General features: G+C 34.8%; 38 protein-coding genes, 4 tRNA genes and 1 pseudogene (1 of these 43 only partly in view). 19 read left to right on the plus strand and 24 right to left on the minus strand.

The features are described from left to right. From A9G41_RS05835 to A9G41_RS05845, 3 genes are all read left to right on the plus strand, one after another. Window positions 1-1,137 carry the 3' portion of an APC family permease gene (locus tag A9G41_RS05835; protein ID WP_075539441.1) on the plus strand. Its footprint begins 210 nt before the window's first position, so only the last 1,137 of its 1,347 coding nucleotides appear in the window; its start codon lies beyond the left edge, outside the window; it ends in the stop codon at window positions 1,135-1,137. Window positions 1,138-1,221: 84 nt separating this feature from the next. Further along, window positions 1,222-1,848 carry a LysE/ArgO family amino acid transporter gene (locus A9G41_RS05840; protein WP_075539442.1) on the plus strand — a complete coding sequence of 209 codons (627 nt, stop codon included), beginning with the start codon at window positions 1,222-1,224 and terminating at the stop codon, window positions 1,846-1,848. A gap of 492 nt (window positions 1,849-2,340) precedes the next feature. Then, window positions 2,341-4,299, plus strand: a complete 1,959-nt coding sequence (locus tag A9G41_RS05845; protein ID WP_065583440.1) for a glycoside hydrolase family 3 protein — start codon at window positions 2,341-2,343, stop codon at window positions 4,297-4,299. A gap of 364 nt (window positions 4,300-4,663) precedes the next feature. Here A9G41_RS05845 and A9G41_RS05850 read toward each other — a convergent pair whose 3' ends face one another. After that, window positions 4,664-5,623: a tetratricopeptide repeat protein gene (locus A9G41_RS05850; protein ID WP_065583439.1), complete on the minus strand. Its 960-nt coding sequence runs from the start codon at window positions 5,621-5,623 to the stop codon at window positions 4,664-4,666. A gap of 267 nt (window positions 5,624-5,890) precedes the next feature. Between A9G41_RS05850 and A9G41_RS14995 the strand changes: the two are divergent. Together A9G41_RS14995 and A9G41_RS14270 are read left to right on the plus strand one after the other, a co-directional pair. Further along, a pseudogene (locus A9G41_RS14995) lies at window positions 5,891-6,067 on the plus strand (EexN family lipoprotein); the annotation flags it as partial. A 234-nt stretch (window positions 6,068-6,301) separates the two neighbouring features. Then, window positions 6,302-6,451: an EexN family lipoprotein gene (locus A9G41_RS14270; RefSeq protein WP_218057699.1), complete on the plus strand. Its 150-nt coding sequence runs from the start codon at window positions 6,302-6,304 to the stop codon at window positions 6,449-6,451. Between the two features lie 437 nt (window positions 6,452-6,888). Here A9G41_RS14270 and A9G41_RS05855 read toward each other — a convergent pair whose 3' ends face one another. The 4 genes from A9G41_RS05855 to A9G41_RS05870 all read right to left on the minus strand — a co-directional run bounded on the left by A9G41_RS05855 (window position 6,889) and on the right by A9G41_RS05870 (window position 8,136). Further along, window positions 6,889-7,497 carry a tetratricopeptide repeat protein gene (locus A9G41_RS05855; protein ID WP_065583438.1) on the minus strand — a complete coding sequence of 203 codons (609 nt, stop codon included), beginning with the start codon at window positions 7,495-7,497 and terminating at the stop codon, window positions 6,889-6,891. A 367-nt stretch (window positions 7,498-7,864) separates the two neighbouring features. Beyond that, a tRNA-Lys gene (locus A9G41_RS05860) sits at window positions 7,865-7,940 on the minus strand. 9 nt (window positions 7,941-7,949) lie between these two features. Then, a tRNA-Val gene (locus A9G41_RS05865) sits at window positions 7,950-8,025 on the minus strand. A gap of 35 nt (window positions 8,026-8,060) precedes the next feature. Beyond that, a tRNA-Val gene (locus tag A9G41_RS05870) sits at window positions 8,061-8,136 on the minus strand. A gap of 203 nt (window positions 8,137-8,339) precedes the next feature. Between A9G41_RS05870 and A9G41_RS05875 the strand changes: the two genes are divergently transcribed. The 6 genes from A9G41_RS05875 (at window position 8,340) to tusA (ending at window position 12,625) form a co-directional block, all read left to right on the plus strand. Then, window positions 8,340-9,287 (plus strand): PilN domain-containing protein, encoded by a 948-nt coding sequence (locus A9G41_RS05875; protein ID WP_065583437.1) that lies wholly within the window; start codon window positions 8,340-8,342, stop codon window positions 9,285-9,287. Next, a complete protein-coding gene (locus A9G41_RS05880; protein ID WP_065583436.1) occupies window positions 9,280-9,753 on the plus strand; it encodes a hypothetical protein in 474 nt (157 codons plus the stop codon). The genes A9G41_RS05875 and A9G41_RS05880 overlap by 8 nt, the downstream gene beginning before the upstream one ends. Continuing rightward, window positions 9,750-10,121 carry a hypothetical protein gene (locus A9G41_RS05885; protein ID WP_065583435.1) on the plus strand — a complete coding sequence of 124 codons (372 nt, stop codon included), beginning with the start codon at window positions 9,750-9,752 and terminating at the stop codon, window positions 10,119-10,121. Before A9G41_RS05880 ends, A9G41_RS05885 begins: the two co-directional genes overlap by 4 nt. Then, a complete protein-coding gene (pilQ, locus tag A9G41_RS05890) occupies window positions 10,114-11,445 on the plus strand; it encodes a type IV pilus secretin PilQ (protein ID WP_218837677.1) in 1,332 nt (443 codons plus the stop codon). The genes A9G41_RS05885 and pilQ overlap by 8 nt, the downstream gene beginning before the upstream one ends. Window positions 11,446-11,565: 120 nt before the next feature. Next, on the plus strand, window positions 11,566-12,372 hold the full coding sequence (locus tag A9G41_RS05895; RefSeq protein WP_141672097.1) for a Cof-type HAD-IIB family hydrolase: 807 nt from the start codon (window positions 11,566-11,568) through the stop codon (window positions 12,370-12,372). A gap of 16 nt (window positions 12,373-12,388) precedes the next feature. Then, window positions 12,389-12,625 (plus strand): sulfurtransferase TusA, encoded by a 237-nt coding sequence (gene tusA / locus A9G41_RS05900; RefSeq protein ID WP_065566163.1) that lies wholly within the window; start codon window positions 12,389-12,391, stop codon window positions 12,623-12,625. A 46-nt stretch (window positions 12,626-12,671) separates the two neighbouring features. On the opposite strand, the gene A9G41_RS15000 is transcribed toward tusA, so the two are convergent. After that, window positions 12,672-13,076 (minus strand): protein YgfX, encoded by a 405-nt coding sequence (locus tag A9G41_RS15000; RefSeq protein ID WP_081295836.1) that lies wholly within the window; start codon window positions 13,074-13,076, stop codon window positions 12,672-12,674. Window positions 13,077-13,333: 257 nt separating this feature from the next. On the opposite strand from A9G41_RS15000, the gene A9G41_RS05910 reads away from it, so the two are divergent. The 4 genes from A9G41_RS05910 (at window position 13,334) to A9G41_RS05925 (ending at window position 16,846) form a co-directional block, all read left to right on the plus strand. After that, window positions 13,334-15,865, plus strand: coding sequence for a PBP1A family penicillin-binding protein (locus A9G41_RS05910; protein WP_075539446.1), 2,532 nt, complete (start codon window positions 13,334-13,336; stop codon window positions 15,863-15,865). Window positions 15,866-15,878: 13 nt separating this feature from the next. Then, complete coding sequence (rsmD, locus tag A9G41_RS05915; protein ID WP_065583433.1) at window positions 15,879-16,442, plus strand: 16S rRNA (guanine(966)-N(2))-methyltransferase RsmD; 564 nt, start codon at window positions 15,879-15,881, stop codon at window positions 16,440-16,442. Next, on the plus strand, window positions 16,442-16,699 hold the full coding sequence (locus A9G41_RS05920; RefSeq protein WP_065583432.1) for a DUF1145 domain-containing protein: 258 nt from the start codon (window positions 16,442-16,444) through the stop codon (window positions 16,697-16,699). The genes rsmD and A9G41_RS05920 overlap by 1 nt, the downstream gene beginning before the upstream one ends. Before the next feature lie 71 nt (window positions 16,700-16,770). Continuing rightward, a tRNA-Gly gene (locus A9G41_RS05925) sits at window positions 16,771-16,846 on the plus strand. 1,043 nt (window positions 16,847-17,889) lie between these two features. Here the strand turns inward: A9G41_RS05925 and A9G41_RS05935 are convergent. From A9G41_RS05935 to A9G41_RS05960, 6 genes are all read right to left on the minus strand, one after another. Next, the gene (locus tag A9G41_RS05935) at window positions 17,890-19,125 is read right to left on the minus strand and encodes an MFS transporter (RefSeq protein ID WP_065583430.1); all 1,236 of its coding nucleotides are present in this window, start codon (window positions 19,123-19,125) and stop codon (window positions 17,890-17,892) included. 185 nt (window positions 19,126-19,310) lie between these two features. Continuing rightward, window positions 19,311-20,423: a ribosomal protein uL16 3-hydroxylase gene (locus A9G41_RS05940; RefSeq protein ID WP_065583429.1), complete on the minus strand. Its 1,113-nt coding sequence runs from the start codon at window positions 20,421-20,423 to the stop codon at window positions 19,311-19,313. Next, entirely contained in the window at window positions 20,413-21,198 is a 786-nt protein-coding gene (locus A9G41_RS05945) for a YchF/TatD family DNA exonuclease (protein ID WP_065583428.1), read from the minus strand. Before A9G41_RS05945 ends, A9G41_RS05940 begins: the two co-directional genes overlap by 11 nt. Window positions 21,199-21,210: 12 nt before the next feature. Then, window positions 21,211-22,389 carry a lipopolysaccharide assembly protein LapB gene (gene lapB, locus A9G41_RS05950; RefSeq protein ID WP_065583427.1) on the minus strand — a complete coding sequence of 393 codons (1,179 nt, stop codon included), beginning with the start codon at window positions 22,387-22,389 and terminating at the stop codon, window positions 21,211-21,213. A 12-nt stretch (window positions 22,390-22,401) separates the two neighbouring features. Then, window positions 22,402-22,707, minus strand: coding sequence for a LapA family protein (locus tag A9G41_RS05955; RefSeq protein ID WP_065568144.1), 306 nt, complete (start codon window positions 22,705-22,707; stop codon window positions 22,402-22,404). Window positions 22,708-22,824: 117 nt separating this feature from the next. Then, window positions 22,825-23,544 (minus strand): phosphatase PAP2 family protein, encoded by a 720-nt coding sequence (locus tag A9G41_RS05960; RefSeq protein ID WP_081302275.1) that lies wholly within the window; start codon window positions 23,542-23,544, stop codon window positions 22,825-22,827. 102 nt (window positions 23,545-23,646) lie between these two features. On the opposite strand from A9G41_RS05960, the gene ribA reads away from it, so the two are divergent. Further along, on the plus strand, window positions 23,647-24,258 hold the full coding sequence (ribA, locus tag A9G41_RS05965; protein WP_065568142.1) for a GTP cyclohydrolase II: 612 nt from the start codon (window positions 23,647-23,649) through the stop codon (window positions 24,256-24,258). A 178-nt stretch (window positions 24,259-24,436) separates the two neighbouring features. Here ribA and A9G41_RS05970 read toward each other — a convergent pair whose 3' ends face one another. The 4 genes from A9G41_RS05970 to zipA form a co-directional block, all read right to left on the minus strand. Beyond that, a complete protein-coding gene (locus tag A9G41_RS05970; protein ID WP_065568141.1) occupies window positions 24,437-24,625 on the minus strand; it encodes a 2-hydroxymuconate tautomerase in 189 nt (62 codons plus the stop codon). A 9-nt stretch (window positions 24,626-24,634) separates the two neighbouring features. Beyond that, window positions 24,635-25,150, minus strand: a complete 516-nt coding sequence (gene luxS, locus A9G41_RS05975) for an S-ribosylhomocysteine lyase (protein WP_065583426.1) — start codon at window positions 25,148-25,150, stop codon at window positions 24,635-24,637. A 70-nt stretch (window positions 25,151-25,220) separates the two neighbouring features. Next, window positions 25,221-27,251 carry an NAD-dependent DNA ligase LigA gene (gene ligA / locus A9G41_RS05980; protein WP_065583490.1) on the minus strand — a complete coding sequence of 677 codons (2,031 nt, stop codon included), beginning with the start codon at window positions 27,249-27,251 and terminating at the stop codon, window positions 25,221-25,223. A 225-nt stretch (window positions 27,252-27,476) separates the two neighbouring features. After that, window positions 27,477-28,394: a cell division protein ZipA gene (gene zipA / locus A9G41_RS05985; protein ID WP_179854684.1), complete on the minus strand. Its 918-nt coding sequence runs from the start codon at window positions 28,392-28,394 to the stop codon at window positions 27,477-27,479. A gap of 402 nt (window positions 28,395-28,796) precedes the next feature. Here zipA and A9G41_RS05990 point away from each other — a divergent pair, with 402 nt between their 5' ends. Both A9G41_RS05990 and A9G41_RS05995 read left to right on the plus strand, forming a co-directional pair. Beyond that, the gene (locus A9G41_RS05990) at window positions 28,797-29,996 is read left to right on the plus strand and encodes an efflux RND transporter periplasmic adaptor subunit (protein ID WP_065583425.1); all 1,200 of its coding nucleotides are present in this window, start codon (window positions 28,797-28,799) and stop codon (window positions 29,994-29,996) included. Window positions 29,997-30,010: 14 nt separating this feature from the next. After that, window positions 30,011-33,220, plus strand: a complete 3,210-nt coding sequence (locus A9G41_RS05995; protein WP_065583424.1) for an efflux RND transporter permease subunit — start codon at window positions 30,011-30,013, stop codon at window positions 33,218-33,220. A gap of 133 nt (window positions 33,221-33,353) precedes the next feature. Here A9G41_RS05995 and ruvC read toward each other — a convergent pair whose 3' ends face one another. The 7 genes from ruvC to A9G41_RS15005 all read right to left on the minus strand — a co-directional run bounded on the left by ruvC (window position 33,354) and on the right by A9G41_RS15005 (window position 38,664). Next, window positions 33,354-33,842 carry a crossover junction endodeoxyribonuclease RuvC gene (gene ruvC, locus A9G41_RS06000; RefSeq protein ID WP_065583423.1) on the minus strand — a complete coding sequence of 163 codons (489 nt, stop codon included), beginning with the start codon at window positions 33,840-33,842 and terminating at the stop codon, window positions 33,354-33,356. After that, window positions 33,842-34,585 carry a YebC/PmpR family DNA-binding transcriptional regulator gene (locus tag A9G41_RS06005; protein ID WP_065583422.1) on the minus strand — a complete coding sequence of 248 codons (744 nt, stop codon included), beginning with the start codon at window positions 34,583-34,585 and terminating at the stop codon, window positions 33,842-33,844. The genes ruvC and A9G41_RS06005 overlap by 1 nt, the downstream gene beginning before the upstream one ends. Window positions 34,586-34,770: 185 nt before the next feature. Next, a complete protein-coding gene (fis, locus tag A9G41_RS06010) occupies window positions 34,771-35,067 on the minus strand; it encodes a DNA-binding transcriptional regulator Fis (RefSeq protein ID WP_034883623.1) in 297 nt (98 codons plus the stop codon). Window positions 35,068-35,074: 7 nt separating this feature from the next. After that, a complete protein-coding gene (gene dusB / locus A9G41_RS06015) occupies window positions 35,075-36,082 on the minus strand; it encodes a tRNA dihydrouridine synthase DusB (RefSeq protein ID WP_065583421.1) in 1,008 nt (335 codons plus the stop codon). A gap of 12 nt (window positions 36,083-36,094) precedes the next feature. Further along, complete coding sequence (gene prmA, locus A9G41_RS06020; RefSeq protein ID WP_065583420.1) at window positions 36,095-36,985, minus strand: 50S ribosomal protein L11 methyltransferase; 891 nt, start codon at window positions 36,983-36,985, stop codon at window positions 36,095-36,097. Further along, the gene (gene panF, locus A9G41_RS06025; RefSeq protein ID WP_075539443.1) at window positions 36,960-38,420 is read right to left on the minus strand and encodes a sodium/pantothenate symporter; all 1,461 of its coding nucleotides are present in this window, start codon (window positions 38,418-38,420) and stop codon (window positions 36,960-36,962) included. Before panF ends, prmA begins: the two co-directional genes overlap by 26 nt. 7 nt (window positions 38,421-38,427) lie before the next feature. Then, window positions 38,428-38,664 carry a YhdT family protein gene (locus tag A9G41_RS15005; RefSeq protein ID WP_065583418.1) on the minus strand — a complete coding sequence of 79 codons (237 nt, stop codon included), beginning with the start codon at window positions 38,662-38,664 and terminating at the stop codon, window positions 38,428-38,430. A gap of 174 nt (window positions 38,665-38,838) precedes the next feature. Here A9G41_RS15005 and ilvC point away from each other — a divergent pair, with 174 nt between their 5' ends. Further along, a complete protein-coding gene (ilvC, locus tag A9G41_RS06035) occupies window positions 38,839-40,317 on the plus strand; it encodes a ketol-acid reductoisomerase (RefSeq protein ID WP_065583417.1) in 1,479 nt (492 codons plus the stop codon). A 41-nt stretch (window positions 40,318-40,358) separates the two neighbouring features. On the opposite strand, the gene A9G41_RS06040 is transcribed toward ilvC, so the two are convergent. Beyond that, on the minus strand, window positions 40,359-41,102 hold a 744-nt coding region (locus A9G41_RS06040), incomplete at its 5' end, for a transposase (RefSeq protein ID WP_257005295.1).

Consider the following 41,102-nt stretch of genomic DNA (forward strand, 5'->3'; position numbering starts at 1 on the left):
GCGGTTTATGCTTATTGTTCGATTGGCATTCATGCTAATGTGGGATTTTTAGTCGGCTGGTTGTTATTGCTTGATTATATGTTTATTCCTGCTGTTGCTTACTTATTTAGCGGTATTTCGTTCAATGCCTTAATTCCTGAAGTACCTGTATGGGTATGGACTTGCTTGGCGGTTGTATTAACTACCACGTTGAATTTAATTGGCATCAAAAAATCGGCGAAAATTACATTAATTATCTTACTATTTGAAATTATTGTATTGTTTGCTGTGCTATTTGTTGCTATTTGGCTAATAGCAACTAGTGATATTAGTCGAGATTGGTTGAAACCTTTTTGGGGCGGTGATTTATTTAGCTGGGCTAATCTGTTTAATGCTGTATCTATTGCGGTGCTCTCTTATTTGGGATTTGATGCTATTGCAACTTTTTCTGAAGAAAACGGTGGTTCCCATAATTTAGTGAGTAAAGCAATTATGAGTTGTTTAATTTTAGCAGGTTGCCTATTTGTAATTCAAATTTATGTTGGTGCTTTACTTAATCCTTATAATTCAGCATATTTGCGTAGTCATCCTGAACTACAGGGTAAAGCTTACTATAATATTGTTAATCAAGAAATTAACTTATACCTAGGATGGGCGCTAAGTTTGATGAAAGCCATTGGTGCATCATTTGCTGCAATGGTTGGGCAAGCTGCCGCAAGTCGTCTTTTATTCAGTATGGGGCGCGATAAGCGTTTACCTTCATTTTTTGCTAAAGTGGGTAAAAAAAGTGGCGTGCCAGCAATGGCTATTTTATGCTCTGCGCTATTTAATTTATGTTTAGTTGTTATTGTTGCCAATCATGATAAAGGATTAGCAACTCTAGTGTCATTTGTTGATATTGGTGCGTTAACGGCATTTATTATGTTACATTTATCTGTAATCGGCTACTTTAAGTTTAAAAAACGTTCAAAGGGTTGGCGTTCTTGGGTTTTAAATATCTTTATGCCTATTATTGGCATTATAGTGTTATTACCTGTATTACTACATATTGATAATGATGCAAAAATTGTCGGTGTAATTTGGTTAGCAATTGGTATGATTATTCTCTATTTAAACAAAGAGCAGGCTCAATTAGTTTGCTTAGAAAAACATGAATAATAAACTTAATACATTTATTGAAGATTTATTGCATCTTAATTAAGATGACAGTATTTTCCTATTTTCCACAGGCGTTATAATAAAATGCTATCAGAAATATTACGTGGTGCGTTAATTTCCGCTAGCCTAATCATTGCTATTGGTGCACAAAATTTATTTGTTCTCAAACAGGGAATATTAAAAAACCATATTTTCTATGTGTCGGCAATTTGTTTTATTTGTGATATTGTATTAATGTCGATTGGCATTCTAGGGGTGGGCTCTTTCATTAGTTGTAATCCTTTAATCACAAATCTGCTAGCAATAATGGGGGTGTTTTTTTTAATTTGGTATGGTTTTAGTGCGTTTAAAAGTGCAATTAAAGGCACAAGCAATATGCAAATAGAATCTCAAAATGTGAATAATAGCCGTTTAATCAAGGTGGTAGTTGCAACGTTAGCGGTCACTTTGCTTAACCCACATGTATATTTAGATACGGTTGTGATTGTTGGGGGAATAGCTGGCACATTAAATAGTGAACAAAAACTGGCATTTTTGATTGGCGCTGTTTGTGTCTCTTTTGTATGGTTCTTTGGTATTGGTTATGGTGCAAGATTGTTAGCGCCATTATTTAAACAAAAAAAGATGTGGATAATATTAGATTGTCTAGTTGGCACTGTCATGTTGTACATCGCTTATCGGCTAGTTTTTTATGTCGTTTATAACAATTAAAGCTAGAACAGTAAATAGGCTATAGCCTATATGATTCAAAGAGCGTTCGGCCTATTAATAAACATCCTTACTTTGCTCATCAAACATCCATTTAAGATCTTTAAATAATAAAGGCTCTTTTGGGCATTTTTATCTCCCCCTTGAGAGCAATTATCAAATAATATTATGAAATAATAATGTGACTATTATCACAATTACATGTATTTGTTAAATTATAAGATATCTTCTTTATATAATTAGTGCTAGCTTACATAGTATAAATTTGGATTGTTACTGTACAGCTAATTGTCTATACAGGCAAAACCTAAACATTTTGGTTAATAAAGTGTTTAGGTTTTTTTATATAAGGGTTTTGTTTTATATAAAGGAAAGTTGAAGCGTATGGATTAGTTATAGCGTAGATATAAGATGGTTTATTACTGTTTATTCAATTCAGTTATTTTATAAATTTACTATTAATAAATGCGTAATAGATCACTTAAGGAGAAAACAATGAAAAGTAATATTTTAAAACTAACACTATTAATTAGTGCGGTTCTTACCACAAGTCCATTATTTGCTATTGACCAAGTCAAAATTGAAAGCAATCAATTAAAAAAAATAACTGTGGATGGTCTTGAGTTTAAAGATATGGATAAAAATGGAAAATTAACTCCATATGAAGATTGGCGTTTATCGCCACAGCAACGAGCACAGGATTTGCTTTCAAGAATGTCATTAGAAGAGAAAGCTGGGATAATGATGCATGGCAATGCGCCAAGTGTAAATAATGAAATAGGGCGTGGTGATAAATATGATTTTAAAAAGCTGACTGTTTTGATTCTGAAAGATAAAGTTAATAGCTTTATAACCAGATTAGAAGTTAATCCTAAAGATTTTGCGGAGCAGAATAATCAGTTACAAAAAATAGCTGAATCTTCTCGTTTATCCATTCCATTGACAATAAGTGTTGATCCTAGAAATACGTTTTATTATGGTAATGAGTTAGGTATAAAAAGTGGTTTTAGTCAGTGGCCTGGAACATTAGGCATGGCGGCTATTGGTCGTGAAAAAGATATCAATGAATATGGCGATATTATCCGTCAAGAATACCGTTCATTAGGTGTAACGCAAGCCTTGTCACCCATGGCCGATTTAGGTACAGAACCGCGTTGGGCTAGATTTGAGGGGACATTTGGTGAAAATCCTGAGTTAAGCAAAAAAATGGTTCGTGGTTATATATCTGGAATACAAAATGGTAGTACAGGTCTAAATTCGCAAAGTGTCGCTGCCGTTGTGAAACACTGGGTGGGATATGGTGCTGCCGAAAATGGATTTGATAGTCATAGTGCTTATGGTAAATATGCGCTTTTTACCCATAAAGATAGCTTAAAAGAACATATTATTCCATTTACAGGCGCTTTTGAGGTAAATGTTGCAGGTGTCATGCCAACTTATTCTATATTGAAAAATGCTCAGCTAGGTGATCATAAATTTGATGCTGTTGGCGGTGGGTTTAATTCATTTTTATTGCAAGATCTATTACGTAATACTTATCAGTTTAAAGGTGTTGTTATAAGTGATTGGAGTATTACTAATGATTGTAATGATGTTTGTGTTAATGGAACAGCTTCGGGAATTAAACCGAAAGTTGAAGGCATGCCATGGGGAGTTGAGGATCTTACTAAAGAGCAACGCTTTATTAAAGCTTTTCATGCTGGCATTCAACAGTTTGGCGGGGTTAGCGATAGTTCAATTATTGTAACTGCTGTTAAGAATAAAAAAATTGCCGAAAAAAATATCGATAAAGCCGTTTTAGCGATTTTGATTCAAAAATTTTCTCTAGGTCAATTTGAAACACCATATGTAGATCCAAACAAAACAAGTATTGTTGGCAACAAAGATTTTCAAAAGATGGCGAGTCAGGCCCAATATAATTCTTTGGTATTACTTGAAAATATACAAAAAACATTACCATTAAACGCCAATAACAAAATCTATTTATATGGATTTTTACCAAATGCTAAAAATCTGTTAAAGAATAAAGTGAATATTGTTGATAAATTAGAGCAAGCTGATGTGGTTGTTGCCCGAATAAATGCACCTTATGAGCAAAATCATAAAGGTTACTTTTTTGGCTTAGAGCATCATGAGGGATCTTTAGCATTTCCTCCTAACGATAAAGATATTGAATTTATTGCGCAAGCAAGTAAAACGCATCCTGTTGTTGTTACTGTTTATTTAGATAGGCCAGCAATTGTCACTCCATTAAAACAATACGCTAGTGCTGTTATTGCTAATTTTGGGGTAAATGATGAAGTATTGTTTGATAGATTATTTGGTGACAAACCTTACGTAGCTAAAATACCATTTTCACTACCAGACTCAATGGATAGCGTACAGCAACAATCTTCAGATCTGCCTAATGATATGAAAGCACTCTATCCGCTTGGTTATGGTTTAACGCAGTGAGGGATAACGCATTGGCTTTATAAATTATTTTTGTAAATTATTTTGTGTGTTTGCCTGTTTTTAACGCATTCTAATGCACAAAGAAAGCCAATAAACATGGGTGAAAAAAGATTAATAGGCTTGATAATAGAATTAGCGAAGATATTAAAACTAACATATTAAAAATTAAGACGATTTGGGTAATTTTGAATAAATTAAATCATCAAAATTACCCTCAATGCAGAAATAGGGTAATTAATAATGTTGCCGATACAAAGTTATTTTCCCCATCCACAACTCATTTATATCATTGCTCGTTTAAATAAAAAAGTTATTTATTAGCAATACAATAAGGCCTGAAAAATTCGTTTGGGAATAATCATAATCAAAGAATATTTTTTACATATTTACAAGCATCTTTATGGTTATTTTTACAAGCTTGCTGAAAATAATATTTTGCTTTGTAAATATCTTGTGCAACTCCTTGGCCATTTTGATACATGATACCTAAATAGTATTGAGCATCCGCATAATTTTGTTGCGCGGAAAGCCGAAACCACTCTAATGCTTTACTGTAATCTTTTGCAAACCATGACCCTTGATAATATAACCAGCCTAAGCTACATTGCGCATCTGGATTGCCAGATTCCGCAGCTTCAGTATCTAACTCAACGCCTTTGGCAAAATCTTTTTTTAACCCACCCAATCCATTGTAATACATATTAGCTAAATTATGTTTTGCCATCATATTGCCTTTTTGGGCAGCTTGCTCATAAAGTTTTCTGGCTGTCGTGTAGCTTTTTTTTACAGCAGTTCCGTTATAATAGAAAACGCCTAGATTATTGAGTGCCTCTTTATTACCTTGTTTTGCTGCTTTTTCATACCACTCTTTGGCTTTAAAATAATTTTGACTGATACTGTTATCATTTAAATTTTGTTCAATTCCTTTACGATAATGTTTTTTTTCTGCAAATTCGTAAAGTGTCCCCATATTATATTGACCTAGAGCATTACCATTCAATGCTGCTTTTTCATATAACTCTTTTCCTTTTAGTAAATTTTGCTCTACACCTTGACCTGTAGCATACATATAGCCTAAAGCTACTTGGGCATCAGAGTGATTTTGATTAACTGCTTTTTGATACCATTCAATAGCTTTTGCATAATCTTGTTTAACACCTAGGCCATAGTTATACATATAACCTAAATTGTATTGTGCTTGAGCGTTATTTTGTTCAGTCGCTTTTTTATATTCAACATTAAAATTGTATTTTGTATTTAGTTGTGCAAAAACTGAAATGTTTACAGATATTAATAAGCAAATTATCAATGTTAATTTTTTCATTTATCTGCCTGTGTTAGTTGGGGAAATATTATTTTTATTAAAGGATCTTTTTTATTTATTTGCAAGCTTATTTATGATTATTTAATAAGCATAAATATCTTTTTTATCTTTATCTGATTACATGTCGATTTATTTTAATGTGCAGACATGTTCATTTATTATTGCTGTCTAGTTTTCAAGTTTACGTGATGGAACGTGAGGGTAAAGGATTGGATTCTACCATATAGAAACAAGCACCAAAAAGAATCATAATATTTTTTATTCGGATGTAATGAGAAGACCTATAGTGTAGAAGAATTCAAAAATAACAAAGAATTACCAGATAAATATCGTAAAATGTGCCAGAACGGTGAAATAGATGGGGATAGTTTAAATTGTGAAAATTCTTTCCAAGCAATTTTAAGTTTAAGCACGTCAGCTAGCAACCCTCACGCACGGAATTAATTTAACTAAGAAGCTACATTGTGGCTTTTAATATTCTTTGTGATGACGCATTTATAATAAATTGATTTTTCTTATTTATTATAAACATGTCGCCATTTTGAATAGTAATCTTATTTCTTGGCAAAGTTACCTTTGAAAACAATTTCTGATTTACTTAGGTTAGCTGTAAATGATTTTTTAATAAAACACAATAAAACTTAATCTAATATTAACCAACGATTGTAAGGAATTTATATGAAAAAAATACTAATATTGATTACTGCCATGTTCTTATTTGGATGTAATGAGAAAACCTATACGGTTGACGATTTCAAAAATAATAAAGAACTACTAGATGAATACCGTAAAAAATGTGAGAACGGTGAAATTGATGCGATAGTTTGAATTGCCAGAACTCTCACAAAGCAATTTTTTCCAAAAATAGAGTTGGTAATGCAAGTTGGAATTAATATAGTGATCCACTGATTTTAAAATTCTATCTGTGATAAGTTTATAGTCTTAATTTTATTATTATTAATTATTAACTTATCATCTTGCGTTATAATCTTATCTCCTTTTTCTGCTTTATTGTCATTTAAAAATAGATTAATCTGTTTCGATAAAATTATTTTTTTCGGTACTGTTGTCATCAACTAATTTGGCAAATTCTGACTGCTTACCATTTATTTGAAATTGATAATTAGCGCGTCAATAACCTGGTTCTTTCTCAATATCACTTTGGTTATCTGTTGCATAGGAAAACGTTGCATTAACTTCTTATAACTTATAAGTTAACATTAAATCAATACGTTGCTATTATTTGTTTTGAGTCACATTTGGTTTTAGTCACAACCGCAATCATTATCACTAGCTTGTTTTTTCTTGGCTTGTTGTTTGGCTACAATGGCATTGACCTTTTTTGTTACAACAATTAAGTGATCTTTTGCATCAGAATAGTTTTGTTCTGCAGCCTTAGCAAACCATTGTTTTGCTTTAAAATAGTTCTTTTTTACACCTGTGCCTTGGTAGTAGAGCATGGCTAATGTATATTGGGCAATTGCATCCCCTTTTTTAGCTGCTTTTGTATCCCACTCAATTCCTTTTGAATAGTTTTGTTTTGTGCCTTGCCCGTTAAAGTGCAATAAAGCTAAGCTATGTTGAGCGGCAATATTGCCTTGATTGGCTGCTTTTTCAAACCATTCTTTTGCTTTAATATAGTCAGGCTGTGTTTCTGATTGCTGTTCGAATCCATTTTCGATACCTTTAAATTGGCGTTTTTTAGCATATGAACCATCGGCATACATAAGGCCTACGTGGTACTGCGCTTCAGCATCATTTTGTTCTGTTGCTTTTTGATACTCTTGATTAAAATCAAACATAGTTTGTTGATCGGCATTTGCCGCAACACTAAAACATAAAACTAGTGATAACGTAGCAAAAAACTTTAGCATACAACTTCCTTCAAAAATAAATACCGAGTATTTTATCGTATTTATTTGTTTAGTATAGCTTAATTAGTTTGTTTCAACCTTAATCGCGATCGTAAAAGAAGTATAATATTGTTATTTATTCAATAATACACTGTAATTAACCATGACTTTTTAGCTTAGGGAATGAGTATTGATTAGATTTTGAAGCAAAAATAGTAAATTTTTATCTTAACTATTCAGAATGTTGTGAGTTTTATTCGTTTAAGGCAGCACTATCAATTATAACAGTTTATTTTAAATAAATTTGCTAAATACTAGCTAGTATTTCTATTACTTTTCTTATTTTATATTAGGTAATGTCTACCTGCTGAGTGCCAATATGATGAAATGGTGGGTCGTGAGCGATTCGAACGCTCGACCAACGGATTAAAAGTCCGCTGCTCTACCGACTGAGCTAACGACCCATCTAAAGATGGTGGGTGATACCGGGTTCGAACCAGTGACCCCCTCCTTGTAAGGGAGGTGCTCTCCCAACTGAGCTAATCACCCCACGTGTTTCATTATAGAAACGTCACGGTAAAGATTGGTGGGTGATACCGGGTTCGAACCAGTGACCCCCTCCTTGTAAGGGAGGTGCTCTCCCAACTGAGCTAATCACCCTTACCGTGTGGGTGTGCATTATAAGGCACGCCTTATTTCAGTCAACCTTTTTTTTTAAATTTCTCTAAAATTTGCTTCGTTCGATTTAATTTTAAACATTTTTTGGGTGATAGTTCGCAAAAATACCTTTTATCCATTCTTATTTTAAAAAGGGCAATTAGGATTAAGCCATGTTGTTAGCAAAAATTAAAAGATAGTCCATCATGCTTTTTAATAAAAAACGCATCATTATTTATGTCGAACCTACTATTTTACGTTATAGGATAGTGAGCGCAGTTAAGCAACACACTACATCAAATGCTAGCGAAGATCTAATTGTATGGAATTATCAAAATGAGGCTGATTTAGCGGTTTTCATTGATGATCTACAAAAAAAATTTTCTGCTCGTACTGAATTTGAGCTCAATTTGGACATTAATTTAACCCAAATGCAACAACTAGCTTTGCCTGATGTAAAGCTCAAATTCAATGAATTGAGTTTATATGTTGAAGCTAACATCCATAAATTATTTCAATTACCAGCTAAAAGTGTGTTTTTTGATTTCGCTTATTCAACTGAACAAAAAAAGCAAATTACAGTGGTGATAGCTGAACGTCATTATATTGAAAATTGGATTAATCTTTTTAATAAGTATGGATTGTTATTAACGTTTGTAGGGTGTGGGTTTGAAAATACTAAAATTAATTTTTTACCTTGGCGGCAAGAGAAGCAAACAAAGCAACAACGGCAACTGATATTCGTGGCAACTAGTGTTATTGGTGTAATCGGTTGTTTGCTCTGTTATTTGTGGATGCAAGCTCAAAACGAGCTACAAACTTATGATGAAAAACGCTTGCAACAACAAGGTATAACACAAAAGCTAACTGAAGAGCTAATGCATGATTTGCCTAATCCATCATTAAGTCAAAAACAAATTCAGCAATCTTTAGTATTGCTTTCACAGCAGTTGCCTTCTGTAATCTGGCTTGATTGTTTTTATTATGAGCCACAAAAAGTAAAGATTGAAGGGCAAAGCTTTAGTTATGTTGAGCTAACTAAATTTAATCAAAGTTTGTTAACGCTAAAAAATATAAGTAACAGTCAAGTTAAAACAATCTTATCCAATAAAAATCATTTATTTTTTGAAATGGAAATAATGCTTAGTGAATAGTGATTTTTTTGAACGCCCAATTTGGCAACAATATATGCTTTGTGTTTTATTTGGTTTGGTGTTTTTTGTAATCGTTTATCTGTTGTTTATTAAAGATATTCGGCAACAAGCACAGCTAGCAGTCGAGTCATATCAGCAAATAGTTATTGAAAATGAGCAATTACAAGCAAAAGCTAGCCGTTATCAGGCAAGTAAAAATAGTTTATATAGTTTGATATCAGATAGGGAATTCGCATTGGCGATCGAGCAAAATCATCTTTCATTAGTATCTTTTAAGCATTATCAAACAGATAAAACAGCTAATTGGGATATTGAGTTAGAGGGGCAGTTTTTTGATTTTATTAATTTTATTTCATCATTAACCGATGATTTTTACTATCTTGATTTTAAAAATCTTAAAATCAGCAAGCAAGATCAACAGTTACAAATAATGTTTACTTTATTGTTTGAAAAGGATCATCAATGAAGCCCTATCTTTATAAATGTATTGTTTTATTTTGTGCTATCTGTTTTGAGTTAAAAGCTAATATCCTGTTGGAAAGCGATCCTTTTCAACAACATTACCGAGTTTCTTGTAGTGAACAAACAGCATTACTACTTGAGCAAATTCAAGCTTGGCATTTTAGAGGGTTTATGAAACAAATTGATCAGAATTATCAACAAATTTGGTTAGCCTCTGATAATCATTGGCTAGCAATAACTGATAATACAGTGCCAAATGTTTTGTTTCCTTGGTATGTACAATCTTCACTAAACGATAAAATAATATGGCAAGCAGATTTACCTGATTATTGCCATAATATTGTATTATGGACGATGTTGCTAAATGAGTAATAAAATTGCCGAAAACCAAAAATATCAAGATTTACAATTGGTTATTTACATATTAACTAAGGTTAAAAGCCGTTTGCTGATAGTATTTATATTTTTAGCAACCAACACAAATGTTAGTAATGCCAATATATTTCTATCATCAAACGCTGATCAGCAAAAAAATATTTCAATGGCATTTTATCAAACGGATATTGCAATTATCTTGCAAGCGTTAGCCGATAGTAAACAAATGAACCTGGTTATGTCAGAAGATATATCAATTAAACAGACCATTAAACTTAATAATGTTGATTGGTATAAAGCGCTAAAAATCATATTAGATTCAGCGAATTTACAAGCAGAAATTGATGATAATATTTTGCTTATTTCTAAAGCGATAGATCCTGAAATTTTATTGCAAAAACAACAATCAGAACAAAGAGAAAAAGAATTAAACCAACCTATTAGTTCTTTATTTATAGCTGTTAATTATGCAGATCCAACAACTTTAATTGAAATGATTCAACAGCAAGATTTGTTATCACCACGAGGTCGGGTTACATTTGATAAACGGACCAATTCTCTCGTTATTGCTGATGTACCAAAACAATTTGCAAATATCAAAAAATTAGTTAAAACACTGGATAAACCGATGCCCCAAGTTCATATCTCAGCGCATATTGTTACCATGAGTGATGAAAGTATGTCAGAACTAGGTATTAAATGGGGTTATGAAGGGTCTTCATCGCAATTATTAGATAAGTTTGATGTTGGGCTTGGCGTCAGCCATTCAACCTCTACAGTTGGTTTTAATTTAGCTAAACTATCGGGGCATTTACTCAATTTAGAGTTGTCAGCGCTTGAATCTGAGAATCAACTTGAGATTATAGCCAGCCCTAATTTACTTACAGCTAATCAAAATATGGCGTCAATAAAACAAGGTACAGAAATTCCTTACGAGGTTTCTAGCGGTAGTAATGGTGCTACTTCAATTGAATTCAAGCATGCTGTTTTGGGGTTAGAAGTGACACCTAAAATATTATCTGATGAGCTGATGGTTTTAGATTTGTATATCACGCAAAATACGGCTGGGCGTTCAATAAAACGTAGTGATAACGGTGAAGTATTAGCTATTGATACGCAAGAAATTAAAACACAAGTTCAGATAAAAAATGGAGAAACCGTTGTATTAGGCGGTATAGTTCAACAAGTTAATACTAAAAATAAGCAAAAAGTGCCTAGTGCTGGGGACATACCATTAATTGGTCGCTTATTTAAACACAATAGTAACAAACAACAAAAACGTGAGCTGGTTATTTTTATTACACCACAATTGGTTGAGTAAATGTCAATGGAGTTGTATTATATTTTAACTTGTTTTAGCTTTGGCTTTGATAAGTAATTATTGTTTTAAAGTCTATAATTTTAGTCGTTATTATTACCATTTATTATAAAAGTAGAGAATATTATGCATGTTGTTGCTTCTGATCTAGACGGTACTTTATTAACACCTGAACATAGCTTATCGCCTTATACCAAACAAGTCCTTCAAGCGCTTCGTAAAAAAGGTATCCATTTTGTTTTTGCAACTGGTCGGCACCACATTGATGTTGCCCAAATGCGGGAAAATATGGAAATTGATGCTTTTATGATTACTTCTAACGGTGCGAGAGTGCATGATAGTGCGGGCAATTTAGTTTTTAGCCAAAGTATTGAGCCATCGCTTGCTTGTGAAATAGCTAAAATGAGTATGGATGACCCTTTAGTTTATACTCATTTATATCGTGGTGATCATTGGTTAATCAATAAAGAAGATACATTTTCATTAGAATTTTACCAAGACACCCAGTTTACTTATCAGTTATTTAACCCACTTGATTTTGATACTAATGATATTGCTAAAATTTATTTTACTACTACTGACGATGCGCTTTACCCACATTTGGTTCAGTTAAAAAATCGGTTAGAAGCAAAATTCGGTAATAAAATTAGCATTGCCTTTTCAACATTAAATTGCCTTGAAGTAATGGCTGAAAATGTGTCTAAAGGTAGTGCATTGAAAAAGGTTGTTGAAAAACTAGGCTACAGTTTACAAGACAGTATTGCTTTTGGTGATGGCATGAATGACTACGAAATGCTAAAAGCTGCCGGTAAAGGTTGCATAATGCAAAATGGCAGTGCTGAGCTAAAGGCATTGTTACCAAAATTAGAGGTTATTGGATCAAATGCTGAAGAGGCAGTACCACATTACCTAAGTAAATTATTTTTATAATGATCAGATTCAAAAAATGAATATAATTTTTGATAAAGAACTCAATACATTAGGACTGCGCTGTCCTGAACCGATTATGTTAATCAGGAAAGCAATTCGAGATCTGGCTATCGGGCAAGTCCTTTATGTGATTGCCGATGATTTGGCGACGACCCGTGATGTTCCTAGTTTTTGTCGCCATATGGAGCACCAATTGCTGTCATCACAAATAGAGTCTCAACCTTATCAGTACTGGATTAAAAAATCACATTAGTTAAACTGCTATTTTGATGAAAAATTTTATAAAAAAAGTACGTGAGTTAAGTTAGATCAACTTGTTTTAGGTAAAAACGTAATGTACGCCAATCATTGGCTTGAAGATTATCGGCCATTAACAAAAGTGTACAGTGCTTACCGTCATGTCTGGATTTTAAATTCAGGATAATAACATAGCGGAATATAAGCGGTGTATGCATTAAATACCAGCGCTGTTTATGCCAATAGATTTGATTGATAGCGTGAAATAACGCAAATTCACCTTTAATTGTTTTGAAATAACATAGGCTATGCCACCATTGAATTATTAATAAGATTAGAATAATAAAGGTATAAGTATCTAAGGATGTATTAGCAAACATGACTAGACAAAGCATCATAAGTATTGAATAAAACAGAGTTGAAATCATTAATTGTAGCTTGGATATGTTAAGTTTTATGCTCCACATAATGTAAGATGTATTTGGTTAAAATAGAATTATTTCAGGATTTCTTTAAAAATTGCTTAAAATAATGCTAAAGATGGGAGATAATGCACACAATTTTAGTGTGTTTTAATGGGTGAGCGATCAATCATTAGCATTTTCTTTTAATGTCAATGTGAAGATCCTTATCGAAAGATAGGTTGAGTAAATTTGGCGCAGAGATAACTCTGATGCCATTATTTTTGCCTTAAAAATTTAGATAGGAAAGATTTGTGATATTAATTAAAGTGTTAAAATTTCTTCTAAAATTATTCATCGGTTTATTTCTTTGTGGCTTGGTTATTGGTATTGCTGGTTATGCTTATTATTCTAAAGACCTTCCGGACGTTACAACATTAAAAGATGTTCGATTACAAACGCCAATGCAAGTATTAAGTAAAGATGGCGAGCTAATCGCTACCTTTGGTGAACGTCGTAGAACCCCATTAAAATATAACGAAATTCCACCAATTGTGGTTAATGCCGTTATAGCAACCGAAGACGCTCGTTTTCATGAACATTTTGGTATCGACCCAATTGGTATTGCTCGAGCGATGTATATTGGTTTAAAACATAAAGGGTTTTCTCAAGGTGGTAGTACAATCACTCAGCAAGTCGCAAAAAACTTTTTCTTAACTCCTGAAAAAAGTATAACCCGTAAAGCTAAAGAAATAATTTTGGCTATTCGTATGGAAAAAGAGTTATCGAAAGAAGAAATCATGGCACTGTACCTTAATATGATTAATTTTGGTTCTAGAGCATATGGTGTTGCAGCGGCATCTTATACATTTTTTGGTAAAACACCAGAACAGTTAACCATTGATGAAGCTGCTCTATTAGCAGGCTTACCAAACGCGCCATCTGCGTTTAACCCTATTTCACACCCTGATCGTGCATTGGCTAGACGTAATTGGGTGTTAGGTCGTATGTTAGATCAATCCTATATCACTCAAGCTGAATATAATGAAGCGATTACAAAGCCTTTAGGAGCAAGTTATCACTCACCACAAATTGAATTTTCTGCTCCTTATGTAGCTGAAATGGCGCGCCAATTTATGTACGATAAGTTTGGTGAAAATGCTTATACGGACGGCTATAAAGTCTATACGACTATCTCGAAAACAGATCAAATAGCGGCTACTGAATCAGTACAAAAACATATTATTGATTATGATATCAGGCATGGTTATCGAGGTGCTGAAAAAGTATTATGGAAGCAAAATGAAACGCCATGGAATTCGGAGCAAATTCAACAAACTCTTGATAAATATATTTGTTATAGCGGTATGTGCCCAGCGGTTGTCATGACTTCATCAGATAAAGAAGCAACGGCCGTATTATCTGATAAAAGTAATATTACTATTACATATCAAAATATGAAATGGGCTCGGCCATTTATTAGTGATACTCGGCAAGGGGCATTTCCTAAAAAGGTGTCTGACACGCTAACAGCTGGACAACTAATTTGGGTGAAAAAATCTGCTGATAATTGGGAGTTAGCACAAATCCCAGCAGTTAATGCAGCTTTAGTATCGCTTGATTCAGATAATGGCGCCATTAAAGCAATTGTAGGCGGTTATGATTTCAATTTAAGTAAATTTAACCGAGCAACACAAGCGCTTCGACAATTAGGTTCGAATATTAAACCGTTTATTTATACTTCAACGTTAGAGCAAGGTTTAACAATGGCTACACTTCTTAATGACGCGCCAATTGTCCGCTCTACAGGTAGTGCTACATGGCGCCCGAAAAACTCGCCACCTAATTATGCTGGCCCATTACGTTTAAGAATAGGGCTAGGTATGTCTAAAAATGTAATGATGGTAAGAGCCTTGCGTGCAGTTGGTATTGATTATGCTGCGACTTATTTAGAGCGTTTTGGATTCCCTAAAGAAAATATTTCACATAATGAATCGTTAGCGTTAGGCTCTGCTTCATTTACACCGTTACAAGTAGCAAGAGCATATTCTGTTATCACTAATGGTGGTTATTTAATTACCCCATACTTAATTGAAAAAATAGAATACAATAATGGATCTGGTACAATTTATCAGCATCAACCGGTGATTGCTTGTCAAAATTGTAATGATGATGTTGTTACAGAAGAAGCAAAATCAATATCATTAGATAATGTTGAGAATGAATCTGATGGATCTGATAATGAAGAGCCAGAACAAGCCAACCTTAAATCAGATGATAATATCGTATTGCCAGATATAAACCTCGATAATAAAACGATTGATGTAACGCCAAAATATGCACCGCATACGGTAAATAGTGGAATCGCATTTATTATGAAAGATGGTCTTCGTTCTATTGTATTCGGTGGTTCAAATTGGCAAGGTACTGCATGGCGTGTAAAAGCATTGGGTAGGAAAGATGTTGGCGGTAAAACAGGAACAACCAATGCATCTAAAGACGTTTGGTTTTCTGGATTTGGCGGCAATATTGTAACGACTGTTTGGATGGGATTTGATGATCACCGGCGTGAGTTGGGGCGAACTTTTCGAGCTGAAGCAGGGGCTGTGACTGCAAATCCTGTATGGGTTGATTATATGAAAGTTGCCCTAAAAGATGTACCAATAAGAGAAGATGTCAAACCAGAGAATGTAATTTCTGTTACTATCGATGAAAAAACAGGATTACTGCCTCAATCTGGCTCTAAAACAATGTCAGAATATTTTATCAAAGGGACTGAACCAACAGGTTATGCTACGCAAGAAGTTGGTACTAGTGTAACAGATTCAGAGGGTAATACTTCAGAGCTTTTCTGATAAAGGATTTAAAATGAATGGTTCAATAAGAATTATTGGCGGAAAATGGCGTGGGCGTAAATTGCCAGTTTTAGACAAACAAGGATTGCGTCCAACCACGGATCGTATCAAAGAAACCCTATATAACTGGTTAATGCCAGTGATACATGATAGTGATTGTTTGGATTGTTTTTCAGGGAGCGGCTCATTAGGATTTGAAGCCGCATCGCGAGGCGCTAAAAGTGTTACCTTGCTTGAAAAAGATAAGCAAGTAGCACAACTACTTAATAAAAACAAACAGCTTATTGATAAAGATACTATCAATGTCTATCATACTGACACCTTACAGTGGTTAAATAAGCCTACTGAAAAACAGTTTGATATTGTATTTATCGATCCACCATTTCATCAAGCATTGGTAGCAAAAACGGTGAGTGCGCTTGGTAATAACAACTGGTTAAAACCATCAGCTTATATTTATATTGAAACAGAAATAGGGCATGATTTAACAGCTTATATTCCAACTAATTGGCATTTGCATCGCGAAAAAACTGCTGGGCAGGTTCACAGTTATCTTTTTATACAAGAAGGCATTTAATGTTTATATTTATTGGTAAAGTATTATATTCGTTTATATGGTTGTTTTTATTATTTAATCTTATTCACCCTTATCCAAAGCCAGCCAATGTGGTCGCCAATGTCGGTTTAATTGCGTTTGCTGTTACTCATGGTTTACAAGCGTTGATGTTAAATTCTACCATGACCAATCAAGAAAAGCAGCAAGACAAATTTAAAGTATTACGTTTGTTCTTATTTGGTATTTTTGAATCACTTAGCTGGAAAGATAAAAAATGAAAGCAAAAATAGTTGCCAAATAAAAAATTTTTTGTATAATGCTCTCCACTTCTTCCGAAGTATTCAAATAAGCGGGAATAGCTCAGTTGGTAGAGCACGACCTTGCCAAGGTCGGGGTCGCGAGTTCGAACCTCGTTTCCCGCTCCAATATAACATCACAGCATTGCAATACTCGCCAAGAAAATGGGTAAATGCCTTCTCTAGAATATAAGTAAAAATCATACCAGAATACATTATAGTACTGAAAATTTAGTACAGATTATAAACAATAGACGGTGAGTTATGCCTTATCTAATATGCAGCTTGCTAAAAAACTGAAAATGACAAATAGCATCTTAAGAAAGGTGTAAGTGTGCTTTATCAATAATCCAAATCGGTGAAGTATAAATATAGGGAACAACATTTATCATAGTATCTTGCACCTCCGATCAGCCGTCAATTAAAGATTAGCGTGCCAGATTATTACGCTTGGTGTAAACGTGAATCAAAATCAAATGGGTTATTTGATAATATCAAAGCGCTCTATTAGCAACATAAAGTACGGTTAAGCTCACCAATCACGGAGATAGGTTATGCGGTGTCAAAAAGAACGGGGAGTCGAGTACGATAAAAGTCATTCAGAAAAGATATTGATTTTATTTAAGTTTTTTGTGGTAACAAATAGTAACATTAATCCTTTTGCAGCAAGACTATTTTATGATGTACAGGCCAATACATTAAGTCTATTGATAAGTATTTGGTTTGTACCACTCCCAAAAAAGCTTATTTTGTCGTCAATTTCTCACTACCTAGTAGCCGAGAAAGTCAATATTGTAACGCAGATTTTAAGCGATTAGTTTTACAGTATGGACTTAGCCAAAGTGTGAGCATGGTTGACAATTGTTAGGATATACCATTGCTGAAATTTTTTTATACGTTAAAAAAACATTATTCATGATGATCACAAAACAAGGAAGAAGCCAATAAAGCCCTATTTACATATATTGAAACCGATTATAAGCGGGTTCGCCGACATTGAGCTAATGGCTAGATGTCACCAGCGCAATACCAAAATCAGTATTACCTTAATAACGCATTTATAGCGGCTAGTACAGTCTGATATTTTGGTGAGGATTAGTGATTATTAGGTTAAGTTGATATAAACGCTGATATAAAAGACAGGACAAGCGCCCTATCTTTTATTTATCTATTTATTCTAGTGCTTTACCTTTTGTTTCAGGTATTAAAAAGACAAATGCAGCTGCTGATAATAAGTAAGCCGCTGAAAGTAATGCAAGTGCATAGCTAGTTGAGTATATTTCGGCTAAATAAGCGATAAGCACTTGGGATATTCCCGCGATACCTCGCCCAACATTGAAGATAATATTTTCGGCGCTTGAGCGTGCATCAGTTGGATAATGTTCAGCAAGCAATGCACCGTATCCGCCCATCATGCCATTGACAAAAAAGCCAATGACTGAGCCAAATATGATTAATATCAACATATCCGTTTGATGGAAATAGAACCAAATCGAAACAGCTGAAATGAATAAAAATAGGATATAAGAAGGGCGACGACCAAATTTATCACATAACCAGCCAAAAATTAAGATCCCTAATGACATGCCAATGGTGGTTGAAATGGTCCAAAACATGGTGTTTTTAAACGGTAATTTGAGTTCTGTTGCAATCATATTTGGCATCCAAACCATCAGCCCATAAAAGCCGAAGTTTTGTACAGCACAAGCAATGGTTAATCCTAGTGTTGTTGCTGTGGTTCGTGGAGTTTTAAATAATTTACCTATAGCAATTTGGTTTTTGTTTTGGTTTTTTAGATTTTGCCATATTTCTGGCTCTTTTAATCCATTACGTGTCCATGCAACAAATAGAGCAGGTAGTACCCCTATGGCAAACGCCCAGCGCCAACCATAAACTTCACCAATAAAGTTTACCGTTAGTGCAGCCAAAATGATACCGACTTGAAAGCCTAATGCCACAATTGATGTGGCTCTTGAACGTTTATGTTTAGGCCAGCTTTCAGAAACTAAGGTCATACCAATGCCGAATTCGCCACCAAGTCCAAGTCCACTTAAAAAACGGAATATCAAAAAACATTCATAGTTAGGTGAAATTGCACATAACCCAGTAAAGAGGGAGAATATCAAAATTGTCCATGAAAAGACTTTTACTCGTCCATATTTATCTGCAAGCACCCCAAATAAAATACCACCCAATACTGCGCCAAGTAAGGTTACTGATGTTAAAGTTCCTAAATCTGTTTTTGTTAGGTTAAAACTGACTGAAATTAAGTTAAAGCAGACGGCTAAAATCATCATATCCATGCCATCAAGTGCATAACCTACTGTGGATGCAAAAAGTGTTTTCTTTTGATATGGGGTTGTGTGTTCACTTTCAGCTTGCGTGGTTAAGTCTACGTCAGGTTTCATGTTTACCTCTAGTTATTAAAATAGATAGTTACTTAAAATTTGCGTTTTATGGTGTTTAATTTGTGATTAAACGGCAGGTAAATTATAGCGGGGCAAGTATATACTTAAAACTTATAAAAAGCCAAGTTTAAAGCTTTTAAATTGTATTTTTATCCACCTATTTTATTATCGGTGGATAAGTTATGTTATTCTTCAGTAAAATACCAATAGCCTTTGTTGACAAAATCAAGCATTACTTGAAGTGTATTTTTGTCTTGTATCTGTTGGTAACATAGTGTGTCTGTTTTACAAAGCAGATCAATAATTGGCATAGGTAAATCAATTTTTTCACCATGAATGTAGCCAAACTCACCCACTTTAAGTATACGAATGCTGGGAACCCGATGTAACTGTGCGCCATTTTTTAGTAGTGATTCAAATTCATAATAATCGTATGGCGTTTCAACTGGGATAATATTTAAATCGTGCATTGGTATTGTAATATGCTTACCAAACCAATCATTGAATAATTTGGGTGTTTTGATTAAGTCGATGAGTTGATCTTGTATTTTTGCAAGTTCATAAGGTTGGACTTGGTACGGATCGTTAGGTAGCTTCAAATCCTTATCTTGATAATAAATAGCTGTTGGTAAGTTATCAATGATATAATCGGCAAAGTTACTTAGCAATGTTTGCGATGTTTGCGTTATAAAGCCGACAGAATAACTTAATGATTCACCAATTGATACGCCATTATGTGGACAACCTAGGGGGATGTATAAAATATCACCAGCGGTGATCTCTTCGTCAATGATTGGTTGATAGTCTTCAACATGCAATAATGCTTTGTGTGCACTATATTGCTTATAATTTTGATTGCGATCACCTACTTGCCAACGTCTACGCCCCATACCTTGAATAATAAAGACATCATAATTATCAATGTGTGGTCCAACGCCAGCACCTTTTGTTGCATAAGAAATCATTAAGTCATCAAATTGCCATTGTGGAAGGCATTTAAATGGTTCAATTAAGCGCGCTGCTTGCGTATGCCAATGATCAACGGCTTGAACTAGCAAGCTCCAATGATCTTCACCTAAGTCATCATATTGGGTAAATGGCCCAAATTGCGCGTCCCAGATACCATTTTTATTCGATACGATACGGCTATCTATCTCTTCTTCCATTGCTAGACCTGCTAGTTCATCAGGCGTAATAGGATCAATAAAATTAGCAAACGCTTTACGCAAGATTACAGGCTTTTTTTGCCAATAGTTTGTTAAAAAATCATCCCAATCAATGGCTAATTTATAATTCATTTAATTTTCCTTGCAGATTGAATAATTGACAAAAATTATACGTGGTTTTTTGTGCGATCTGTTCCAATGAAACACCTTTTAACACAGATAAATATTGTGCAACTTCACGAACATAAGCGGGTTGATTTTCTTTTCCTCGGTATGGAACAGGGGCAAGATAAGGGGAGTCAGTTTCGACCAAAATACGATCAAGTGGCACATATTTAGCAACTTCTCGCAGAGCTTCGGCATTTTTAAAGGTGATAATCCCTGAAAATGAAATATAAAAACCAATGTCTAATAGTTGTTTTGCGGTTTCGATGTCTTCTGTGAAGCAGTGTAGTACACCTGAATAGACATGCTCGTCTTTTAATATTTTTAAAGTGTCTTGTTTAGCATTACGGGTATGAACAATAATTGGTTTGCTGAACTTTCGACCTAGTCGAATATGTTCTTTAAATATAGTTTGTTGTAATTCTAGATTGTCTTGTTGGTAATAGTAATCGAGCCCTGTTTCTCCAAGTGCTACAACGTTGTCTTCTTGTGCTAAGATTTCAAATCTTTCTGCATCGTACGTTTCATCATCAAGGTTAAGCGGATGAATTCCACATGAAAACGAGCATTGATTTTTGTAGGGCAAAAGTTGCTTTTTCATCGATTCATAGCCCGATAATGTTGTTGCCACGCTTAAGCAGTGCTTAACATCGTTATTGTTTGCTTCTTGTAAAATATCTTCGATAGATTTAGTACTAAAATCCAAGCTATCCAAATGACAGTGGGAATCAATTAAAAACATAAAGATCTCTTTTTATTTATCAGAAAGTTGTTCAAAATCACGAACGGGTTTTATTGTGGACCAAGAACGGCAAGCTGGGCATAACCAATAAATGGAATTAACTGTAAATCCACACTTTTGGCATCGATAGTTAGGCACTGCTTTTATTTGTTCTCCCACCATGTTGCGTAAAAGTAAAAGACTTTGTTTTGCTTTGCCTTGTTCCGCATCAGCAACATGATAGTCCATTAATCGATAAAATCCTTTTAAATTAGGATGTTTAAGTAATTCACGGTACATATAGTATTGTGCAGCATCTAGACCTTTTTGTTTTTCAATAAGATCGGCAAGCATTAATTCGGCTACATTGCCAGAGTCTTGATCGACACATAACTGTAAAAATTGCTGAAATTCATGTTGGTTATTTAATTTTAAATAGCACTCTTTTAATAAAGGTAATGCTTCGCCAATAAAGGCTTTATCTTGCTGTAATATTTGTTGAAAACAGTTGATAGCTTGCTCTGTTTTATTTTGGATCATAAAAATTCGTCCTTGCATGAGCGAAGTTCGAGCGCATTTTGTGTCAGCGGTTGCTGATTTTTGTAATAAACTATTTGCTTTGTCAAGCTCATCATTAGCAATAGCCAGTGATGCTAATTCGCAGTAAAATTGTGCAATGTCGGTTTTATATTTTTCATTACCAAGTTTGACCAGTTTTGACGCCATGTTAATGGCATTTATCCATTCGCTGGTTGATTGATAGATGATGATAAGTTGTTGCAATGCGTATTGTTGGAAATCCTCTTCATCAATTAATTGCAAAAACATCTCTTCAGCACGATCGTAAAGGCCTGCAACCATATAATCACGACCAAGCTGTTGAATGGCTAATAGTCGTTGTTCAAACGTTAAAGACGAGCTTTCTAATAGCGCTTGGTGAATTCGTATTGCTCTGTCAACTTCTCCTCGTGAGCGAAATAAGTTACCTAACGTTAAATGAGCTTCAAGCGTGCCTTCGTCTTCTTTTAACATGTCCAAGAAAAGATCGACGGCTCTATCTTTTTGGTTAGACAAAAGAAAGTTCAACCCATCTACATATTCACGAGATAGGCGATTAGATTGGTTTAGATGTTTTTGTTTAGCATTTCTGTCACCCATATACCAACCGTATCCAGCCGCAATAGGAAGTAACAGAAATAACAGTTCAAACATAGTAATCTGTTCTTAATGGTTTTTAGTTAAGTTTAATTGTTGATGATTAGCCATGCTTTCATCATATTTTTTTTGTAGCTTGTTCAATTTTCGTTTTGTTGATGAATGCTGTAATTTAGATTTTATAAAGAAAATACCAGTTAAGATCCAACCAACAAGGAAACCAGAACCAAATAAAATGGCTAATAACACCGATAAGCGGATTTCAGTTTTAGCAACCAAATAATTAAATGTGACAATTTGATCATTGGACGAGCCTATCGCAATTGAGATAGCAAAGATGATAATTATTAATAAAATTGAGATAACAAATTTCATAATGTTGACCTTTCTTTTTTATTTTTAGTTAAAACGTTTTTGTTTATTATACCTGTTTATTTATACAAATTGCTTTGGCCAGTTAATCTATCTATCAACTATAGTGACGTTCGAAAATTACCTTTCTACTATATGCCATTTTCTATTACAAAAACAGCAGATTAATGAAATTATCCATGCAATTAATACGCTTGCTATTATATCAATAGGGCTGTGCATTCCTAATAATAATCGGCTGATTTCAATTAATATCGACCAAATAATCATAACCGATGTTATCACATAATGCTGTTTGAATTTCAGTAATAGCAAAGCTAAAAAAGCCCAAGTTACAGCAAATAAAGTATGCCCAGACGGAAATGAAAAACTAGTTTCATTTTGCCAGTGGTAAGATAACCAATTTGGGATTGTAGATGAATTTTTAAATAATTGCTGGATAAACTCTTTTTTTTCTGATGTCGTTTGTGAATAAAATTGTTGTTTATTAATATTAAATTCTTTTTCCATCCAAAGTACATAAGGCCTTGGCTCAGCTGTTTGCAATTTTAAAAAGTGTTTAATTATTTGCCCACTTAATATTGCGCTAACAAGAAGCAACCATAATAATATAATTTTATTTTTGGTTTTACTGGACTGTAATAGGCAAAAGACTAAAAATAAAATTGTCGATGTAATTATTGCCCAAGGAAAGCTTGCTGTTTCAGTTATTAAGAATAAATATTTAGATGTATTATTTAATGATGCTGGTTGCCAATGCCAATTTATGGCTATAATAATTAAAGGTGCAATCAAGAAAATAGCTAGTATGGCTATTGTTTTTTTTATTACTAAACCCATTTATAAACTCAATTAAGTATAATCTTGCTTAATATTTTAGCATAGAAGATAAATTTATTTTTATAAAATATTTTTTATGTTTTACTTAAAACGGAGACAATAATGCAATTAAAACGTGTTGCACAAGCAAAACTGCCAACGCCATGGGGATGTTTTACTATTGTTGGATTTGAAGAAATTGCAACAAAAAAGGATCATGCTGCATTAGTATTTGGTGATATATCCGATGATACACCAGTTCTTACAAGAATTCATTCTGAATGCTTAACTGGCGATGCGCTTTTTAGTTTACGCTGTGATTGTGGTTTTCAGTTAGAGGCAGCTTTAAAACAAATTGCAAAAGAAGGCAAAGGTGTTTTAATTTACCATCGCCAAGAAGGACGTAATATAGGTTTACTAAATAAAATTAGGGCTTATGCGTTACAAGATCAAGGTTTAGATACTGTTGAAGCCAATGAAAAGTTGGGTTTTGCAGCCGATGAACGTGATTTTACTCTATGTGCTGATATGTTGACGTTATTAGGTGTATCTCAGATACGTTTATTAACCAACAATCCAGAAAAAATAAGAGTGCTTGAACAGTCTGGAATTAAAATTACGCAACGTGAGCCATTGGAAGTTGGCGAAAATCCTAATAATGAACACTATTTAGAAACAAAAGCAAGCAAGATGGGGCACTTACTTCATTTGCATCACTGTCATTGTAAACATTAAGTTTTTGGTTAAATAGCGGTCAATTCATTTATGATTGAATGTTTATAAAACAGCAAAAGTTGTTAGAATAAAAAATCTCAAATGTTTTATATTTGAGATTTTTTTACAAAATGTAATATAAGAGCGATTTTAACTTATTGATCTTGTCTGTTTTACCAATAATTTTTTAATGTTAATATCAATCTTTATCACTGCGCAGCACGCCACCATTAGCGATCTGATCTTTTGATATTTCGTGCATGATAATTTGTACGGCTTCTGGCTTGCAGTTGAGGGTTTCAACAATAGCATTAGTGACGCGTTTTGCCATTTCTCTTTTTTGCTCTATTGTACGACCTTCTAAAAAGTCGATAACGACATTTGGCATAGTTTGCTCCTAGTTATTTATTTTAGCTAGTTGTTCATCCGTCAATGCAATTTCATCATTATGACATATGCCAATACCCGATTTTATAATTTGTTCAGCAATGGCTTTGGCTTCATCTAATGAGTGCATTTTATAAGTACCACACTGATATTCGTTTAATTCAGGAATCTGGTTTTGTGATTTTACAGCTAATACTGCATGCATTGATTTTTGCCATGCATCAACAACTAATTCCTCGTTGGGTTTGCCAATTAAGCTCATGTAAAATCCTGTACGGCACCCCATTGGTGAGATGTCGATGATTTCAATTTTATCACTGCTAAGATGCTCACGCATAAATCCTGCAAATAAATGCTCTAATGTATGAATCCCTTTTTCAGGTAAATTATCTTTGTTTGGAATAGTAAAGCGAAGATCAAACACAGTAATGTCATCGCCTTTTGGGGTTATCATTGTTTTTGCAATTCGCACAAAAGGTGCTTTCATTTTTGTATGATCAACTTTAAAACTATCTAATAAAGGCATAATATCCTCCTTGTTTTTTGATACTCGTTATTTTAATCAATCTATTAATTAGCACCAATAAAATTTATATTTATTGAGCAATTAAATTTAGCATTTCCTGCTCGTCAATCACTTTTATTCCCAATTCTTGGGCTTTATTTAGTTTAGATCCAGCGGCTTCTCCAGCAATAACTAGATCGGTGTTTTTTGATACGCTACCTGTTACTTTGGCACCGAGTTGCTTTAATTTGTTTTTGGCTTCATCTCGTGTTAAAACCGATAAAGTACCAGTTAATACTATAGTTTTACCTGAAAAAGGTGAATTAGAGTCAGATTTTTGTTCTTGTAGATTAAGATCTTGCCAGTGAATGCCAATTTCATTGCTGGTTAATTGTTCAATGACATCGCGATTATGCGGTTCTTGGAAAAAGTCTATAATGCTTTCTGCAATAACGGCGCCAATGTCATTTACTGTTTGTAGCTGTTCAAGTGAGGCATTTTCAATTGCGGGTAAACTGCCAAGCTGGTTAACCAGATTCTCGGCTGTAACTTCACCAACATTGGGAATGCCAAGCGCAAAGATGAAGCGGTTTAATGTTGTATTTTTAGATGCTTCTAGTGCATTTAGTAAATTATTAGCAGATTTTTCGCCAACTTTATCTAAGCTACATAGCATTGGCAGTGTTAGTTTATATAAATCTACAGGAGTTTTAACATAATCTTTATCAACTAGTTGCTCGATAAGTTTATCACCCATCCCATCTACGTTCATTGCTCGGCGTGAAACAAAGTGCTTTAAGGCTTCTTTGCGTTGTGCAGGGCAAATTAGACCTCCTGCACAACGTGAAACGGCTTGACCTTCATCTCGAACTATTTGTGAGCCACAAATTGGGCAGTGCGTTGGAAATATGATTTCTTTTGTGTTTTTGGGCCTTCTATCTAATATAACAGCAACAATTTTAGGAATAACATCACCAGCTCGACGTATTGTTACATAGTCGCCTTCACGGATACCTAATCGAGCAATTTCATCACTATTATGTAATGTTGCATTGCTGACAATAACACCCGCCACTGAAACAGGTTTAAGTCTGGCTACGGGAGTAATTGCTCCTGTGCGTCCAACTTGAAAGTCTACTTTGTTTAATTGTGTCACTTCTTCTTGGGCGGGGAATTTAAATGCGGTAGCCCATTTTGGTGCACGAGCAACAAAGCCCAGTTTATTTTGTTGTTCAATGCTATTGACTTTGATGACCACTCCGTCGATATCAAAATCTAATGACATTCGTTGTTCACCAATTTGTTTAAAATAGTCTAAAGCAGCTTGCGCACCTTGACGTTTTTCTACTTTATCACTTACTGGTAATCCCCACGCTTTAAATTGCATTAGGCGATCATAATGAGTGTTAGGTAATGCAACACCTTCGACAATGCCTACACCGTAACAAAAAAATGTCAGTGGCCGTTTAGCGGTGATTTTAGGATCCAATTGTCTTAATGACCCAGCGGCTGCGTTACGTGGATTGGCAAATATCTTTTCATTGCGTTTTTCTGCGTCTGAATTGAGTTTCTCGAATCCTTTGTGTGTCATAAATACTTCACCGCGCACTTCTAATCGAGTTGGGATGTTGTCACCTTTTAAAATTAACGGAATCACTTTTATGGTTTTTACATTTGCGGTGATGTCTTCGCCAGTTGTTCCATCACCTCGTGTTGCAGCTTGTATAAAGTGCCCATTTTCATAAAGTAGGCTGACGGCAAGTCCATCAAGTTTGAGCTCACAACAATATTCAACATGTTCATTGTCATTAAAATGAAGACGATCTTTAACTCGTTTGTTAAATGCAATAAAACCAGTATCATCAAAGACGTTATCAAGTGATAGCATAGGTATTTCATGCTTTATCGATGAAAATTGCTCTAATGGGGTGCCACCAACTCTTTGTGTTGGTGAATCGGGAGTAATAAGAGCTGGATATTGTTGTTCTAAAGTTTGTAGCTGTTTTATTAATTTATCATATTCAACATCGGGAATTTCTGGGGTGTCAAGCACATAATAACAGTACTCATGATGCCTAATTAGGCTTCGTAGCGAGGTCAATTGTTTTGTTATATCTTCAATCGATTCAGTTAAATTTACTGAGTGTTCAGTTTTATTCGATAGGGACATGATAATAGACTCTTAAATTAAAACGTCGGGTTTGGGAATATTATTACAACTTTAATTGAAATAATGTATGATTAAATGAGATCATTTAAATAAACATTTTTCATCAATATTTATTCGCACTCACCAACCGTGGTTGGTGATTTGTGTTAAATTTACTGATAAATATTGATGTTGTGGTTAAATTTTGTTACAAGACTTTTTAATTCGCTCTTTGTAACTGTCGATTTTTTGTGGTGTCAGCATATGGTGTTCATCATCTAATACCACACCGTTGACATCATCCGCTATGCGTTGTGCTGTTTGTAACATTAATTTGAAGTTTTGCTGATTGTTACCTTCAGTTGGAGCTATCATAAAAATAGATACACCTGGTGTGGTAAATTCATGCATTGTTTCAGGATCCAGATATCCTGGTGTGACCATATTAGCTAAACTAAATAATATTGAACCGTTACCTGCAGGATCTACATGGCGGTGAAAAATTCTCATATCACCAAATTGAAAACCTGATTGCATAATACTTGCAAGTAGTACATCACCTTGAAGTAATTTTCCATTAATACCAGTGACATTTAATACGATAATTTCGGTTGCGGGATCTTCTTTATTTATATCTAGTTTTTCAGGTTTGTTGTTATGGTTAATTTGATTATTGGTATCAATATTAACATCAACATGTTTTTCCTTGGTTGTTTGGATTAGATTAAGTTGTTGTTCATTTTCAAAAAGGTCATGATTTTCGTCGGTAGCGGGTTCTTTTGCTACGTCTGTATTAATTTTGAGCTGCTCATCCCGATCAGTAAATAAATCATCTTGCTGTGGTATATTTTCTTTTATAGATTCATTGATAATTACTTTATTTTCAACGATTTCATCATTTTTTGTTGTTTTTGGAGTGAGTAAAATCACCTCATCCTCTTCTATATCATTTGTAGGAAAGTTTTGATCTTGTTGCGTGCTTTGTGAAAATTTTTCTTTTTTATCTGAACTAAAAAGTGAAGATCGCTCCTTTTTATTAATCCAAAATCCATGGATGAACAATGCAATAATGACTAAGGATGCAACAACAACTAGAACAATACGTAAATTATCCATAATAACCATCTCTGTATTAAATTAAATATAGACTTAAATTATTCAATCATATTTTGAAAAAAATGATTATGGAGTATAGCAATGTAAATATTAATTTCTTTAACAATCTAGATTAATCTTCATTAAAGCAACCCCACCTAGTTTTTAGTATAACATTTTCTTTGAAATACGTTATAGCACTAAAAATTAATTAATATATATTACTTGATTTCTGACAATATTCATAATTATCAATATATATTTTTAATATCATAACTTAGTTCTCCATTTTTTAGAACTCCGTGCTATTAACTTGTAAAGTTACTTACAATTTATGCATATTTTTTGTAAAATCGCCAATCACGTTTAAAGATAAGATCTATTTTTAATAAAATAATTATTAAGTGTACTGAGGTCATTTTTATGAGATTTAACAAGCTATTATTAGCCTTGCCTGTGGCGCTTGCCAGCCTACTTTTACTAACAAGTTGTGATAATGGTAAACCGCAGAGAGGTTTACCAAAGGTAACTGTATTTAAGGTTGAGCCATTAAGTTATACATTAAAAATTAATTTACCAGGTAGAGTTGTCGCATCTCAAATTGCCGAAATTAGACCTCAAGTGAGTGGTATTGTTTTAAAACGTGAGTTTGATGAAAGTTCAAATGTTAAGGCAGGTCAGTCTCTTTATCAGATAGATCCAGCTATTTATCAAGCTAACTATGATAGTGCGGTAGCTAGTGTTGCTAGTGCTAAAGCAAATGCAAATATTGCTCAACTTACTCTTAAGCGTTATGCTGGATTATTAAATAGTAAGTCGATTAGCCAACAAGATTACGATAAAGCTGCCGCTGATGCTAAGCGAGCTGAAGCTGCAGTATTAGTTGCACAAGCGGCAGAGCATACCGCTAAAGTCAATTTGGATTATACGAAAGTGTATTCGCCGATTGATGGCTATATTGGCAAATCAAGTATTACCGAAGGCGCTTTGGTTTCAGCAGGGCAGCCTTCCCCATTAGCATTAGTTCAACAACTTGATCCTATTTATATTGATATGACTGAAGCAGCAACTCGTTACAATAAATATCTTCAAGATGAAAATGTAATTTATGAACCAATTAAAAGCAATAATGTTGAACTCTTTTTCAGCGATGGTTCAAAATATCCCGAAGCTGGTACTATTAAATTCTCTGATATGACGGTTAACGAAACAACAGGCACTGTAACTTTGCGTTCGCAATTTTCAAATAGTGATGGAAAGATTTTACCAGGTATGTTTGTTAAACCTAGACTAACATTAGGCATAATAAAAAACGCTATACTTGTTCCACAAAAAGGAATTACGAGTAATCAATTTGGACAATATACTGCAAAAATTTTAAAACCAGATAATACAGTAGAATATCGCCAGGGTATCCAAGTATATGCAGGAATAGGTGGCTATTGGATTGTAACAAAAGGGATTAATGCAGGAGAAGAAGTCATTATCACTGGATTACTTAATTTAACCGCTATCGAAAAGCCAATTAAAGATGCCCCTCCAATGAAAGTAACAAAAATAGGTGATCCTGATAAGCTTTCGCAGGAGCAATTAGATGGTATTCTCCAAAATAGTATGAAATAAGGGTAGATTGAATTATGGCTAAGTTTTTTATTGATAGACCAGTGTTTGCATGGGTAATTGCTATCATGATGATGCTAGGCGGTGCCTTATGTATAAAGTTGCTGGCTGTTGAACAGTATCCAGATATTGCTCCCCCTTCTGTAACTGTTAGTGCAACTTATCCGGGTGCTGATGCACAAACTATTGAAAATACAGTAACTCAGTTGATTGAACAAAATTTAACAGGGCTAGATAACCTCATTTATATGAAATCAACCAGTAGTGCACAAGGCTTTGTCCAAACAACATTGACTTTTGCGCCTGGTTCCAATCCTGATTTTGCTCAAGTGCAAGTTTTAAATAAGATAGAGAGTATTAAGTCTCGCTTACCTGAGAGTGTGCAAAAAAATGGCGTATCTGTTGCTAAAAACAATACCAGCTTTTTAAAAGTTGTTGGTTTTTATTCAACTAATCCGAAAAAAACACAGGCTGATATAGCTGACTTCGTCTATTCTACTGTGCAAGATCAAATTCGACGAGTTCAAGGGGTGGGTGATACTCAATTATTTGGTTCTGAATATGCTATGCGTATCTGGCTTGATCCCAATAAATTAACCTACTTTAATCTATCAATTGAAGAAATTATTGCAGCCATTCAAGCGCAAAATGCACAAGTAACCGCTGGACAGTTAGGCGCTTTACCTGTAAATGAAGGGCAAGAGCTTAATGCAACCATTACCGCACAATCGCGTTTAAAAACACCTGAACAATTTCAAAATATTCTTGTTCGAGTTAATACCGATGGTTCTAACATTTTATTAAAAGATGTGGCAATCGTTGAAATTGGCGCGTCGGATTATAACTTTATTTCTCATTATAATGGCAATGTATCAGCTGGCCTCGGGATATATTTAGCAACGGGCGCTAACCAATTAGATACTTCGGCAAAGGTGGATAAAAAATTAGAAGAGTTATCTAAAATTTTTCCAGAAGATATTAAATATTCTTTTCCATATGATACAACCCCATTTGTTAAGTTATCTATTAACAATGTAATTCATACATTAATTGAAGCAATCATTTTGGTTGTTATTGTCATGTATGTATTTTTACAAAATCTTCGATCGACACTTATACCTACTATCACTGTACCTGTTGTATTATTGGGGACATTTGCGATCCTCTATATTTGTGGATTTACCATTAATACCTTATCCATGTTTGCTATGGTACTTGCTATTGGATTGTTGGTGGATGATGCAATCGTTGTTATTGAAAATGTTGAACGTATCATGCATGATGAGGGTTTATCGCCTTATGATGCAACGGTTAAATCGATGGAGCAAATCACTTCAGCATTAGTTGGGATTGCTGTTGTTTTATCTGCTGTATTTGTGCCGATGGCGTTTTATGGTGGTGCTGCTGGGGGGATATATCGCCAGTTTTCAATTACCATAGTAACGGCAATGGGATTATCAGTATTGATGGCGATTATATTGACACCGGCACTTTGTGTGCAGATTTTGAAAGCGCCGTCTAAAAATAAAGTTAAGAAAAGTTCATTAGGTGAGAAATTAGAGTCGGTACCTCCATTTAGTTGGTGCTCAACAGGCACTAAACGCTTTTTTAAGTGGTTTAACCACTTTTATGATAAAAGTTTACGTTCTTATGAGAAAAGCGTTATTAAGGTTATCCGTAAGCCTATAGTTGCTTTTGTTTGTTATGCTTTAATACTCGTTGGATTGTTATTCGGTTTTAACCGTTTACCTACAGGTTTTTTACCAAATGAAGATCAGGGCGTGCTTTTAGTTTTAGTTGAATTACCACCGGGTTCCACATTAGAGCAAACCATGTCAGTTTTAAATAAAACCGCTCGTTTTTATACTGAAGAAAAAGTAAAGTCTGTTGAGGAAATATTTACTGTCGCTGGTTTTAGCATGGTTGGTCGTGGGCAAAATATGGGGATGGGTTTTATCCGATTAAAAAATTGGGATGAGCGCAAACGAGCCGATCAAAAAGTTAACGCTTTAGTTGGAGACGGCATGAGATTTGCGTCAACCATAACCGAAGGTCGTGTAATTGTAACTAATTTACCAGCAGTGCCATCTTTAGGTATGGCTAATGGTTTCTCTTATATGCTTAAAGATACTGCGGGATTAGGGCATCAAGCATTAGTTGCTGCGTTTTTCCAAATGCTTGAGCAAGCCTCTCATCATCCTGATTTACAACAAGTACGTCCAGCTAGTATGTTAGATGTTCCTCAATATAAAATTAATGTTGATTTTGAAACTGCACAGGCTCTTGGTGTGTCAGTCAGTAGTGTTAATACTGTATTATCTACAGCATTAGGTTCTGCTTATATTGATGACTTTGTTTATAATAACCGAGTTAAAAAAGTCTATCTGCAATCTGATGCACCTTACCGTATGTTGCCTGATGATTTTAGTTATTGGCATGTCAAAAATAAAAATGGGCAAATGGTACCTTATGATGCATTTGCAAGCACAACAAAAACTTATGGTTCACCCTCTTTAGAACGTTATGATGGTGTAGCAGCAATGGGTATAAGTGGCTTAGCTGCACCTGGAATGAGTTCTGGTCAAGCAATGACTGTGATGGAAGAATTATCAAAACAGTTACCAAAAGGATTTACATTTGATTGGACAGACATTTCGTATCAGGAACGTCAAACAGGTTCACAAACAACGACACTTTATATTATTTCAATCATTGTGGTATTCTTGTCACTAGCCGCGTTATACGAAAGCTGGACAGTGCCTATTTCGATTTTGTTCATTATTCCTCTTGGTATTTTAGGAACTGTTTATGCAACGATGTTTAGAGGACTTGATAATGATATTTACTTTATTGTTGGTTTATTGACCACTATGGGGCTGTCAGCTAAAAATGCTATTTTGATTGTTGAGTTTGCCAAGGATGCCCTTGAAAAAGAAGGTAAATCGTTAATAGATGCAACACTTGAAGCTTGCCGTTTGCGTCTACGTCCAATTTTGATGACTTCATTTGCCTTTATTCTTGGTGTACTACCACTAGCATTAAATAGTGGTGCTGGTTCTGCAAGTCAAAATGCAGTAGGTACTGGGGTAATTGGTGGTATGTTAACAGCAACATTTTTAACTATATTTTATGTACCGTTATTCTTCTTATTTATAACTAAATTATTTACTAAACATAAAAATAAAGCTGTGTTACCAACCAACCGCTCAAAAGCAAAAACTGAATAGTTAGTTTTTAATGCATGGATCAAATTGCATATTGGGCATGCATTTTAACGCGATATTAAGATAAAAAATGCGCCAATTTATTGGCGTATTTTTTGTTTATAGATGTCTACCATTACTTGATATTTAGTATATATTACTTACGAGACTTTATTAATTGTTGGCTGGTATGAGCGTGGGTAATTGCTATAGCTAAAGCATCAGCAGCATCGGCTTGCGGGCTAGCTGGTAATTTTAATAATAATTTTACCATATGCTGTACTTGTTTTTTATCTGCAGCACCAGTTCCTACTACACACTGCTTAACTAAACGAGCAGCATACTCAAAAACTGGTAAATTATTATTAACCGCAGCGACAATAGCAGCACCCCTGGCTTGACCTAATTTTAACGCAGAATCGGCATTACGAGCCATAAACACTTGCTCAATAACAAATATATCGGGTTGAAATTGGAGTATAATTTCACTGACACCTGCATATACCCGTTTTAAACGAGTAGGCAGATCATCAACAGAAGTACGGATACATCCACTGCCAAGATAGGAAAGTTGACGCCCAGTTTGGCGGATTACACCGTAACCCGTCAAACGAGAGCCTGGATCGATGCCAAGAATAATGGCCATTAAAGCGTTGCTGCGACCTCGTCAGAAACTTCACCGTTATGATAAACTTCTTGAACATCATCACAATCTTCGAGCATATCAATCAGACGTAATAATTTTGGTGCAGATTCAATGTCAAGATCGACTTTTGTTGCTGGAATCATTGATACTTCAGCGGCTTCAGCAACTAACCCTGCTGCATCAAGTGCATCTTTTACTTCACCAAATGTTTCTGGTGTGGTAAAAACATCAATAGCGCCATCATCGTAAGTAACAACATCATCAGCACCTGCTTCAAGCGCAGCATTCATCACTTGATCTTCATTGGTACCCGTCGGATATGAAATAACTCCTTTTTTGGTAAATAAATATGAAACTGAACCATCAGTACCTAAATTGCCACCCGTTTTAGTAAAGGCGTGGCGCACTTCTGATACGGTACGATTACGATTATCACTTAAGCATTCAACCATGACAGCAGTACCAGCAGGGCCATAGCCTTCATAAATGATTGTTTCCATATTGCTATCATCTTCACCACCAACACCACGAGCAACCGCTCGATTCATGGTATCGCGGGTCATATTATTCGATAATGCTTTGTCCATTGCTGCACGTAACCGTGGATTTGACGCTGGATCGCCGCCACCAAGTTTTGCTGCGGTTACCAACTCACGAATAATTTTGGTAAATATTTTACCGCGTTTTGCATCTTGCGCTGCTTTACGGTGTTTGGTATTGGCCCATTTACTATGACCTGCCATAAAATTCTCCAGATTAAATAATTTTAAAATCGCTGTATTTTAACAAACTTTTACTTAAAATTCATTATCAATATGTTTATTCATTTTTGATAGATTGATTATAGTGATTTTTTTTAGTTGTTAGCAAAAAAGCGCCTTATGTGAAGGCGCTTTTTTGTCATAGTATAATATAAAACAATAGGTGATTAACTCATTCCATACTGTTTTAGTTTTTTGCGTAGTGTACCGCGGTTGATACCAAGCATGTTAGCTGCTCTAGTTTGATTACCACGTGTATATTGCATAACCATATCAAGGAATGGATGTTCAACTTCAGCTAACACTAACTCATATAGATCAGTAGGGTCTTCACCATTTAATTGAGATAAATAGTTTTTTAAAGCTTGCTTCACTGAATCCCGCAAAGGTTTTTGTGTTATTTGGTCTTGAGAATTTACAGTCGTAAATTTAAGTGCTGCAGCTGTAACGCGTTGTTCTGACATAGTATTCTTAACTCTTTGGGTTATTTCTAATTTGACTAAAAAATGCTTTTAGTGTGCTTACTTGCTCACTTGTATTACTAAGTACACTAAAAAAGCGCCTGAATTGATCGCTGTCAGCATAATTCTTGGTATACCAATTTACATGCTTTCTGGCAATCCTTAATCCTTTGTATTCTCCATAGAATTGATAAAGCTCATCAAGATGCGATAACACAACTTGCTCTACTTCATCAATACTTTTATTTTTTTGTAACTGTCCATGTGTTAAATAGAATGCAATTTCTTCAAATATCCAAGGTCTCCCCTGTGCCGCTCGACCGATCATTATAGCATCGGCCTGCGTATATTGAAAAACATCTTTTGCCTGTTCTGGTGTACAAATATCTCCATTGGCAATTACAGGAATAGTAACGTTTTCTTTAACTGCCTTAATCGAGTCATATTCAGCCACACCGTTGAATAAGCATGCACGTGTTCTTCCATGAATAGTAATTGCCTTTATGCCACAATCCTGTGCAATTTGTGCGATTTCAATGCAATTTCTATGATCTTTATTCCATCCAGTCCGCGTTTTTAATGTTACCGGCACATTGACTGCGCCGACAACTTTCTGCAAAATATTTTTAATAAGTTTAGGATACTGCATTAAGGCAGATCCAGCCAATTTTTTATTGACCTTTTTTGCAGGGCATCCCATGTTAATATCAATTAATTGGGCGCCATGTTTGACGTTAAACTCAGCAGCTCTTGCCATTTCATCAGGATCTGAACCGACAATTTGTACTGCACGAATACCAATATCATCACTTGCTTTCATTCGCAAAGCTGATTTATCAGTATGCCAAACATCCGAATTTGCTAAAAACATTTCTGAAACTGTCATACCAGCACCAAATCGATAACATAAATTACGAAATGGTTTATCGCTGATTCCAGCCATTGGTGCAGCAATTAAATTATTCTTTAATTTTACTTCACCAATGCTAAGCAAATTAAGGTCGGCTATATTACGCATTTTTTTTCTAACTTAAAAGGGGGTAATGTTATTTTTTTTACTTTTTTTGCCAGTGATACGGCACCACTCTTCTTGTTCAACTACAGGGTCTAGTTCAAAATGGGGTTGATAAGCCATGCAAACACTAGATGATTGGCTGGACAAAATACCAGATAACCCTAGCTTACCTTGTGATTTTACTAATTTGCTTATATGTGGCTCAAGCTCTTTTAATGGCCCAGCTAAAATGTTGGCAACAACAACATCTGCCTGTAAATCATTAGGGATATCTTTTGATAAATAAAGTTCTAGTTTTTCGCTAACATCGTTACGCTGTGCATTGTCTCGGCTAGCTTGGATGGCTTGAGGATCGATATCAATACCAATTACACGTTTTGCACCTAATTTTAGTGCTGCAATGGCTAAAATACCTGATCCGCAACCATAATCAATAACCAATTTATCTGTAAGATCTAAACTATCGAGCCAAGTTAAGCATAATGCAGTAGTTGGATGAGTGCCAGTGCCAAATGCTAAGCCTGGATCCAACATAACATTAACTGCATTTGAATTAGGTACCTCGCACCAGCTTGGACAAATCCAAAGGCGTTTACCAAATTGCATAGGATGAAAGTTATCCATCCACTCACGTTCCCAATTTTTATCTTCTAATTGCTCAATTTTGTAAGAATATTGCTCAATATTTAATATTGCTTTTAATTCATCAATGTTTGTTTGCGCATCATATAACCCAATGACATCGGTATCTCCCCAAAGCTTAGTTTCACCTGGTAAAGGTTCAAAAACAGGATTATCATAAGTATCTTGAAATGTGACTGATACTGCACCTGATTCTTCTAACTGCTTGCTGATTTGTTCAGCAAGTTTGTTAGTTGTGTTAATTTTGAGTTGAATCCAAGGCATAATTTTTCTCTCTATTACAAAATATACCGAATATATTGGCTATAATAAAAACAATCAATCCAATAGTTAACGATGGCACAATTGGATGAAGTGATAGTAGTTTAATATTATAGCCAGCTAATAATATGTAACTCGCTGCTCCAGCAAGCATTGAGTAAAGCGCACCAGTTGCATTGGCTTTTTTCCAATATAATCCAAGGACTAATGGCCATAAAAATACAGCTTCAAGCCCACCAAAAGCGAGTAAATTTAGCCAAATTATCATATCTGGTGGATTCCAAGCAGCCAAAATAAGTAGTCCGCCAAAAATAAAGGTGATAATAACGGATAGGCGAGTTAGCATTTTATCATTATATTTTTTACTATGTCTCGTGCTTAAAAATAGGTCTTTAATTATTACCGATGAAACTTGTAATAATTGAGCATTAATTGTTGACATAATAGCAGCAAGTGGCGCAGCCAAAAAGATTCCAGCGGCAAAAGGGGGTAATACATTGATGATCAATGTTGGCACTATTTGATCAGGAATTGTTAGATCATCAACAATAGCACGACCTAAAGCGCCAGATAGGTGCATTGTTAGCATGATAATGGTAACAACAATAGTACCAATAATAATCCCCCGATGTACAGCTTTGCTATCTTTATAAGCCATACAGCGCACCGCAGTATGAGGTAAGCCAACTACACCAAAACAGACTAATATCCAAAATGAAGCCATGAAAGGAAAATCCATAAAATCATTTGGTCCTTGTGGTGCTAGCAGTGCGGGATCTATTTGTGCCAATCGAGTGATAATTGCCGTAATTCCACCACCATTATAAATAATAGCCCCAAGTAATAATATAGCACCAATGATCATTATTAAACCTTGAAATGCATCATTTAAAATGCTAGCTCTGAAGCCACCAAAAGCAGTATAAATTACAGTACCAATACCAAATATTAATAATCCAGTATGATAAGGAATTCCAACTGAAGATTGAAGTAAGCGAGCACCACCGACAAATTGTACTGTCATTGCGCCAATAAAGGCAACGACAAGCGCTATGCTTGCAAACCAAACAATAAGTTTACTTCGGTAATGGGCATAGAGCATATCACTTAAGGTAATTGCATTATATTTACGTGCTAAAATCGCAAATTTTTTACCTAGAATACCAAGTGAAAGTAAAACGGTAGGGACTTGAATCATGGATAGCAATACCCATCCAAGTCCAAGTTTATAAGCTGCACCAGGACCACCAATAAACGAGCTTGCACTAATATAAGTTGCAGCTAATGTCATGGCGAGTAGAAATCCACCCATAGTTCGATTACCAATAAAATAATCAGTAAATTGATTTACTTTTTTGCGTTTAACATAAGCATAAATTGATAACGCAAATACAAAAATAAGGTAGATAACAAGCGGTAAAATAATATCAAAATGCATTGGTTAATCACTTAGTTTGTTCTAACGAGATATTTTTGAATTGAAATTTTACAACTACCCAGCACAGCAATATAAAACCTAGAGGTACCATAATGCAAGATAGTTCAAACCACAATGGGAGTCCTAAAAAACCTAGTTTGTTACTAACGCAGTAAGCACAAATAATCCAGCCAAGAAGATAAATAAATGTTAATACTAATGATAGTTTAGCTTCTTTACTTGCTTGCTTATATCGAGCATCCATATTGATTTATTGATGAATTGAAGGTGGCTTAGATTAAAAGAAAGTACTTAACTTAGCAAGTTTATTGCAATTTATGCAATATAGTCTTTTAAATATATCAATTTCAGCAATAACAAAAGTAATATATAGTGCTTGATAAATTGATTATGAATAATTCAACTCATGGAGAGAATAATGTCAAATTATTTTAATACACTAAATTTACGTGAAAAATTAGAGCAACTAGGTCAATGCCGTTTTATGGCTCGCAATGAATTTGCGTCGGAAGCTGATTTTCTAAAAGGTAAGAAAATTGTAATTGTTGGTTGTGGTGCTCAGGGACTGAACCAAGGTCTTAATATGCGTGACTCGGGTTTAGATATTGCTTATACATTACGTAAAGAGGCTATTGTTGAAAAGCGTGCATCATGGAAAAAAGCAACCGAGAATGGTTTTAAAGTTGGCAGTTATGAAGAATTAATTCCTACAGCAGATCTTGTCATTAACTTGACACCAGACAAACAGCATTCAGCTGTTGTACAAGCTATCCAACCATTGATGAAACAAGGCGCAACGCTAGGTTATTCACATGGTTTTAATATTGTCGAAGTCGGGGAAAAGATTCGACCTGATATCACTGTTGTAATGGTAGCACCTAAATGCCCAGGAACAGAAGTGCGTGAAGAGTATAAACGTGGCTTTGGAGTGCCTACACTTATTGCTGTTCACCCAGAAAACGATCCAAAAGGTGAGGGTTTAGCTATTGCTAAAGCATGGGCAGCAGCAACTGGCGGGCATCGAGCGGGTGTTCTACAGTCATCATTTGTCGCTGAAGTTAAGTCAGATTTAATGGGGGAGCAAACCATTCTTTGTGGTATGTTACAGACAGGATCATTACTTTGTTTTGATAAATTAGTTTCAGATGGCGTTGATCCAGCTTATGCATGTAAATTACTCCAATTTGGTTGGGAAACGATCACTGAAGCCTTAAAACAAGGCGGTATTACTTTAATGATGGATCGTTTATCAAACCCAGCTAAATTAAGAGCAAATGCTTTAGCAAAAGAATTAAAAGTGATCATGACCGATCTTTATCGTAAACATATGGATGATATTATTTCTGGCGAGTTTTCATCAACGATGATGAAAGACTGGGCTAATGATGATGCCAACCTGCTTAGATGGCGTAAAGAAACTGGCGAAACCGCATTTGAAAAAGCCGCCGAATATCAAGGTAAAATTGACGAGCAAGCTTATTTTGATCAAGGAGTTGTTATGGTTGCGATGGTTAAAGCTGGTGTTGAACTTGCGTTCGAAACTATGCTTGAATCTGGTATTTTACCTGAATCAGCTTATTATGAATCATTACATGAATTACCACTTATTGCTAATACTATTGCGCGTAAGCGCTTGTATGAAATGAATGTCGTCATTTCAGATACAGCTGAGTATGGTAACTATCTGTTTGCTAATGCAGCGGTACCATTGCTAAGAGAGAAATTTATGCCAATGTTGCAATCTGGTGATCTTGGTAAAGCGATTCCAGAAGGTCGTGTTGATAATGCTTATTTACGTGATGTAAATGATGAAATTCGCAATCATCCAATCGAAATTATTGGACGAAAACTGCGTAGCTATATGACAGATATGAAACGTATTAATGTAGCAAGCTAAACTATGTTATCATAGAATAGAAAGGTGCTCAAAAGCACCTTTCAGATTGATGACAAACCTCGATATAATTCGGGGTTTATTTTTTTATTTAAACCATAAATAGGATTTTTAATTTGGATTTTATTAAATAAATTAAAAAATAGCCTAAAAAAACGTAACAAAAATAGCTTTATCGCTATTTTCTTGATATTTTGAGCCGTTGCGGCCAATAAACACTGCATTTGAACCTGCGCTCTTCCTCTAAATCGTGCATAGCGATGTCCGTGATGTTGTTTAGCATCAGCAAAGCTGCGCTCTATCGTTTCTTTTCGCCGAGCATAGACTTTTTTACCCCACTGACTTAAACGAATCTCGTTGGCTTTCTCTTTATCTGCTTCCCAGATATGCCGTGTGATGACTTTCTGTGTATTTTTACTCTGTGTACACTGTGACAATAACGGACAGATTTTGCAGGTTGTTGCATCAGAATGATAATGACGATAACCTTCCCTGCTGGTAGTTTTATATATTAATGTTTGCCCGTTTGGGCAAGTATAAGTATCGTTTTGACTGTTATAGATAAACTGCTTTTTTCTGATGGGATTCGCACCATGGGTGGGACGACGATAACCCAACACCGGATATATCTGCTCTGCCAGCAGTAAATGGCAAATGGGAGCCGTAAAATAACCCGCATCAAGGCCGACACCAACCGGATTAAAGCCAAACCGCTCTAACTGGCGTTTTAATCGAGCCATGTAAGGCTGGGAATCATGGATATTTCCAGCTGTGACATAGGTATCGGT

It is taken from the genome of Gilliamella sp. Nev5-1, from assembly GCF_001690895.1.
Taxonomy (GTDB): Bacteria; Pseudomonadota; Gammaproteobacteria; order Enterobacterales; family Orbaceae; genus Gilliamella; species Gilliamella apicola_C.

What these genes read in the sequence shown, in the direction of transcription:
- A9G41_RS05840 (WP_075539442.1), top strand. Translation starts at nt 1,222, where the DNA reads ATGCTATCAGAAATATTACGTGGTGCGTTAATTTCCGCTAGCCTAATC.
- A9G41_RS15000 (WP_081295836.1), bottom strand. Translation starts at nt 13,076, where the DNA reads ATGTGGAGCATAAAACTTAACATATCCAAGCTACAATTAATGATTTCA.
- panF (WP_075539443.1), bottom strand. Translation starts at nt 38,420, where the DNA reads ATGCATTTTGATATTATTTTACCGCTTGTTATCTACCTTATTTTTGTA.
- prmA (WP_065583420.1), bottom strand. Translation starts at nt 36,985, where the DNA reads ATGCCTTGGATTCAACTCAAAATTAACACAACTAACAAACTTGCTGAA.
- A9G41_RS05940 (WP_065583429.1), bottom strand. Translation starts at nt 20,423, where the DNA reads ATGAATTATAAATTAGCCATTGATTGGGATGATTTTTTAACAAACTAT.
- A9G41_RS05970 (WP_065568141.1), bottom strand. Translation starts at nt 24,625, where the DNA reads ATGCCAAATGTCGTTATCGACTTTTTAGAAGGTCGTACAATAGAGCAA.
- ilvC (WP_065583417.1), top strand. Translation starts at nt 38,839, where the DNA reads ATGTCAAATTATTTTAATACACTAAATTTACGTGAAAAATTAGAGCAA.
- A9G41_RS05990 (WP_065583425.1), top strand. Translation starts at nt 28,797, where the DNA reads ATGAGATTTAACAAGCTATTATTAGCCTTGCCTGTGGCGCTTGCCAGC.
- A9G41_RS05845 (WP_065583440.1), top strand. Translation starts at nt 2,341, where the DNA reads ATGAAAAGTAATATTTTAAAACTAACACTATTAATTAGTGCGGTTCTT.
- lapB (WP_065583427.1), bottom strand. Translation starts at nt 22,389, where the DNA reads ATGTTTGAACTGTTATTTCTGTTACTTCCTATTGCGGCTGGATACGGT.
- A9G41_RS05885 (WP_065583435.1), top strand. Translation starts at nt 9,750, where the DNA reads ATGAAGCCCTATCTTTATAAATGTATTGTTTTATTTTGTGCTATCTGT.
- A9G41_RS14270 (WP_218057699.1), top strand. Translation starts at nt 6,302, where the DNA reads ATGAAAAAAATACTAATATTGATTACTGCCATGTTCTTATTTGGATGT.
- A9G41_RS05855 (WP_065583438.1), bottom strand. Translation starts at nt 7,497, where the DNA reads ATGCTAAAGTTTTTTGCTACGTTATCACTAGTTTTATGTTTTAGTGTT.
- rsmD (WP_065583433.1), top strand. Translation starts at nt 15,879, where the DNA reads ATGAATGGTTCAATAAGAATTATTGGCGGAAAATGGCGTGGGCGTAAA.
- A9G41_RS05850 (WP_065583439.1), bottom strand. Translation starts at nt 5,623, where the DNA reads ATGAAAAAATTAACATTGATAATTTGCTTATTAATATCTGTAAACATT.
- A9G41_RS05875 (WP_065583437.1), top strand. Translation starts at nt 8,340, where the DNA reads ATGCTTTTTAATAAAAAACGCATCATTATTTATGTCGAACCTACTATT.
- dusB (WP_065583421.1), bottom strand. Translation starts at nt 36,082, where the DNA reads ATGCGTAATATAGCCGACCTTAATTTGCTTAGCATTGGTGAAGTAAAA.
- ruvC (WP_065583423.1), bottom strand. Translation starts at nt 33,842, where the DNA reads ATGGCCATTATTCTTGGCATCGATCCAGGCTCTCGTTTGACGGGTTAC.
- tusA (WP_065566163.1), top strand. Translation starts at nt 12,389, where the DNA reads ATGAATATAATTTTTGATAAAGAACTCAATACATTAGGACTGCGCTGT.
- pilQ (WP_218837677.1), top strand. Translation starts at nt 10,114, where the DNA reads ATGAGTAATAAAATTGCCGAAAACCAAAAATATCAAGATTTACAATTG.
- A9G41_RS06005 (WP_065583422.1), bottom strand. Translation starts at nt 34,585, where the DNA reads ATGGCAGGTCATAGTAAATGGGCCAATACCAAACACCGTAAAGCAGCG.
- ribA (WP_065568142.1), top strand. Translation starts at nt 23,647, where the DNA reads ATGCAATTAAAACGTGTTGCACAAGCAAAACTGCCAACGCCATGGGGA.
- A9G41_RS05955 (WP_065568144.1), bottom strand. Translation starts at nt 22,707, where the DNA reads ATGAAATTTGTTATCTCAATTTTATTAATAATTATCATCTTTGCTATC.
- A9G41_RS05920 (WP_065583432.1), top strand. Translation starts at nt 16,442, where the DNA reads ATGTTTATATTTATTGGTAAAGTATTATATTCGTTTATATGGTTGTTT.
- A9G41_RS05935 (WP_065583430.1), bottom strand. Translation starts at nt 19,125, where the DNA reads ATGAAACCTGACGTAGACTTAACCACGCAAGCTGAAAGTGAACACACA.
- zipA (WP_179854684.1), bottom strand. Translation starts at nt 28,394, where the DNA reads ATGGATAATTTACGTATTGTTCTAGTTGTTGTTGCATCCTTAGTCATT.
- luxS (WP_065583426.1), bottom strand. Translation starts at nt 25,150, where the DNA reads ATGCCTTTATTAGATAGTTTTAAAGTTGATCATACAAAAATGAAAGCA.
- A9G41_RS05995 (WP_065583424.1), top strand. Translation starts at nt 30,011, where the DNA reads ATGGCTAAGTTTTTTATTGATAGACCAGTGTTTGCATGGGTAATTGCT.
- A9G41_RS05945 (WP_065583428.1), bottom strand. Translation starts at nt 21,198, where the DNA reads ATGTTTTTAATTGATTCCCACTGTCATTTGGATAGCTTGGATTTTAGT.
- A9G41_RS15005 (WP_065583418.1), bottom strand. Translation starts at nt 38,664, where the DNA reads ATGGATGCTCGATATAAGCAAGCAAGTAAAGAAGCTAAACTATCATTA.
- A9G41_RS05960 (WP_081302275.1), bottom strand. Translation starts at nt 23,544, where the DNA reads ATGGGTTTAGTAATAAAAAAAACAATAGCCATACTAGCTATTTTCTTG.
- fis (WP_034883623.1), bottom strand. Translation starts at nt 35,067, where the DNA reads ATGTCAGAACAACGCGTTACAGCTGCAGCACTTAAATTTACGACTGTA.